The 54,213-nt window shown below is 59.9% G+C and carries 61 protein-coding genes (2 of these 61 only partly in view); 29 read left to right on the top strand and 32 right to left on the bottom strand.

Translation table 11 applies throughout. From position 1 onward, the window contains the following. From purH to ACR0NF_RS17675, 3 genes are all read right to left on the bottom strand, one after another. Positions 1–711, bottom strand: the start of a protein-coding gene (gene purH, locus ACR0NF_RS17685) for a bifunctional phosphoribosylaminoimidazolecarboxamide formyltransferase/IMP cyclohydrolase (RefSeq protein ID WP_480667956.1). Its footprint begins 879 nt before the window's first position; only the first 711 of its 1,590 coding nucleotides appear in the window; it begins with the start codon at positions 709–711; the stop codon falls past the left edge of the window. Between the two features lie 22 nt (positions 712–733). After that, positions 734–2,473, bottom strand: a complete 1,740-nt coding sequence (locus ACR0NF_RS17680) for a heparinase II/III family protein (RefSeq protein WP_480667957.1) — start codon at positions 2,471–2,473, stop codon at positions 734–736. An 88-nt stretch (positions 2,474–2,561) separates the two neighbouring features. Continuing rightward, positions 2,562–3,821, bottom strand: a complete 1,260-nt coding sequence (locus tag ACR0NF_RS17675) for an RsmB/NOP family class I SAM-dependent RNA methyltransferase (RefSeq protein WP_480667958.1) — start codon at positions 3,819–3,821, stop codon at positions 2,562–2,564. Positions 3,822–3,911: 90 nt separating this feature from the next. On the opposite strand from ACR0NF_RS17675, the gene ACR0NF_RS17670 reads away from it, so the two are divergent. Next, complete coding sequence (locus ACR0NF_RS17670) at positions 3,912–4,094, top strand: DUF1674 domain-containing protein (protein ID WP_480471618.1); 183 nt, start codon at positions 3,912–3,914, stop codon at positions 4,092–4,094. On the opposite strand, the gene ACR0NF_RS17665 is transcribed toward ACR0NF_RS17670, so the two are convergent. After that, positions 4,095–4,955 (bottom strand): LysR family transcriptional regulator, encoded by an 861-nt coding sequence (locus tag ACR0NF_RS17665; RefSeq protein WP_480471617.1) that lies wholly within the window; start codon positions 4,953–4,955, stop codon positions 4,095–4,097. A 98-nt stretch (positions 4,956–5,053) separates the two neighbouring features. Here ACR0NF_RS17665 and tmpA point away from each other — a divergent pair, with 98 nt between their 5' ends. From tmpA to ACR0NF_RS17645, 4 genes are all read left to right on the top strand, one after another. Continuing rightward, positions 5,054–6,190 carry a 2-trimethylaminoethylphosphonate dioxygenase gene (tmpA, locus tag ACR0NF_RS17660; protein ID WP_480471616.1) on the top strand — a complete coding sequence of 379 codons (1,137 nt, stop codon included), beginning with the start codon at positions 5,054–5,056 and terminating at the stop codon, positions 6,188–6,190. Then, positions 6,187–6,777 (top strand): (R)-1-hydroxy-2-trimethylaminoethylphosphonate oxygenase, encoded by a 591-nt coding sequence (tmpB, locus tag ACR0NF_RS17655; protein WP_480778698.1) that lies wholly within the window; start codon positions 6,187–6,189, stop codon positions 6,775–6,777. The genes tmpA and tmpB overlap by 4 nt, the downstream gene beginning before the upstream one ends. Next, positions 6,774–7,442 (top strand): ureidoglycolate lyase, encoded by a 669-nt coding sequence (locus tag ACR0NF_RS17650; RefSeq protein ID WP_480778697.1) that lies wholly within the window; start codon positions 6,774–6,776, stop codon positions 7,440–7,442. Before tmpB ends, ACR0NF_RS17650 begins: the two co-directional genes overlap by 4 nt. A 92-nt stretch (positions 7,443–7,534) precedes the next feature. Further along, on the top strand, positions 7,535–8,395 hold the full coding sequence (locus ACR0NF_RS17645) for a hypothetical protein (protein WP_480778696.1): 861 nt from the start codon (positions 7,535–7,537) through the stop codon (positions 8,393–8,395). Here ACR0NF_RS17645 and ACR0NF_RS17640 read toward each other — a convergent pair. Beyond that, positions 8,392–9,075: a DUF2306 domain-containing protein gene (locus ACR0NF_RS17640; RefSeq protein WP_480778695.1), complete on the bottom strand. Its 684-nt coding sequence runs from the start codon at positions 9,073–9,075 to the stop codon at positions 8,392–8,394. The two genes, ACR0NF_RS17645 and ACR0NF_RS17640, sit on opposite strands and share 4 nt — an antisense overlap. 39 nt (positions 9,076–9,114) lie before the next feature. Further along, positions 9,115–9,924 carry a 4-hydroxy-tetrahydrodipicolinate reductase gene (gene dapB, locus ACR0NF_RS17635; RefSeq protein ID WP_480778694.1) on the bottom strand — a complete coding sequence of 270 codons (810 nt, stop codon included), beginning with the start codon at positions 9,922–9,924 and terminating at the stop codon, positions 9,115–9,117. A gap of 91 nt (positions 9,925–10,015) precedes the next feature. Between dapB and rbfA the strand changes: the two genes are divergently transcribed. The 6 genes from rbfA to rpsO all read left to right on the top strand — a co-directional run bounded on the left by rbfA (position 10,016) and on the right by rpsO (position 14,160). After that, on the top strand, positions 10,016–10,411 hold the full coding sequence (rbfA, locus tag ACR0NF_RS17630; protein ID WP_480471610.1) for a 30S ribosome-binding factor RbfA: 396 nt from the start codon (positions 10,016–10,018) through the stop codon (positions 10,409–10,411). Then, positions 10,408–11,145 (top strand): phosphodiester glycosidase family protein, encoded by a 738-nt coding sequence (locus ACR0NF_RS17625; protein ID WP_480778693.1) that lies wholly within the window; start codon positions 10,408–10,410, stop codon positions 11,143–11,145. Before rbfA ends, ACR0NF_RS17625 begins: the two co-directional genes overlap by 4 nt. A 60-nt stretch (positions 11,146–11,205) precedes the next feature. Further along, entirely contained in the window at positions 11,206–12,111 is a 906-nt protein-coding gene (gene truB / locus ACR0NF_RS17620; protein WP_480778692.1) for a tRNA pseudouridine(55) synthase TruB, read from the top strand. Positions 12,112–12,132: 21 nt separating this feature from the next. Continuing rightward, positions 12,133–12,636: a DUF1643 domain-containing protein gene (locus tag ACR0NF_RS17615; protein ID WP_480778691.1), complete on the top strand. Its 504-nt coding sequence runs from the start codon at positions 12,133–12,135 to the stop codon at positions 12,634–12,636. Positions 12,637–12,730: 94 nt separating this feature from the next. After that, a complete protein-coding gene (locus ACR0NF_RS17610) occupies positions 12,731–13,747 on the top strand; it encodes a calcium-binding protein (RefSeq protein WP_480778690.1) in 1,017 nt (338 codons plus the stop codon). Between the two features lie 143 nt (positions 13,748–13,890). Then, the gene (rpsO, locus tag ACR0NF_RS17605) at positions 13,891–14,160 is read left to right on the top strand and encodes a 30S ribosomal protein S15 (RefSeq protein WP_008757925.1); all 270 of its coding nucleotides are present in this window, start codon (positions 13,891–13,893) and stop codon (positions 14,158–14,160) included. Positions 14,161–14,516: 356 nt separating this feature from the next. Here the strand turns inward: rpsO and ACR0NF_RS17600 are convergent, their stop codons facing one another. Next, a complete protein-coding gene (locus ACR0NF_RS17600; protein WP_480472871.1) occupies positions 14,517–15,812 on the bottom strand; it encodes a hypothetical protein in 1,296 nt (431 codons plus the stop codon). Between the two features lie 546 nt (positions 15,813–16,358). Here ACR0NF_RS17600 and ACR0NF_RS17595 point away from each other — a divergent pair. Then, positions 16,359–16,733 (top strand): hypothetical protein, encoded by a 375-nt coding sequence (locus ACR0NF_RS17595; RefSeq protein WP_480471962.1) that lies wholly within the window; start codon positions 16,359–16,361, stop codon positions 16,731–16,733. Between the two features lie 403 nt (positions 16,734–17,136). On the opposite strand, the gene ACR0NF_RS17590 is transcribed toward ACR0NF_RS17595, so the two are convergent. Then, positions 17,137–18,738, bottom strand: coding sequence for a BCCT family transporter (locus ACR0NF_RS17590; protein ID WP_480471602.1), 1,602 nt, complete (start codon positions 18,736–18,738; stop codon positions 17,137–17,139). A 425-nt stretch (positions 18,739–19,163) separates the two neighbouring features. On the opposite strand from ACR0NF_RS17590, the gene pnp reads away from it, so the two are divergent. Together pnp and ACR0NF_RS17580 are read left to right on the top strand one after the other, a co-directional pair. Then, on the top strand, positions 19,164–21,311 hold the full coding sequence (pnp, locus tag ACR0NF_RS17585) for a polyribonucleotide nucleotidyltransferase (protein WP_480778689.1): 2,148 nt from the start codon (positions 19,164–19,166) through the stop codon (positions 21,309–21,311). 140 nt (positions 21,312–21,451) lie between these two features. After that, on the top strand, positions 21,452–22,291 hold the full coding sequence (locus ACR0NF_RS17580) for an isocitrate lyase/PEP mutase family protein (RefSeq protein WP_480778688.1): 840 nt from the start codon (positions 21,452–21,454) through the stop codon (positions 22,289–22,291). 92 nt (positions 22,292–22,383) lie between these two features. Here ACR0NF_RS17580 and ACR0NF_RS17575 read toward each other — a convergent pair whose 3' ends face one another. After that, positions 22,384–23,034, bottom strand: coding sequence for a peroxiredoxin (locus ACR0NF_RS17575; RefSeq protein WP_480778687.1), 651 nt, complete (start codon positions 23,032–23,034; stop codon positions 22,384–22,386). Positions 23,035–23,243: 209 nt separating this feature from the next. Here ACR0NF_RS17575 and ACR0NF_RS17570 point away from each other — a divergent pair, with 209 nt between their 5' ends. Next, complete coding sequence (locus ACR0NF_RS17570) at positions 23,244–24,683, top strand: aldehyde dehydrogenase family protein (RefSeq protein WP_480778686.1); 1,440 nt, start codon at positions 23,244–23,246, stop codon at positions 24,681–24,683. 55 nt (positions 24,684–24,738) lie between these two features. Here the strand turns inward: ACR0NF_RS17570 and ACR0NF_RS17565 are convergent, their stop codons facing one another. Further along, on the bottom strand, positions 24,739–25,590 hold the full coding sequence (locus ACR0NF_RS17565) for a methylated-DNA--[protein]-cysteine S-methyltransferase (RefSeq protein ID WP_480667967.1): 852 nt from the start codon (positions 25,588–25,590) through the stop codon (positions 24,739–24,741). 118 nt (positions 25,591–25,708) lie between these two features. Here ACR0NF_RS17565 and nth point away from each other — a divergent pair, with 118 nt between their 5' ends. After that, complete coding sequence (nth, locus tag ACR0NF_RS17560) at positions 25,709–26,353, top strand: endonuclease III (protein ID WP_480667997.1); 645 nt, start codon at positions 25,709–25,711, stop codon at positions 26,351–26,353. Beyond that, complete coding sequence (locus ACR0NF_RS17555) at positions 26,350–27,339, top strand: adenosine kinase (RefSeq protein WP_480659925.1); 990 nt, start codon at positions 26,350–26,352, stop codon at positions 27,337–27,339. The genes nth and ACR0NF_RS17555 overlap by 4 nt, the downstream gene beginning before the upstream one ends. Positions 27,340–27,356: 17 nt before the next feature. Here the strand turns inward: ACR0NF_RS17555 and ACR0NF_RS17550 are convergent, their stop codons facing one another. From ACR0NF_RS17550 to ACR0NF_RS17540, 3 genes are all read right to left on the bottom strand, one after another. Continuing rightward, the gene (locus tag ACR0NF_RS17550; RefSeq protein WP_480667968.1) at positions 27,357–28,196 is read right to left on the bottom strand and encodes a DUF547 domain-containing protein; all 840 of its coding nucleotides are present in this window, start codon (positions 28,194–28,196) and stop codon (positions 27,357–27,359) included. Beyond that, positions 28,193–29,578 carry a radical SAM protein gene (locus ACR0NF_RS17545; RefSeq protein WP_480778685.1) on the bottom strand — a complete coding sequence of 462 codons (1,386 nt, stop codon included), beginning with the start codon at positions 29,576–29,578 and terminating at the stop codon, positions 28,193–28,195. The genes ACR0NF_RS17550 and ACR0NF_RS17545 overlap by 4 nt, the downstream gene beginning before the upstream one ends. A 77-nt stretch (positions 29,579–29,655) precedes the next feature. Then, entirely contained in the window at positions 29,656–30,141 is a 486-nt protein-coding gene (locus ACR0NF_RS17540; RefSeq protein WP_480778684.1) for an RNA pyrophosphohydrolase, read from the bottom strand. 138 nt (positions 30,142–30,279) lie between these two features. Here ACR0NF_RS17540 and ACR0NF_RS17535 point away from each other — a divergent pair, with 138 nt between their 5' ends. The 3 genes from ACR0NF_RS17535 to ACR0NF_RS17525 all read left to right on the top strand — a co-directional run bounded on the left by ACR0NF_RS17535 (position 30,280) and on the right by ACR0NF_RS17525 (position 33,051). Then, positions 30,280–32,307: an FAD-dependent oxidoreductase gene (locus tag ACR0NF_RS17535; protein ID WP_480471591.1), complete on the top strand. Its 2,028-nt coding sequence runs from the start codon at positions 30,280–30,282 to the stop codon at positions 32,305–32,307. 103 nt (positions 32,308–32,410) lie between these two features. Next, positions 32,411–32,662, top strand: coding sequence for a hypothetical protein (locus ACR0NF_RS17530; RefSeq protein WP_480471590.1), 252 nt, complete (start codon positions 32,411–32,413; stop codon positions 32,660–32,662). Then, a complete protein-coding gene (locus tag ACR0NF_RS17525) occupies positions 32,659–33,051 on the top strand; it encodes a hypothetical protein (protein ID WP_480778683.1) in 393 nt (130 codons plus the stop codon). The genes ACR0NF_RS17530 and ACR0NF_RS17525 overlap by 4 nt, the downstream gene beginning before the upstream one ends. Positions 33,052–33,077: 26 nt before the next feature. On the opposite strand, the gene ACR0NF_RS17520 is transcribed toward ACR0NF_RS17525, so the two are convergent. Further along, positions 33,078–33,518 (bottom strand): DUF4399 domain-containing protein, encoded by a 441-nt coding sequence (locus ACR0NF_RS17520; protein ID WP_480471588.1) that lies wholly within the window; start codon positions 33,516–33,518, stop codon positions 33,078–33,080. Positions 33,519–33,746: 228 nt separating this feature from the next. On the opposite strand from ACR0NF_RS17520, the gene ACR0NF_RS17515 reads away from it, so the two are divergent. Further along, a complete protein-coding gene (locus tag ACR0NF_RS17515; protein ID WP_480471587.1) occupies positions 33,747–34,652 on the top strand; it encodes a LysR family transcriptional regulator in 906 nt (301 codons plus the stop codon). A 64-nt stretch (positions 34,653–34,716) separates the two neighbouring features. Here ACR0NF_RS17515 and ACR0NF_RS17510 read toward each other — a convergent pair whose 3' ends face one another. From ACR0NF_RS17510 to ACR0NF_RS17495, 4 genes are read right to left on the bottom strand one after another with little or no spacing between them, the layout of a single operon-like run. Beyond that, positions 34,717–35,619, bottom strand: a complete 903-nt coding sequence (locus ACR0NF_RS17510; RefSeq protein WP_480471586.1) for an OmpA family protein — start codon at positions 35,617–35,619, stop codon at positions 34,717–34,719. After that, the gene (locus ACR0NF_RS17505) at positions 35,616–36,188 is read right to left on the bottom strand and encodes a peroxidase-related enzyme (RefSeq protein ID WP_480778682.1); all 573 of its coding nucleotides are present in this window, start codon (positions 36,186–36,188) and stop codon (positions 35,616–35,618) included. Before ACR0NF_RS17505 ends, ACR0NF_RS17510 begins: the two co-directional genes overlap by 4 nt. A 10-nt stretch (positions 36,189–36,198) precedes the next feature. Further along, positions 36,199–36,909, bottom strand: coding sequence for a GNAT family N-acetyltransferase (locus ACR0NF_RS17500; RefSeq protein ID WP_480471584.1), 711 nt, complete (start codon positions 36,907–36,909; stop codon positions 36,199–36,201). Beyond that, on the bottom strand, positions 36,906–37,628 hold the full coding sequence (locus tag ACR0NF_RS17495) for a competence/damage-inducible protein A (protein WP_480778681.1): 723 nt from the start codon (positions 37,626–37,628) through the stop codon (positions 36,906–36,908). Before ACR0NF_RS17495 ends, ACR0NF_RS17500 begins: the two co-directional genes overlap by 4 nt. Positions 37,629–37,679: 51 nt before the next feature. On the opposite strand from ACR0NF_RS17495, the gene sfsA reads away from it, so the two are divergent. Continuing rightward, positions 37,680–38,384, top strand: coding sequence for a DNA/RNA nuclease SfsA (gene sfsA, locus ACR0NF_RS17490; RefSeq protein WP_480778680.1), 705 nt, complete (start codon positions 37,680–37,682; stop codon positions 38,382–38,384). A gap of 95 nt (positions 38,385–38,479) precedes the next feature. Here sfsA and ACR0NF_RS17485 read toward each other — a convergent pair whose 3' ends face one another. Then, positions 38,480–40,138 carry a tetratricopeptide repeat-containing sulfotransferase family protein gene (locus tag ACR0NF_RS17485; RefSeq protein WP_480778679.1) on the bottom strand — a complete coding sequence of 553 codons (1,659 nt, stop codon included), beginning with the start codon at positions 40,136–40,138 and terminating at the stop codon, positions 38,480–38,482. 180 nt (positions 40,139–40,318) lie between these two features. Between ACR0NF_RS17485 and map the strand changes: the two genes are divergently transcribed. Continuing rightward, positions 40,319–41,131 (top strand): type I methionyl aminopeptidase, encoded by an 813-nt coding sequence (map, locus tag ACR0NF_RS17480; RefSeq protein WP_480471580.1) that lies wholly within the window; start codon positions 40,319–40,321, stop codon positions 41,129–41,131. Here map and ACR0NF_RS17475 read toward each other — a convergent pair. From ACR0NF_RS17475 to ACR0NF_RS17460, 4 genes are read right to left on the bottom strand one after another with little or no spacing between them, the layout of a single operon-like run. After that, the gene (locus ACR0NF_RS17475; protein WP_480778678.1) at positions 41,119–41,298 is read right to left on the bottom strand and encodes a hypothetical protein; all 180 of its coding nucleotides are present in this window, start codon (positions 41,296–41,298) and stop codon (positions 41,119–41,121) included. The two genes, map and ACR0NF_RS17475, sit on opposite strands and share 13 nt — an antisense overlap. 25 nt (positions 41,299–41,323) lie before the next feature. Next, entirely contained in the window at positions 41,324–41,959 is a 636-nt protein-coding gene (locus tag ACR0NF_RS17470; RefSeq protein WP_480659937.1) for an HAD family hydrolase, read from the bottom strand. A gap of 1 nt (position 41,960) precedes the next feature. Then, a complete protein-coding gene (gene rsmD, locus ACR0NF_RS17465) occupies positions 41,961–42,518 on the bottom strand; it encodes a 16S rRNA (guanine(966)-N(2))-methyltransferase RsmD (protein ID WP_480659938.1) in 558 nt (185 codons plus the stop codon). Further along, positions 42,515–43,726 (bottom strand): NAD(P)/FAD-dependent oxidoreductase, encoded by a 1,212-nt coding sequence (locus ACR0NF_RS17460; RefSeq protein ID WP_480778707.1) that lies wholly within the window; start codon positions 43,724–43,726, stop codon positions 42,515–42,517. The genes rsmD and ACR0NF_RS17460 overlap by 4 nt, the downstream gene beginning before the upstream one ends. A gap of 99 nt (positions 43,727–43,825) precedes the next feature. Between ACR0NF_RS17460 and ACR0NF_RS17455 the strand changes: the two genes are divergently transcribed. From ACR0NF_RS17455 to ACR0NF_RS17440, 4 genes are all read left to right on the top strand, one after another. Continuing rightward, complete coding sequence (locus ACR0NF_RS17455; RefSeq protein ID WP_480471576.1) at positions 43,826–44,311, top strand: redoxin family protein; 486 nt, start codon at positions 43,826–43,828, stop codon at positions 44,309–44,311. A 103-nt stretch (positions 44,312–44,414) separates the two neighbouring features. Further along, complete coding sequence (locus tag ACR0NF_RS17450; protein ID WP_480471575.1) at positions 44,415–44,660, top strand: glycine zipper 2TM domain-containing protein; 246 nt, start codon at positions 44,415–44,417, stop codon at positions 44,658–44,660. Positions 44,661–44,671: 11 nt separating this feature from the next. Next, entirely contained in the window at positions 44,672–45,019 is a 348-nt protein-coding gene (locus ACR0NF_RS17445; protein ID WP_480778677.1) for an EF-hand domain-containing protein, read from the top strand. A 30-nt stretch (positions 45,020–45,049) separates the two neighbouring features. Further along, positions 45,050–45,361, top strand: coding sequence for a hypothetical protein (locus ACR0NF_RS17440; protein WP_480471573.1), 312 nt, complete (start codon positions 45,050–45,052; stop codon positions 45,359–45,361). Positions 45,362–45,366: 5 nt separating this feature from the next. Here the strand turns inward: ACR0NF_RS17440 and ACR0NF_RS17435 are convergent, their stop codons facing one another. Genes ACR0NF_RS17435 through ACR0NF_RS17420 form a run of 4 tightly spaced genes read right to left on the bottom strand, consistent with a single transcriptional unit; the run spans position 45,367 to position 48,113 of the window. Further along, entirely contained in the window at positions 45,367–45,660 is a 294-nt protein-coding gene (locus tag ACR0NF_RS17435) for a 4a-hydroxytetrahydrobiopterin dehydratase (protein ID WP_480471572.1), read from the bottom strand. Beyond that, positions 45,657–46,844 carry a GNAT family N-acetyltransferase gene (locus ACR0NF_RS17430; RefSeq protein WP_480778676.1) on the bottom strand — a complete coding sequence of 396 codons (1,188 nt, stop codon included), beginning with the start codon at positions 46,842–46,844 and terminating at the stop codon, positions 45,657–45,659. The genes ACR0NF_RS17435 and ACR0NF_RS17430 overlap by 4 nt, the downstream gene beginning before the upstream one ends. Positions 46,845–46,890: 46 nt before the next feature. Beyond that, entirely contained in the window at positions 46,891–47,661 is a 771-nt protein-coding gene (locus ACR0NF_RS17425) for a glycerophosphodiester phosphodiesterase family protein (protein ID WP_480659942.1), read from the bottom strand. Continuing rightward, positions 47,658–48,113: a RidA family protein gene (locus tag ACR0NF_RS17420; protein ID WP_480659943.1), complete on the bottom strand. Its 456-nt coding sequence runs from the start codon at positions 48,111–48,113 to the stop codon at positions 47,658–47,660. Before ACR0NF_RS17420 ends, ACR0NF_RS17425 begins: the two co-directional genes overlap by 4 nt. A 296-nt stretch (positions 48,114–48,409) precedes the next feature. Between ACR0NF_RS17420 and ACR0NF_RS17415 the strand changes: the two genes are divergently transcribed. Both ACR0NF_RS17415 and ACR0NF_RS17410 read left to right on the top strand, forming a co-directional pair. Next, complete coding sequence (locus tag ACR0NF_RS17415; RefSeq protein ID WP_480471568.1) at positions 48,410–49,225, top strand: MlaA family lipoprotein; 816 nt, start codon at positions 48,410–48,412, stop codon at positions 49,223–49,225. After that, a complete protein-coding gene (locus tag ACR0NF_RS17410) occupies positions 49,215–49,823 on the top strand; it encodes an MlaC/ttg2D family ABC transporter substrate-binding protein (protein WP_480471567.1) in 609 nt (202 codons plus the stop codon). The genes ACR0NF_RS17415 and ACR0NF_RS17410 overlap by 11 nt, the downstream gene beginning before the upstream one ends. Positions 49,824–49,882: 59 nt before the next feature. Here ACR0NF_RS17410 and ACR0NF_RS17405 read toward each other — a convergent pair whose 3' ends face one another. The 5 genes from ACR0NF_RS17405 to ACR0NF_RS17385 form a co-directional block, all read right to left on the bottom strand. Beyond that, complete coding sequence (locus tag ACR0NF_RS17405; RefSeq protein ID WP_480471566.1) at positions 49,883–50,692, bottom strand: methyltransferase domain-containing protein; 810 nt, start codon at positions 50,690–50,692, stop codon at positions 49,883–49,885. Positions 50,693–50,800: 108 nt separating this feature from the next. Continuing rightward, positions 50,801–51,898, bottom strand: coding sequence for an ABC transporter ATP-binding protein (locus ACR0NF_RS17400; RefSeq protein ID WP_480471565.1), 1,098 nt, complete (start codon positions 51,896–51,898; stop codon positions 50,801–50,803). Positions 51,899–51,903: 5 nt separating this feature from the next. Continuing rightward, the gene (locus ACR0NF_RS17395) at positions 51,904–52,803 is read right to left on the bottom strand and encodes a carbohydrate ABC transporter permease (RefSeq protein ID WP_480471564.1); all 900 of its coding nucleotides are present in this window, start codon (positions 52,801–52,803) and stop codon (positions 51,904–51,906) included. Next, positions 52,796–53,668, bottom strand: a complete 873-nt coding sequence (locus ACR0NF_RS17390; RefSeq protein WP_170684314.1) for a carbohydrate ABC transporter permease — start codon at positions 53,666–53,668, stop codon at positions 52,796–52,798. The genes ACR0NF_RS17395 and ACR0NF_RS17390 overlap by 8 nt, the downstream gene beginning before the upstream one ends. Before the next feature lie 57 nt (positions 53,669–53,725). After that, on the bottom strand, positions 53,726–54,213 hold the final stretch of the coding sequence (locus ACR0NF_RS17385) for an ABC transporter substrate-binding protein (protein ID WP_480471562.1). 757 nt of this gene lie beyond the right edge of the window; 488 of the gene's 1,245 nt are visible here — the last part of the coding sequence; its start codon lies off the right edge, out of view; its stop codon occupies positions 53,726–53,728.

Here is a 54,213-nt window from a genome sequence, read left to right as displayed (position 1 = left end):
GGGACGGCCCGAACCATCGGTGTAGAATGCCGCCTGCTGATGGCTGTTCTCGCCATAGCGCAGGGTCTGTTTCAGCTCGCCAGCAAAGGCGCGGCGTTTCGGGGCCTCTAGCTGTAACGCGTCAGCCATCCAGTTCGACACGGCGGTGTCATAGGCGGCAGTACGTGCATAAGCCTTCTGGGCCAGCCACTGGCGGAAGCCCAGCGAGGTCTTGCCGTAGTTTTCTTCGAGCTGATCCAACAGCGATGAATAATCCTCGACATCGACCACGACGTTCACAAAGGCATGGTTCTTGGATGCCGCCCGGATCATCGCAGGGCCGCCGATATCGATGTTCTCGATGCACTCGTCATAGCCTGCGCCTTTGGCAACGGTCGCCTCGAAGGGATAGAGGTTCACGACCAGCAGGTCGATCGCACCAATGCCGTGTTGCTCCATCGCCGCGACATGGGTGTCATTGTCCCGCAATGCCAGCAGCCCACCATGCACCATCGGATGCAATGTCTTGACCCGTCCATCCATCATCTCGGGAAAGCCGGTGACCTCGCTGACGTCCTTCACCTCAAGGCCAGCCTCACGCAGTGCCTTCGCTGTGCCACCGGTCGACAGCAACTCAACCCCACGTTCGGCCAGCGCCTTGCCCAGCTCGATCAGCCCGGTCTTGTCGGAAACGGAAAGCAACGCGCGGCGCACGGGGTGAAGATCGGTCATGGGTCCAAAGGTCCTTTTGGCGTCAGTCGAATACGGGCTCGTCCCGGTGCGTGTCCCGCACGGCATAGGCTGTATCCTGAGCCTTGCTGAGCGTCCACCGGATGCGCGTCGCATACTCCATTGCGCGGCCAGATAGAACGATCTGTTTTGTCGCGCGCGGCTTCAAACGGCCTTTTTCCAGATAAACGCTTGGTTCAACAGACAACTTTCCGATGTTGTCATGACGGAAAACCCAGATCTCACCGCTTTTGAGCGCCATCGACACCGCCGCGCCGCCCAGATCCAGCGCTGCATCGACGTCGGGATGCAGGTGAAAGCGGATGTCAAACGCGATCCCCTTGAGGTTGGCGGCATCCATCGCCCGGTCGAACTGCCGCTTGGCCTTGTCGGTTGCCGTTAGCAGAATATCCTCGCCCGCCAGCTCGCGCCCGTCAAAGCGCAACTCCAGGGTTCGGGCATGGGTCAGACCGAAAACCTTGGCATAACCGTCATGACCGGCCATGAAACGGGTACCCTCGAAGGCGTCTTCGAAATCCACCGGCACGTCCTGAGGGCCGTCGACCAGCGCCTCATGCGCCGCGCCTTTCATCGGCGCGGCAAGGCGGGCGCTGGAATATCCGTCCACGCATAGCGTCGAGTGCGAGGGCGTGGCCCGCCCCGCCCGGCGCCAGTCCTGCCCGAAGCTGCCGCCCGAGCCGCAATTCACGATCAGGGGGCGACGGCCCGAGGTCAGTTCAAACGCAAGGGTCGAAGCATGGGCATTGTATGATGCAGCCCCTTTTGGCGGCGCGCTAGCATCGACCAGCACCGTGGTCCGCGACGCTGCCAACCTGGCAAAGCCCATCGATAGGTCTGAATGATCCTGCGGCTTGACCCCGCTTTGCGCCAGCGCCTGATCCAACCGCCCCTCAAGCCCGCGCCCACCGCCATGGAACCGCGCCAATGCGCCATCTGCATGGCGCAGATTACGCAATGTCGGAGCGATCCGCCGGATCGCCCCGGTCTGGGCCGCAGGCGTGCCCCGGCCCACCTCGCTGAGAGCCGCCGAGGTCCAGGCAAGCAGGGTGAAAACCTCGAGTAGCTCCTCGGGGTTGCGGGTCAGGATACCCCCTTCCGCATCAATCTGGCGTTCGCATTCACGGGCCATAGCCTTGAGCGCTGGATCAGCCATCTGCTCCAACCCATCCAAAGCCAAACCAGCTTGCACCAGACCACCCAGCGCTTCGAACCTAGGAAGGCCCGGCGTCGCCGAGGTCCAGCGTTTGGACAGGAACCATGTCTGTTGCGCCAGCGACCGGAAAAATCGCTTGCTGTGCGCCTCATCCATCCCGCGCAACAGGAATTGCGCATGGTTAATCCAGCGCGTTACCCGCCGCCCTGTCAGATCCGGGGCCCAGCCGGGACCGTGCCCGCGCCCATGCGCCTCAACCCAACCCCATACCCAACGCTGCGCTTTTTCACGCGCGCGATAATCACCGACAGCGGCCAGATCATCCAACCAGGAAAATCCGTGGCGTTCATCGTCGAAATCCGTGCTGGGGGCGGTCACATCCCAGAGATCTGTATCATCGGCTTCAACCAGATACCCGGCGAACAGCAGGTTCCCGGCTACCAGCTGCCGACCGCGTGCAAAAGACCCCACCGTGCGCGGTTCGGGTTGGCCCACGAAACCGGCGGCGGGTTTTTGCCTTTGACTCAGGCGCGCGTAGAGACGGTTCTGAAACCGCGTCCAGCGATTGGCCATTGTGTCCGAGTTTGACATGACGCTTGCGATTCTGCCCCTTGCGCTCTGCGGGCGCTTGACCACACGATAGACCGGTCCGCTCGTCAAGTCATCGAAAAGCGTCGCGTCAGGCGGATTTGTTCAGGCAGGCGATATAGAACCCGTCCATACCGCCCCTGTCGGGCCAGTAGTCGGGGCGCAAACGCAGGCCACCTTCCTCAGTGATCCAGCCTGTTTCAACGCCTTCTAGTTCAAGCGCGGCACGGTCGATCTGCATCTCGGGGTGCAGATCCAGCGCCTCTTCGATCTGCACTTCGCCCTCGTCGGGCAACAGGGAACAGGTGCAATAGACCAGCCGCCCGCCCGGTTTCAGCAAGGACCATGCGTGGGCCAGCATCTGCGCCTGCAACTCGATCAGCCCGCCGAATTCCGAGCCGTCCTTGGCGAAAGGCAAATCCGGATGGCGGCGAATCGTGCCTGTCGCCGAACAGGGCGCGTCGAGCAGGATGGCGTCGTATTGCCCCTGATGTTCCAACGCATCACTGGTGATCACTTCGGCCCTGAGGCCTGTTCGTTTCAGATTCTCACGCACCCGCGCCAGCCGCGCCTCGGAAATATCCAGCGCTGTGACCTCGGCTCCCGCCGCAGCCAGTTGCAGCGTCTTACCGCCCGGCGCGGCGCAGAGGTCCAGCACCTTTTCCCCGGCTTTCGGGGCCAGGACCCGCACGGGTAAGGCCGCCGCCGCATCCTGTACCCACCAGGCGCCCGCCTCATATCCCGGCAGAGTTGAAACCTGCCCCGCATCCCGCAGCCGGACCGAGCCAGTGGGCAGCACCTGACCACTCGGCGCGTCAGCTCCGGGCTTCAATGTCACGTCCAAAGGCGCGCCGCTGAAATGGGCCTGTTCCATACCCTTCACCGCGTCCTCGCCCCACGCCATGATCAGCGGATCACGCAGCCACTCGGGCAGGCGGGGCACGCGCATTTTGGGCCAAGCGTCCGGGCCATCGGCGGCAATCTTACGCAGAACCGCGTTTACCAACCCCTTCAATCGCCCGTGCTTGCGCGAGCGGCCAACGATTTCGACCATCGAATTGACCACCCCATGGGCAGCTTCACCCTGACACAGTTCAACCGTGCCAAGCCGCAGAGCGTTGTGCACGGTCAGCGCCGGTGTTTGTCGCAGATGATCGGCCAGCAACCGATCGGCACGCTCTAGCCCGCGCAGGGATTCAACAGTCAATCGTTGAGCGCGCGCGCGATCTTCCGGCGCAAGGCGGTCCAACGCTCCGGCCGCAAGGCATTCTGGCAACAACCGGCCCTCACCCAATATCTGATCCAGCAGATAGATGGCGCTGCGCCGCGCGGCTGTTGCAGAGTTTGACATGATGCTGAGTGTCCCTCGTGACCTTTGCCCGCATTGCCTTGGGCGGACGAGGGCGTATATCAAGGCGCTGAACGGAAAGGAACCCGATGCATGAGTGACGAGCGCAAAGACCTGCCCCCTGCCGCACAGCGCGCCCTCGCCGAGGCTGAGGAACGTCGCAAGAAGGCTTTGGCCGACGCCAAGGATCAGCCCAAGGAACTGGGCGGGCGCGACGGCCCCGACCCTGCTCGCTATGGTGATTGGGAGAAGAAGGGCATCGCCATCGACTTCTGATCAGGCCGCGCCCCGCAGCGCTTGCAGAAAGTCGTCTATTAGCGCCCGCTGCCGTTTCGACCGCACCCGATCCTCGGGCCATGTCAGCCAGTATCCATCTTTTGTCTGCAGCTCGGGCAGTTCAAGCCTGCACAATCGACCGGTCTGCAAACTGCCCTCCGCCAGGGGTACCGAGCCCAGAACGATCCCCATCCCCTGCCGCGCCGCCGTGATCGCGTGACCAACGGAATCGAAACTCAGTCGCCCCGTCGGCAAATCCTCGACCCCGGCAACGCGCGCCCAGTCCTGCCAGCCGGGGCGTTCTCCACGCAGATCAATCAGCGGCGCGCCCCAATCGACCCCCGGTGTCGCCATCGGGGCCAGCACCTCGGGCGCGATCAGTTTGGACTTGCGCCCGGACCAAACTCCTCGACCATATCGGATCTGCAGCCATGTCCGCTCCTCATCCAGAGATGAGCGGCGGGCCATGGAGTCCGTCATCACCCGTACCTTGGGCCGAAGTTCTAAAAAAGCAGGTAAGGCAGGCAAAACCAACGCGTGAATATGCGACGACAATCCAGCGACCCTCAACTCGCGCGGGGATTTGCCGAACAGATCCTCGGTATTGCGTTCCAGCGCCTGCAGGCTGTCCTGCACCAGCGGCAAATAGCTCTCGCCTTCAATGGTCAGCGACACGCCGCGCGCCTCACGCACAAACAACGACCGGCCCAGCCATGCCTCGAGGTTGCCGATTCTCTGGCTGACAGCCGCCTGCGTCAGACCAAACTCGCGTGCGGCCGCGGAAAAGCCGCCCAATCGTCCTGCGGCTTCGAATACGCGCAACCAGTCCAGTGGGGGTAATCCGATCTTTTTCTTAGCCATAAGATTTTCCAAGCCTCAGTGGCAATAAGGTTTAATTGTGGTAATGCCACGAAGCGCGTATCTCCTCAAGCAAAGCCCGCGCTGAACAGGAGATCCCCATGCTGCGCACCGCCACCCATGATGCCTCGGTCGTGACCGTCACTTTCGATACAGGCGCACAGGCCCGCTTCCATGCCATTTGGCTACGCGACAACGCGCTAGACCCCGAAACCCGCGCCCCGGGAAACGGCCAGCGCCTGATCACTATCGGTGACATCCCCGCTGACATCTCGGTCAGCACCGCTGAGGTCCTCAATGGCGATTTGAATGTCACTTTCCAGCCCGAAAACAAGACCGTGACCTTCCCTGCCGATTGGCTGGCCGATCACGTCTATGATTCCGATCAGTCTCAGGAAACCCGTCGCACTGCCCCGGGTATCACCACTTGGGAACGCGGTATCGACGCGCCCAGCGCCGATTGGGCCGAAGTTCACATCAACCCCGCGACCAAGCGCAACTGGCTGGCCGCAGTGGCCGAGTTCGGCTTCGCCAAACTGACAGGCGGCCCAACCGAGCCCGAGTCGCTACTGAAAGTGGCCGATCTGTTCGGCTATGTTCGCGAGACCAATTACGGCCCCTATTTTGAGGTACGGACTGAGGTGAACCCTACCAACCTCGCCTATACCGGGCTGGGTCTGCAGGCCCACACCGACAACCCCTATCGCGATCCGGTGCCGACGCTGCAAATCCTCTATTGCCTGGAAAACAGCGCCGAGGGTGGGGATTCCATCGTGGTCGACGGTTTCCGTGCTGCCGAAAAGCTGCGTGAACAAAACTCCGAAGGTTTCGCCCTTCTGGCGGGTTATCCGGCACGATTTGAGTACAAAGGTTCGGACGGGGTCTGCCTGCGTGCGCGCCGCCCGATGATTGAGCTATCGCCGGATGGCGAGCTGGTTGGCATCAGATTCAATAACCGTTCCTCGGCGCCTTTCGTAGACATCCCGTTCGACAAGATGGAAGCCTATTACGCCGCCTATCGCCAGTTGGGCGAGATTATCGACGACCCGGCCATGGGCGTGTCGTTCAAGCTGGAGCCGGGCGAAAGTTTCATCGTCGACAACACCCGCGTGCTGCACGCGCGTCTGGGCTACTCCGGCGCGGGCTCGCGTTGGTTGCAGGGGTGTTACGCCGACAAGGACGGGTTGCTGTCTACGCTCGCGGCGATGGAAATGGCGCAACCGGAGGCGGCAGAATGAAACCCGATTTCTCGACCCTGAACCGCGACAACATCGTCGCGTTCATCGGTGACATCTTCGAGCGTCGCGGCGGCGAGGAATATCTGGGCGAACCCGTCACCATGGCAGAACACATGCTGCAAGGGGCGACTATTGCCGAACAGAACGGCATGCCCGAGGAGATCATCGTAGGTGCCTTGCTGCATGACATCGGCCACTTCACATCGGAATTCGGCACCTATCACCCTGACGACACCGAGGATCGCCATCACGAGGACGCGGGGGCCGAGGTGCTGGAGCAATTCTTCCCCTCGGTCATCACCGATTGCTGTCGCTATCACGTGGCAGCCAAGCGCTATCTCTGCGCCACGAAGCCCGAGTATTTCAACCGCTTGTCGACCGCATCGGTCCATACGCTGGAACTGCAGGGTGGTCCGATGAATGCCGAGGAAGTCGCCGTGTTCGAGGCTAACCCGAACCTGAAAGAGATCATTCAGGTCCGCTATCTCGACGAGGCGGGCAAGCGCGCCGACATGGAAACCCCGGACTTTGCACATTTTGCCCCGATGGTGCAGCGTATGGTCGATAAGCACATGGAGGTCGCATGAACGCCCCCGAGTACATTTTCGAGGCCAGCACCAAGCCTTCGCTGCCCTGGCATGAGGTGCCGCTGATCCGCGCCACCGATGCCTCCGTCAAAGGTTATGGCTGTCTGGTCGACGACCCCGAAGGCTTCGAGATCGAGATCACCCGCTGGCCGCAGCAAGGCTGGCGGCCCATCGACGAAGGCACCGGTGACGAAGGCGGTTGGGTCGAGGGCACCTTTCGCGGTGAATGGAAGGGCGATGTGCTTTACGGTGAGAACGAAGCGGTCAATGGCCACTATGTTCTGGGTTGGTCGACCGACCCGCAGCAGGCGCAGACCGCTCGGCAAACAGCGCCGCGCGATCAGGTGCTCTTGTGGCATATGAACTATCACCCGGATGGGGGGCAGATGTTCTGGCCGCTGGACAACAAGCCCTTCATCATCCCCGCCGCCCTGCCTGGCGACAACCTGACACCGGAAAAGGTCGTGGCCTTCTGGTGCGACGGCTCGCGTGGCCTCTATATCCATCCCGGCATCTGGCATGAGGGGATATTCCCGGTCGAAGACAGCCAACGCTTCCTCGACCGTCAGGGCGCAGTTCACGCCCGGGTCAGCGCCGATATCGGCAAGGAATTCGGCGTCTACCTCGCCTGCCCATTGAGCGCAGACAAGATCAGAGATCTCTGAGGATGCGCCCTTCGGGGCGTGTTTCAGAATCCCTTAACGTTTGCCCCAAACTTCTGCGATACTCTCCTTGTGCGTGTACAAGGGAGGCGCAGATGAGATTGAACCGACGGAAAGTTGTACAGCTGGGAACCGCAGCCTCGATGAGTGCGGCGCTTCCCCGGTTTGCCGCTGGTGCAGCCGGTCAGAATGAGGCGTTCGAGGCGCAGTTCGCCGACACATTGAATCGCCTGCGCGCGGGTTTTGGCGCGCTTGGTTTTACGGAGATGGAACCGCTATCGATTGCCACCGGAAATCCGAGCTACAACGGCGGCCTGCGGCATGATTTCGATCAATCCGCCCTGCCGACTAATGCTTTCATCATTCAACCTCTGGCCCGCGTCGGTGATATCAACGAGAAAACCCGCCCCGATGTGCTGCCCCTGTTTCACGAGGTCGGGTGCCACCCGGACGGCACGGTCACGGGTCGCGATACCACCCAGCTGATGCTACGTCTGCTGACCGATACATTTGGCCTCGACCCATCCCGCATCGCGTTTGTCAGCGTCCCGCAGGCCAATGATATGCGCCCCGTTCTGGACGCAATGGACCTGCCCTTTGACCAAAAGGTGCTGCTGCGGGATGAGGCTGAGGCATTGGCCGCCCGCGATGCCTCGGGCTATTTCTTTCCCGACCCGTTCGGTGAGGATTACCTTGTCACGATGGGCGTCTATTACCGCATCGGCGACGGGGATGAGCTTGCACCCATCGCCTATCCCCCATCGGCCATCTGGACAGAGATCGGAGAGATCATCATCGGCGGGGAAGCCGCGCCTTTGGGTGTCTCGATTGGTGCCGAACGATTGACCTATGCGCTGACGGGACAGTTCCCTACATGGGATGAACGGCTCAGCTCTTTGTTCGCGCAGGTTGAACAGGACGGAGCGGAGCCGCTCGGACTTGCTGCTTTCCGCTAAGCCTCCGTCGTCAGTGCGCTTTGATGCGCATCGCGTTTTCGCGAGATCCAGACCTGCACGGCGATCAGGTATGGAACAAAGAACGCAAAGTTTTGCAAAAGGTCGAACGGGCCCGAGAAATCAGGCTCGGATCCCAGGCCACCGGTCAACAGATGCCAAACAGTATAATGCGCCCGGTAGAGCCAGGAGCCCAGCGCCAGCCAGAACAACCGCAGACCCCAGGCCCAATGGCCCGCACGATTTCCAGCCAATGCGTTGTGCGCCACCATCAGGGCTGCGGTGAACAGGCAGAGGCCATAGAGGAAGAAGGCGGCAGACATAACCGGCCCACCAATTGTCCCGCGCAGGGGGATATAGGTCATCCCCGTCATGCCGGTGATAAGCGCAAGAGTCACCAGCAGTTTTCCTAGCAGACGATGGAAACCGGTGAACCTGAGCCGAACACTATTCAGCAACTGCAATGGAACCAGCATCACCAACAGCGTACCTGCAAAGATATGCAGCATCATGGCCGCGTTGCCGACGCCCTGCTCATTTGCAAACAAGTAGCTCTGCTGAGGGGCATTTTCGGACAAGCCAATGCCGATCATACCAAAACCATGCACAACAAACGGCAACAGTGTCAGATAAAACACCGTCAGCATCAGGCCGGTTGCCAGTTTCGCCTTCGAGGAGCGCATGCCGAAAGTCTAGCGCCGACGGGCGATCCGTCCATGGGTTCAGAGCCCGAGCACATCCACCATATCGTACTGCCCCGGGGCCTTGCCCTGCCCCCAAAGCGCCGCCTTCAGCGCGCCGCGGGCAAAGATCGCGCGGTCGGTGGCCAGATGGCGCAGGACGATGCGCTCTCCGGGGGCGGCGAACAGGACGTCGTGTTCACCCACGATGTCGCCGCCGCGAATGGCGTGGAAACCGATATGACCGCGTTGCCGTGCCCCTGTGATACCGTCGCGGCCCCGGTCAGCCACATCCGCCAGCTTGACACCGCGCCCTTCGGCGGCGGCTTCGCCCAGCATCAGCGCAGTGCCCGAGGGCGCATCGACCTTGTGGTGGTGGTGGCCTTCGATGACTTCGATATCGAAATCCTCGTCCAGCGCTGCGGCAACTTTCTTGGTCAGCTGTACCAGCAGGTTGACCCCGAGGCTCATATTTCCGGCCCGAACGATCACCGCATGGCGCGCGGCTGGTTCCAGCGCCGCGATCTGCTCATCACTCATGCCGGTGGTGCCAATGATATGCACACAGCGCGCTTGCGCGGCCAGCGCGGCAAATTCCAAAGTCGCCTCGGGCGCGGTGAAGTCGATCACCGCCTGTGCCTGCGCGAAGGCCTCCAGCGGATCGTCGGTGACGGTGACGCCCAACGCTTGGCCGCCCATTGCAGTACCCACGTCTTGACCAACCCAGTCGTGGCCTGTGCGTTCTACCACGCCAACCAGACGCGCCTGATCGCTGTCGGTCACGGTCTTGATCAGCATCTGCCCCATACGGCCCGAAGCCCCTGTGATGACGATCCCCGGAATATGGGTCATTGCGCTGGTCCTTTTCGCTAAGTCGGCTCAAAGCCTCCTACCCCGTTCGCGCCCGCTTGGCAAAGCCCTGCTTTGCGCTTAGATCGGGGGAATGGCAAAGAACAAATTCCACGATGGCCCCGGCCCGTCCCAACGACAGCTGCGCGTCGGCGAACTGATCCGCCGCACCCTGTCCGAGGTTCTGGCGCGCGGAGATGTCCACGACCCCGACCTGAACCGCATGTCGATCACCGTGGGAGAGGTCCGTACCTCGCCCGATCTGAAGATCGCCACCGCCTATGTGCTGCCCCTGGGCGGCAAAGGGCAGGAAGACGTGATCGACCTGCTGGCTCGCAACAAGGGCGAGCTGCGGCGCGTAGTCGGCAAGAAGCTGAACCTGAAATTCTCGCCCGACCTGCGGTTCCGTCTGGATGACACGTTCGACCGTCTGGACGACACCCGCCGCATGTTCGAACAGGACGCGGTGCGCCGCGATCTGGACGAGTGATCCGCACGCTTGTCACATTGGGCGCTGTCCTTTGGGCTGCGCAAGCTTCTGCAGTCACCTGCGAGAAGCTGACCCATGAAGATAAGCGCTACACGGTCTGCGAGGTGGACGCGTCCGCGGCGGATCTGCGCCTGTTTCTGAACGATGAGAACGGCGAAGTGCTCGGCCATTTCTCTTCGGTGAACGAGGTGCTGGAACCTCAAGGCAAACGGCTGGCCTTTGCGATGAATGCGGGCATGTACCATGACGACCGTTCGCCCGTCGGCCATTACGTCGAAGACGGTCAGGAGCAGATGCGGGTGGTCTCAAATGCCGGACCTGGCAATTTCGGATTGCTGCCCAATGGCGTGTTCTGCATCCGTGAAAGCCGCACTGATGTGTTCGAGACATTGGACTTCGTTGATCAGGCGCCCGAGTGCCGCTTTGCCACCCAATCCGGTCCCATGCTGGTGATCGACGGAGAATTGCACCCGCGCTTTCTGCCCGATTCAACCTCGCGCTACATCCGCAACGGGGTGGGCACCAGTGCCGATGGCACCCGCGCTGTGTTCGCGATCTCAGACGACTACGTAACCTTCCACGAATTCGGCGGCCTGTTCCGCGACGTGCTGAAGACGCCGAATGCGCTGTTCCTCGATGGCAACATTTCCCGCATGTATGAGCGCGCCAGCAACCGGTCGGATATCGGGTTCTCGTTAGGCCCCATCGTGGGTGTGGTCGAAGACGCACCCTGAAATTGACAGCGCCTGAGCGATCCGCTAGGTCGCGCGCCTTAGCAAGATTCAAGGTGCAAGATGGGACGCAAACGCAAGGGACGAGACATTTCCGGTTGGCTGGTGGTGGACAAGCCCGCGGGCATGACCTCGACCGCGGTGGTCAACAAGGTGCGTTGGGCCATGGACGCCAAGAAAGCGGGCCATGCGGGTACTCTGGACCCTGAAGCGACCGGTGTTCTGGCCGTAGCTTTGGGAGAGGCGACCAAGACCGTTCCTTATATCACCGACGCTTTGAAAGCTTACACCTTCACCGTGCGGCTGGGTCAGGCCACCAACACCGACGATGCCGAGGGCGAAGTGATTGCGGCAAGCGATGCGCGCCCGTCGGATGATGACATCAAGGCGGCGCTGGCTCCGTTCCTGGGCGACATCATGCAGGTCCCGCCCAAGTTTTCAGCCGTGAAGATCGATGGTCAGCGTGCCTATAAGTTGGCCCGCGATGGCGAGGATGTGGAACTGACCGCCCGCCCCTTGTGGGTCGAAGAACTGGTTCTGGTCGACCGTCCCGACGAGGAGCATGTTGTGCTGGAGATGACCTGTGGCAAAGGCGGTTACGTCCGCTCGATTGCGCGTGATCTGGGTGATGCGTTGGGGTGCCACGGCCACGTGAAGGTACTCCGCCGCATCTGGTCCGGTCCGTTCGAGGTCGAGGACGGGTTGTCCATCGAACAGATCGACGAGATGGCCAAGACCACCGCGTTGGACGAATATCTGCACCCGTTGGAAACCGGTCTTGCCGACCTGCCCGAGCTAAAATGCACCCCCGAGGGGGCCACCCGTCTGCGCAATGGCAATCCGGGCATGGTGCTGGCCTCAGACGTGGAATACGGCGACGAAGCTTGGGCCTCGCTCGATGGCAAGGCGGTGGCCGTAGGCATCTACAAATCTGGTGAGCTACACCCAAGCCGGGTGTTCGTCACCTAAACTCCGTGCTAGGCGAAGGGCATGATCACCCGAACGCACACCAAGGGCGATGCGCCCTCGACCGCCATTTACTCCGATTGCGAGAAGTATCGCTACAGCCTCACCCGCGTGTGGGATCCCAAAGGCCGCAAGGCGCTATTTGTGATGCTGAACCCCTCGACCGCGACCGAGGTACAGAACGACCCCACGGTCGAGCGCTGCGAACGCCGCGCGCGGGCGCTGGGGTTCGGGGCGTTTCAGGTCACCAACATCTTCGCCTGGCGCGACACCGACCCGCGCAAGATGCGCGCCGCCGCCGATCCGGTGGGCCCCGAAAATGACGCAGCCATTCTGGAAGGCGTGGAATGGGCTGATCAGGTCATCGCCGGATGGGGCACGCATGGCGCACATCTGGACCGGGGTCCGGCGGTTGAGGCGCTACTGCGCGGTACCGGGCAGCCTCTGTTCCATCTGGGGCTTTCCAAGGCCGGACACCCGAAACACCCGCTCTATATCGCTTACACCCAGCAGCCCGAGCCGTGGTGACAAAGGGTTAACCACGCCTCCAACTTGGCTTTGACCAAGCGCCTGAGAACATGGGACATTTCACTCTCGGAGCAGTATGCTTGCGGAGGGTATCATGTTTCTCATCGGATTGTTCGGGCTGGCCGCAATGGGTGGTGCGGCATATGCTATGGGAGATCTCCTCGCCCCAGAAGAAGAGGATGAAGACGACCGAATCGAAGAAACGGTCGAGGAAGAGGTACCCGAGGGTAATCTTCTGGATCCCGACGAAAACATCGACGAACCGGCAGACCCCGAAGAGGTTGGCACGGGCGAAATCATCTCGGAACATGAAGGCGATCTGATCATTGCCGGAGACGAGGGCACGGATGCCCTGACCGGGAAAGACGGCGATGATCAGATCAACGGATATGGCGGTGAAGATCAGATCGACGGTGGCGCCGGGGATGATGTCCTGCATGGTGGCGCGGGCGAAGATGTTCTGATGGGCAACGCCGGGAATGATGTTTTGCACGGCGAAGCGGGAGCGGATGTCTTGCTTGGGGAGTCTGGCAACGACATTTTGTACGGCCATTTCGGCGCGGACAATCTGCAAGGTGGCGAGGGTGATGATGCCCTCTATGGCGGTCAGGATGACGATACGCTTGAGGGCGGCAAGGGCGACGACGCACTGCAAGGCGGCAAGGGCGCAGATTATCTGGCTGGTGGCACAGGCGAAGACGCTCTGTTCGGGGGAGATGGGGATGACGTTCTAACCGGCGACGACGGCCTGGACGACGACACACGCGACTTCCTGAATGGCGGGGCGGGCGATGATATCCTGATCGCGCATGATGGCGATGTGGTGACGGGCGGCAGCGGCAGCGACAGCGTTGTGGTTCATGCGGCACCCGAGCAGGACGGCGTGACAATTATGGATTTTGAGGTGGGTCAAGATAAGCTGCTGGTCACTTGGGACAGCGCTGATGATCCGGAAATCGGGATTGAAAAAGATAGCGAAAACAACGACCTGACCCAAGTAAACATCAACGGGGAAACGATTGCTCAGCTCTATGGTGCCGAAGGGTTTTCAGCCGAAGACATTCAACTGGTGACTGAAGAGTATCTGGCGCAACTGACCGCAACCGGTTAACCCATCAGAATCCCTTTGCCATTCGCAGCAAAAGCGCCTATACGCGCCCATCCGCATCGGAATCGGTGCGGTTTTCTCCATGGGCCTGTGCTGGACGACATCCCGGCCTGCGCCATCAACTCTAACCTTTAAAGGAGACCCCGATGTCGATTACTGCCGCTGAAAAAGCACGCGTCATGAAAGAATTCGCAACCAAGGACGGCGACACCGGTTCGCCTGAAGTCCAGGTTGCCATCCTGACCTCGCGCATCACCACCCTGACCGAGCACTTCAAGACCCACAAGAAAGACAACCACGGTCGTCGCGGTCTGCTGAAGATGGTTGCCCAGCGCCGTAAGCTGCTGGACTACCTGAAGGGCAAAGAAGAAGCGCGCTACCAGGACCTGATCAAAAAGCTGGGCATCCGCCGCTAAGCGCGTTTTGTCCGAGTTGTACACGATCTGAAGATCGTTTCTTCCAATTTGTACATCTCTTACGCCCGCCATTTTGGCGGGCGTTTTTCTTCCGGATGGGCCACACAGCTGCCGTTCGCTGCTCTTGCAATATTAAGCCCTACCGAGGTCAGCTTTGCGCAGGAAGCGGACTTTGCAAATTCCGAGCAGCAGCCCGATGCTACCTTTAGTTCAAAGAAAGGTGATTTTGCGACGAACCTAACGATCCCACATATTTCGCTGGAAATCACAAATACCAGAAATCAAAAGAGGTATCCTGCAAGGCAATCACGAAAACGCCAGAACCCGTTATTGCCTGCAAGTCGGGCTTTTTCACATCACAGCTCAGGTACTATTGTCTCTACTTGCGTTTCGGCATCGTTCTGGATTTTCTGAAGCTCGTCGAGCCAATTATCTTCGTGAAATGCGAGCGTTGCTTCGAAATGGGCATCCAAGACGCCAAATGCTTGGTAAATTGCAATAAAAGCCTTGTCTTTGTCCGAACGGTTCTGTTCCCGAATGCCAAAAAAAGCATCTGTGGCGCAGTTAGATGGAATTGGAAGACTAACCTTATTTGCAAAAACCACATCGACTGCATCAAAGCGGAAAGAAATCATGCAACCGTCTTTGATGTTTGGTTCACGATGCAAATTCGCGATCAGTTTCTGATCGATTAACGTGGCATCTGAGCGATAGCTTGAAGCACCCCATCTGCCCTCGCGAGAACCTCCAAATACTTGAGCGCCGCGGTTCGGATCGGCACCCATAAAAAACTCACTATAGGCGACGTCGCCTAAATCGCCGCGCCCCGCGTAAGTCCCTTTTTCAAAGGAGCCGTATTTTTCGTTCATGGCCGCGTAGACAGCATCCAGAGAGTTCTTATCAACAGAGAGTTGCCGAAAAACTGCAAACACTCGATTATCCAAAAAGCCAACAGAAATTCTCTCATCGCCAGGGTTGGCCTCATCCAAAACGAACTGCATTCCTTCTATTCGAGGGTTGTTTTCTAGGGCATCTCGCATCGAACCTTGTTGTATCAAGTCCAGGTTGGTGGTTGGTAAAGTGTAAGATTGACCATCAGGTCTGGTTGAGAACCAGCTAAGATTTGAGAGGATGAATGCCCCGTTAGCAGGGTAATTTTTGTCGGCGGGGCTCTCGCTATAGCCGCGCTCGTTGATCAATATTTGTATGACATCCTCTTTACTCATACCGACTTCAAGTCCCAATACGTCGAGGTTTGCGGGGCTTTTTGCTTCTGACGTAACAGAAAGTGGCAATATCCGCTCGGCAGAAAACTCCGCAGATTTGTTGCCCGCGGAAACATCTATCGACGCGACACTGTCCGCTAGTTCGACATTCATCAAAAAAGATTCAGGACAGCTTTGGGGGTCAGGTACAGACACCCAATTTTTACTGGCTTCCGATTTCCGTAATAAACCGTTGCACCGAAGTACTTTGTGAACCAGCCGAAAACGGCCTGCATTTTCGCCAATTGCCAATTCAATAAAGCCTTCAGGCTTAGCGTTGGGACCGACACTACCCGCATAGAACCCACCGTTTTGTTCCTGCGCCTGTGCGCCTTGCCCCAACAAGAAGGTAAACGACACCGCTGTTGCAGCTACAATATGCTTCATGATTCTATCCCATTTTACTCAGGTACATAGTCGAACTCGAAACCGGCTCTAAATTTACGAACGGCGCAATCTTCACATTTGAGACGCGTCAAAAATTTTCACATCTGTGCATGTTGTTTAGCAGATCACTCGAAATGTTTCTTGTTGGCAACCCCTTACGCGTCGGTACACTATGCGTTGACGGATGCTTCCGGTGTCGTGCAATGGCGATGCAGGTTGCTGCAACATCGCTCAGCCTGGACGGCTGGCATTCGGTCCAAAGCCGGTCTATGACAGTCCGGAAAGCTGTTTTGAGATTGCGCGATGTAGCAAAAACGGAAAGGCTAGGGAATTTTCCGGGCTCTGGCGTGTCCCAAACTTGCCGCAGATGGGCTTCAGTTCTTCGCACGCTGGTCCCCCGCGACAGTCTATACAGGCCCTGCGCAGAATTGGATGACACCAAGATGATCGTGTTCACATGAAGAAGACGAAAAGTTTTTTCGGGGCGGCCTCTTTGGATGTGGGCCGTTCCATTTTCAGCCGAAACCAACTTAAAAGGGGCTATTCATGATACCCGCAAACTGGAAAACACTTACTGCTATTGCGCTATCCGTGCCAACGGCTTCTCACGCCCAAGAAATACGGAACGGTAATTACAGCGGAGCCACGCAGGCCAGCACGACCGTGGTCGTGAACATCAACAACAAGCGGGGAGACATCACAATCCTCGCCAATGGCTGCCTTGGCTTCGTGGAGGGCATTCTGGCGCGCAATGACAAGGGACAGCTCTTTCTGGTCGATGACCTCTATGACGAGTCGCAGTGCGCGGTTGCCCTCATTCCTCAGAGTGCGACGAGCTTTCAGACACAGGAAGGGCCAGAATGCAGTTACCACCACGGGGCTGCTTGTGACTTCAATGCTCTTGTTCAGTTGCAACAATAGTAGGAATGCGAGATGCGATGGATTCTTAGAGCAAATCGATTACAAGACGTTCTGAACATCACGCCTCTACCATTTTCTAACCAGTTAATAAGACTGATCCCAACACTGCTGCCCGCCAAACCAGATGTTGACACTGCTGCCTAGAAATGTGGATTTGCCGGCTTAATCGGGTCCATTAATGAGCTATTGCACCATTCAAGAGCAAAGATGCGGAAAGCAGTAAAGCCCGCAATCCGCACTTGCAGAGTCTCGTATTGAAAGTCCGCTTCGGGCTGAGACCTGCCGAATGCCGCTGCGGCAACTTAGCGGTACGGCAAAGGCTGCTCAGGGCTCATAACATCCCGCAACCCGCACAAAAAACGCCCGCCAAAGGGCGGGCGTTTTGGTTTGGCAACGTCAAGATTTACATCTTGGCTTTCTCGGATTTCAGCGCCAGCCACAGGCAGTAGCACATCATCAGAACCACCAGCGTGAACGGGATGCCGGTCGAGACCGCGGCACCTTGCAGGGCCGAGAGACCTCCGCCCAGTAGCAAGGCGATGGCCACCAACCCTTCGAGCGTGCACCAGAACACGCGCTGGATCACCGGCGCGTCCATCTTGCCGCCTGCGGTGATCGTGTCGATCACCAGAGACCCTGAGTCAGACGAGGTGACAAAGAACACCACGATCAGGATCAACGCGATGGGGGCGATGATGCCATAAAGCGGAAGCTCCTTGAGGAAGCCGAACAGTGCGCCTTCGGGGGCGTAGCTGTCGATCACCGTGGCGCGGACACCTTCGGCTCCGCCTGCGTTCAGCATGTCGATGGCGGCACCACCGAAGGTCGACATCCACAGGGCACAGACCGCTGTGGGCGCCAGCAGCGCGCAGATGACAAACTCACGCACCGTGCGACCCTTGGAGATGCGGGCGATGAACATGCCCACGAAAGGCGACCAAGCAATCCACCACGCCCAGTAGAAGGTCGTCCAGCCGTGGAAATAGCTGGTGTCTTCGCGTCCGAACGGGTTCGAAAGTGCAGGAAGGTGGAACACGTAATCGACCATCACGTTGAAATACCGCGCGATGGCGGTGCCGATGCCGGTGACGGCGATGACAAAGATGAACAGGCCCACGGCCATGATCATGTTGATCTCGCTCAGCCGTTTGACGCCCGCATCCATGCCCATCAGAACCGAGCCAAGCGCAATCGCGGTGATGCCGATAATCAGCAGGACCACCACCGTTGGGCTGGGTTCGATGCCGAACACCTCATACAGCCCCGCCGCGACCTGCTGCGCGCCCAGACCCAGTGATGTGGTCAGGCCAAAGAGCGTGGCAAACACCGCCAGCGTGTCAATCATGTGACCCCACCAGCCCCAGACGCGCTCACCCAGGATCGGGTAGAATGCGGACCGCAGGGTCAATGGCAGGCCGAGGTTGTAGCTGAAGATCGCGAGGCTCAGACCAACGGCAGCGTAAACCGCCCAGCCTTCCAGACCCCAGTGGTGGATCGTGCCCACGATACCGGCATATTCATTGCCGGGCACCGCGATATCGATGCCCAATGGGGCGGCGTTACCGCCTTCGGCAAAATTGTAATAGACCGGCTCCATCACGCCAAAGAACAGCAGCCCGATACCGATGCCAGCCGCGAACATCATCGCGATCCAGCCCGCGTAGGAATAGTCAGGCTTGGCGTCCTTGCCGCCGATCCGCACCTTGCCCACCGGCAGGATGATCAGCACCAGACAGAACAGGGTAATGGCGTCGACCGACAGCACGAGGAACCAGTCAAACGTGCTGGTCAGCCATGGTCTGAGCCAACCGAAAAAGGTAGCTGCGGCCTCTTGGTTGGCCAATGCGATCAGGACGAACGCAAAGATCAATATACTGGAAATCAGGAAAACCGGATTGTGGATATCGAGCCCGAACGGGCGCACATTATCCTGCCCCAGTTCATACTCGGTTTCGAAGTCGTAGATCCGTGGATCGGGATCCAGCATTTTCTTGGTTTGAGCCATACTTCGCCCCTCTGTTCGCAAGCTGCAAACGCCAAGGTAGTCGGCCGGGTGACGGTTATGAGTGTATTGCCCCCTTGGCGCGTTTCCGTCTGTTCGACCGCGGGTTCAGTGGTAACAGCCTACACTGCAATCAGTTTTTATCAAAATGCATTTATATTCTTAAAGATGTAGGGCCAAAAATGGTGATGTTCTGCAGTCGCCGAAACAGCGTTGTACAGGGTTCTCAAAAATGCGTCTGCGCAAGTCTGCCAATCCCTTCAGTTCCCCTTTCCTTTCAACGCGATCTCATGTATGCGCGCGGTATCTGAGACGTTGTGCCCTGACCCCGGCACTCGAACGGAAGATAAATGGGGTCGGCGGCAATGGGGCCGCCATGCAAACCGGAGACCCGCAGGGGCGGGAGTGCTCCGTTCTAGGATACGCATATGTTTGATGTAACAAAGAAATCGATTCAGTGGGGCGAAGAGACGCTGACACTGGAAACCGGCAAGGTTGCCCGTCAGGCGGACGGCAGCGTGATTGCCACGCTGGGCGAAACCAGCGTCATGGCGAACGTGACCTTTGCCCGTGCTCAAAAGCCCGGTCAGGATTTTTTCCCGCTGACCGTGCACTATCAGGAAAAATACTATGCCGCCGGTAAGGTTCCGGGTGGCTTCTTCAAGCGCGAGGCGCGCCCGACGGAGAAAGAGACGCTGACCGCGCGTCTGATCGACCGTCCGATCCGCCCGCTGTTCGTTGACGGCTTCAAGAACGAAGTTCTGGTGATGTGCACCGTGCTGAGCCACGATCTGGTCAACGATCCCGACATCGTTGCGATGATCGCGGCCTCCGCCGCTCTGACCATTTCCGGCGCGCCGTTCATGGGTCCGATCGCTGGTGCCCGCGTTGGTTTCGAGGATGGCGAATACGTTCTGAACCCGACCGTCGACGACATGCAGGACCTGCGCCTGAACCCTGAACAGCGTCTGGACCTGGTTGTTGCCGGTACCAAAGACGCCGTGATGATGGTGGAATCGGAAGCGTACGAACTGTCCGAGGCGGAAATGCTGGGCGCGGTGAACTTTGCGCATGAGCAGATTCAGCCGGTCATCGACCTGATCATCTCGCTGGCCGAAGAAGCCGCGAAAGAGCCGTTCGAATTCGTTGCCCCCGACTACTCGGAGCTGTCTGCCGCTGTTTCAGCTGCCGGTGAAGAGCAGATGCGCGCCGCCTTCGCGATCACCGACAAGCAGGAGCGTACCGCCGCTGTTGCCGCTGCCCGTGAAGCGATCAAGGAAGCGCTGACCGAAGAGCAGCTGGAAGACGGCAACCTCGGTTCTGCAATGAAGAAGCTGGAAGCTGGCATTCTGCGCGGCGACGTCGTCAAAGGCGGCAAGCGGATCGACGGTCGTTCGACCACCGATATCCGTTCGATCGTTGCAGAAACTTCGATGCTGCCGCGGACCCACGGTTCCGCCCTGTTCACCCGTGGTGAAACACAGGCGCTTGCCGTGACCACGCTGGGCACTGGTGATGACGAACAGTTCATCGACGCGCTGCACGGCAACTTCAAATCGAACTTCCTGCTGCATTACAACTTCCCTCCCTATTCGGTTGGTGAAGTTGGTCGCGTGGGTGGCCCCGGCCGTCGTGAGATCGGCCACGGTAAGCTGGCATGGCGCGCCCTGCAGGCGGTTCTGCCTGCGGCGACCGACTTCCCCTACACGATCCGCATCGTGTCCGAGATCACAGAATCCAACGGCTCGTCCTCGATGGCATCGGTCTGCGGCGGTTCGCTGTCGATGATGGATGCGGGCGTTCCGCTGAAAGCACCGGTAGCGGGTGTGGCCATGGGCCTGATCCTGGAAGATGACGGCGAATACGCCATCCTGTCGGACATTCTGGGTGACGAAGACCACCTTGGCGACATGGACTTCAAAGTGGCTGGTACCGAAAACGGCATCACCTCGCTGCAGATGGACATCAAGGTTGCTGGCATCACGCCCGAGATCATGGAGAAAGCCCTGGCGCAAGCCAAGGACGGCCGGATGCACATTCTGGGTGAGATGGGCAAAGCCCTGTCCGAGACCAACGAATTCTCGGTCCACGCCCCGCGCATCGAGACTATGAACATCCCGACCGACAAGATCCGCGAAGTGATCGGCTCGGGCGGTAAGGTCATCCGCGAGATCGTCGAGACCTCGGGTGCCAAGGTCGACATCAACGACGACGGCGTCATCAAGATCGCCTCGCCTGATGGGGAGTCGATCAAGAAGGCTTACGAGATGATCCACTCGATCGTTGCTGAGCCGGAAGAAGGTCAGATCTACACCGGTAAAGTGGTCAAGATCGTCGACTTCGGTGCCTTCGTGAACTTCTTTGGCAAGCGCGACGGTCTGGTCCACGTGTCCCAGATCGAAAACCGCCGCCTGAACCATCCGTCGGATGTTCTGAAGGAAGGTCAGGAAGTGAAGGTCAAGCTGCTGGGCTTTGACGATCGCGGCAAGGTGCGCCTATCGATGAAAGTTGTCGATCAGGAAACCGGCGAAGAGATCGTGCCCGAGAAGAAAGAAAAGAAAGAAGACGCAGAGTAATCTGCCCTCGCTTTCCAGAAACGAAAGACCCCGGTTCAGGCCGGGGTCTTTTTTTATGCTGTGGCCGGAGCACAACTGTTCACTTTATGTTCCTTTTCGCTATGCTGACCCTATCTTCTTCTACACGCGGGGTCACAGCTATGAACCGAAGCGAGAAATACCAGCATTTCAAGGCGCTGCATGAACGAGACACCGCCTTTGTCATGCCTAACCCATGGGATGCCGGGTCGGCCCGGCTGCTGACAAGCCTTGGATTCGAAGCATTGGCCACCACCAGCGCGGGTTACGCTTTCTCGAAAGGCAAGCGTGATTCCTTCGCAGGCCTGAGCAGGCAGGAGATTCTGATCAATGCCACCGAAATCACTGCGGCGACCGAGTTGCCGGTATCGGCAGACCTCGAAGATGGGTTTGGCGCAACCTCCGACATCTGCGCCGAGACGGTCGTAAAGGCCTGCGCCGCCGGCCTTGTCGGCGGATCGATCGAAGATGCCACGGGCGACCCCGGCACCCCCATCTATGAGTTCGCACAGGCCATCGATCGTATCCGCGCTGCGGCAGAGGCGGCATCGGGGCAAGATTTCCTGCTGACCGCCCGCGCCGAGAATTTCATCTGCGGCAACCCCGATCTCACCGATACAATCCGCCGCCTACAGGCATTTTCCGAGGCCGGAGCAGATGTGCTCTACGCCCCGGGCCTGCCCGATATCGAAGCGATCCGAACGGTCTGCCACGAAGTGGACAAACCCGTGAATGTGGTGATGGGATTGAGCGGCCCGGGATACAGCGTCGCTGAACTGGCCGATGCCGGTGTGAAACGCATCAGCGTCGGCGGGTCTTTCGCACGCGCTGCATTCGGGGCGCTGATGCGCGCTGCGCAAGAAGTCCGCCTTTCGGGAACCTTCGACTACGCGCGGGACGCAATGCCCGGCGAAGCCATAAGCCAGCTCATGTCGCAGACCAAAACCACAAACAGATCCTAGTCCCCAGCTTCATCTGGCCAGAAATATCCTCGGGGGGGATCGCGCCCTCAGGCGCGATGGGTGGCAGACAGCCCCCCTGACCAGTCTTCAACTCAGGCCGGTGCTTTGGTCTTGCGCAGATACGGAAAGATCGTCTCGAACTCGCCGAACTTCTCTTTGGCTTCTTCGTTGGAAACCGCAGGCGGGATGATTACGTCTTCACCCGGAACCCAGTTCGCAGGCGTCGCAACGCCCTTGGCCGACATCTGCAACCCGTCCAGCGCGCGCAGGATTTCGGCAAAGTTGCGGCCCACGGTCATCGGATAGGTCATCGACAGTTTCAACTGCTTGTCCGGCCCGATGATAAAGACCGAGCGCACAGTGGCACTGTCAGCAGGAGTGCGACCATCGGGCAGGTAGGCTTCGGCGGGCAGCATGTCGAAGGCTTTGGATACCGCGAGCCCGTCATCGGCGATGATCGGAAAACCGGGATTGGCCTTGCCATACTCTTCGATGTCTTTCTTCCACTTCTTGTGGTCTTCGACACCATCAACCGATACGCCGATCACCTTGGTATTGCGGGCCGCCCATTCGTCGTTCAGCTGCGCAACGGCAGAAAATTCGGTGGTGCAGACAGGGGTGAAATCCTTGGGATGCGAGAACAGGATCGCCCAGTTGTCGCCGATCCAGTCGTGGAACTGAATGGTTCCCTGATCCGTTTCTGCCGTGAAATTCGGGACCGTATCATTGATGCGTAAACCCATGGGGCGTCTCCTCTGTTTGTGTTTATCGACTCGGTTGCTGTCAACTTAATCACTTTGCCGCCGGGTTAAACCTTTCATTCCTGACCCAGCGTCATTTCAGCCGGTGCCGCAAATCTATATAGCTTTCTACTTGCCCCGGGAAACATGCAGTGACAAAGTGCTAATAACCGACCAAGCGGTCGATTTCTTTTATTGCGGAGGCACGCTCAATGATCGAAAAACGTGATTTCTATATCAATGGCCAGTGGACTGCACCGGCCGAGCCCAACGATTTTCAGGTTATCGACCCTTCGACGGAAGAACCCTGCGCGGTGATCTCGCTGGGCGGTACCGCCGATACGGATGCCGCCGTTGCCGCAGCCAAGGCCGCCCTGCCCGGCTGGATGGCAACTCCGGTTGAAGAACGCATCGCGCTGGTCGAGAAGCTGGTCGAGGTCTACAGCACCCGTACCGAGGATCTGGCGCAGGCCATGTCACATGAAATGGGCGCGCCCATCGATATGTCGCGCACGCAGCAGGTCGGGGCCGGGATCTGGCATCTGAAGAACTTCATCCGCGCGGCCAAGGCGTTCCCCTTCGAGCGTCCGCTGGGCGATCACGCGCCAAACGACCGGATCATCTATGAAGCCGTCGGCGTGGCCGCCCTGATCACGCCGTGGAACTGGCCGATGAACCAGATCACGCTCAAGGTCGGTGCGGCGGCGATTGCCGGGTGTACGATGGTGCTGAAACCGTCGGAACAAAGCCCGCTGAACGCAATGATCTTTGCCGAGATGATGGATGAGGCTGGATTCCCGGCTGGTGTGTTCAACCTTGTGAACGGCGACGGCGTTGGCGTGGGATCACGGCTTTCGGGTCACCCGGATGTCGATATGGTCAGCTTCACCGGCTCAACCCGCGCAGGCACGGCGATTTCGAAAAATGCCGCGGACACGCTGAAGAAAGTGCATCTTGAGCTGGGTGGCAAAGGTGCCAATGTGGTCTTTGCGGATGCGGATGAGAAGGCCGTGAAGCGTGGTGTTCTGCACATGATGAACAACACCGGTCAAAGCTGTAACGCGCCAAGCCGTATGCTGGTGCAGCGCCCGATCTATGACCAAGCGGTTGAGACCGCTGCCGAGGTGGCCAACAAGGTCGCGGTTGGCCCGGCCACAGAGGAAGGCCGTCATATTGGCCCCGTTGTGAATGAGGTACAATGGACCAAGATCCAGGACCTGATCCAGAAGGGCATCGATGAGGGCGCACGGCTGGTTGCAGGTGGCACCGGTCGGCCCGAAGGTCTGAACAAGGGTTACTATGTGCGGCCCACGGTCTTTGCCGATGCCAACAACCAGATGACCATCGCGCGCGAGGAGATCTTTGGCCCGGTTCTGACCATGATCCCGTTCGATACCGAGGAAGAAGCTGTCGAGATCGCCAATGACACGCTTTACGGGCTGACCAACTATGTCCAGACGCAGGATGGCGACCGCGCCAACCGTATGGCGCGGGCGTTGCGCTCGGGCATGGTTGAGATGAACGGGCAATCGCGCAGCGCAGGCTCACCCTTTGGCGGCATGAAGCAGTCCGGAAACGGGCGCGAAGGTGGTGTTTTCGGGCTGGAAGACTTCCTTGAGGTCAAGGCCGTCGGCGGCTGGGCGGCAGAGTAGTCGCGGCCCGTTGTGATCCAATTGTGAGGCACCCAAGGGTGCCTCGCTCTGTTTCTCAGGCATCCGCCTGAGCGGCTTCATACGCCAGCATGGCGCGCTTCACTGGCAAACCCCAGTGATAGCCGCCCAAGCCCCCCGATTTACGCAGGGCGCGATGGCAAGGGATCAGCCAGCTTACCGGGTTGCGCCCGACGGCTGTCCCGACCGCACGCACGGCTTGCGGTGAGCCGACCCGCTCAGCAATCTCGGAATAAGTTGTGACCTGGCCCGAGGGGATATGCATCAGCGCCTCCCACACCTTGATCTGCAAGGGCGAGCCGATCAGGTACAAGGGTGTCGGCTCCAACTTTTCACTGGCGGCGCCAAAAGCGCTTAGAACCCAGGGGCGCAGGCGCATCGGGTCTTCGATAAACTCTGCCTGCGGCCAGCGGGAGAGCATGTCGTCCATCGCGTCTTCTTCGCCGGTCTCAGCGCCGAAAGCCATGCCGCAGATGCCCTTGTCGGTGCCCATGACCAGTGCCGGGCCAAAGGGGCTTTCGAACCAGCCCCAATAGATGGTCAGCCCTGCGCCTCTGCGGGCGTATTCGCCGGGGCTCATGGATTCCCATTTCAGGAACAGATCGTGCAGTCGCCCGCTGCCGGAGAGGCCCACGTTATGGGCGGTCTCCAAAGTGGTGAAGCGTTCCCGCAGCAGCGCCTTGGCGTGGCCAAGTGTCAGGTATTGCTGGTAGCGTTTCGGCGAAACCCCGGTCCAGCGCGAGAACAGGCGCTGAAAATGCGCGGGGCTCATGTCCATCTGGCGGGCAAGTTCTTCGAGGCTGAGTGTTTCCCCGCCCTGATCAATCAGCTCGATCGCGCGTCGCATGACGTTGTAGTGATATCCGCTTTCCGGTGTCTGGATGTTCATGGGTCTCACCTCATTCTCTGGGTTAAACCATAACGCGCGGGCCACGCCCAAGCGACCCGGAACTTGCGCATTGGCTTTGGGCTTGTGTCACGGCCCGGCGGGCGGCATTAAGGCGCGGATGGCAAAGCAACTCGATTATCACACGATCCGCGAGATCTTTACGCGTTTTCAGGACGCCGACCCCGAACCCAAGGGCGAGTTGGAGCATGTGAACGTCTATACTCTGGTCGTCGCCGTGGCGCTGTCGGCGCAGGCGACCGATGCGGGCGTCAACAAGGCCACGCGCGAACTGTTCAAGATCGCCGACACGCCGCAGAAGATGCTGGATCTGGGCGAAGAGGGGCTGATCGAACATATCAAGACCATCGGCCTGTTCCGCCAGAAGGCCAAGAACGTGATCAAGCTCAGCCGTATTCTGGTCGAGGAGTATGGCGGCGAGGTACCCAATTCACGCGCAGCGCTGCAGTCGCTGCCCGGGGTGGGCCGCAAAACCGCCAATGTGGTTCTGAACATGTGGTGGCGGCAACCGGCGCAAGCGGTGGATACGCATATCTTTCGTGTCGGCAATCGCACCGGCATCTGCCCCGGCAAAGACGTGGACGCGGTTGAACGCGCCATCGAGGACAATATTCCTGCTGACTTTCAACTCCATGCGCATCACTGGCTGATCCTGCATGGCCGGTACCATTGCAAGGCGCGCAAGCCGCAATGCCCGACCTGCATCATCCGTGATCTCTGTCAATTCGAGGACAAGACCCAATGAAGACCTACCAGCTCACCGGCATCGGAAATGCCGTTGTGGATGTGATTTCCCAGGCCGATGACAGTTTTCTGGAGCTGATGGGCATCGAAAAGGGCATCATGCAGCTGATCGAGCAGGAGCGGGGTGAGCTGCTCTATGCTTCGATGGAAAGTCGGGTGCAGACGCCGGGCGGCTCGGTGGCCAACACGATTGCCGGTGCAGGTGCGCTGGGTTTGGATTCCGCGTTCATCGGACGGGTGCATGATGACGCCTTGGGCCGGTTCTATGCGGATGCGATGAACGAAGACGGGGTGGATTTCGTCAACCCGCCGGTGCCGGGCGGTGAGCTGCCGACCTCACGCTCGATGATCTTTGTATCACCCGATGGCGAGCGGTCGATGAACACCTATCTGGGGATTTCCTCGGAACTGTCGTCCGAGGATGTGTCCAGTGACGTCGCAGGCGGCAGCCAGATCATGTTCCTTGAGGGCTATCTGTTCGACAAGGAAAAGGGCAAGGCCGCATTCCTAGAGGCCGCGCGCGCCTGTCACAAGGGTGGCGGCAAGGCGGGGATCGCCATTTCGGATCCGTTCTGCGTGGAACGTCACCGGGTCGATTTCCTGCTGCTGATCGAAAATGAGCTGGATTTCGTGATCGGCAATGAGGAAGAGATCAAGTCGCTGTTCGAAACCGACGATCTGGAGGAAGCGCTGGCCAAAACGGCTGAGATCTGCCCTTTGATCGTATGCACCCGCTCGGGCGATGGCGTGACGGTGCTGTATGACGGCCAGCGCGTTGACGTGCCGGTTGAAAAAGTGGTGCCCGTGGATGCCACTGGCGCGGGCGATCAGTTCGCCGCCGGGTTCCTGTTCGGCATGGCCACGGGCCGCGATTACGAGACCTGCGCCCGGATCGGCAATGTCTGCGCGCGTGAAGTGATCAGCCATATCGGCCCGAGGCCGGAAGCGAATATGCAGGAACTGCTGCGCGCCGAAGGACTGCTCTAGAACGCTGAGTCGCGCCTTTAGGAACCCACCGCAGCGTTGTTCAGTGCCCAGTCGTATTCATAGGCACTCACGCGCGGCGTCTCCTGCAATCGCGCCCGTAACTCGGGCTCCGCCGCCGTTTCGAGATAGGCGATCACCGCCTTCTCGTTCGGCCCGAAATCCTCGCGGAACCAGATGTAAATCTTGGACAGGATCAGCCGTCCGCGGGCGTCATACCGCACGCCGCGCGGGTCGTTGACATAGGCGCGTTCGGCCGCTGCGAAGTCCCGCTCCAGTGTCTCTGCCTGCCACGCACGGTCCATCAGATTGGGGCATCCTACGGCGGCGCAGTTCAGAGCATAGTGGATGCGCGGCTCATCGAATGTGGGGCGGATGATGCGATGTTCGATTTCGTTCAGCGTCAACGTCTGCCCTTGCACCAACGCCAGAGGCCGATCCCATGGCCCAAAGGAAAACGCGCCATCCGTGATGTCCCGGATCGAGGCGACGGGATAGTTTTCAAGGATCAGATCAACCGTCAGAGCGTTATACAGATTGATCCAGTAAACGAGTTGCTGATCACGGGTCAGCGCTGCCGGGTCAACCTTTTGCAGATCACTCAGGTACCGGTCCAACCGCGCCTTGTCCGCCTCGGTGACCTGCGCGTAGGTCACGCGGTTCACACCCTGCGCATCGGTCATAACATAGCGGTTCAGAAAGGTGCTCCAGTCGCGATGGTCGACACGCTCACCGGGTGGCAGCGCGGTGCGGGTCAGGGCCGTGTTCTCAAGCGGCGCGGCGGCGGGCAAGGCGAGACGTTCGACGCTGGCGCAGGCGGCCAGCAGAGGAAGCAGCAGCAGGATAAGCAGGTTTCTCATGAGGCGGCCTTCCGGTTGGCGCGTTGCGCCCTCAGCTGTCCTTTGAGCTTTTTCATCGGCGCAAGCGCGGGGTCGTTCAAATCGGGCAAATCGGGGCCTTTGGACAGATCTTGCGCGGCGGCGTTCCACCAGCGCGGACCGTCCTCACCGTCAATCCGGTCGGGGGCCGCAAGATGCAGATCGCGTTGTGCGTTGTGGGCGCACATCGACAGCGGGCCATTGGCGGTGGCGACCATGAAGACGCAGGAGGCGCAGCGATCCTCCTCCAGCGCGTCAGCCGCCATGAAGTTATGGATGAACACCGCCTGCCGTCGCACAGGACCCCGCAGCAAACCGGTTCCAAGACGCAGCACGCATTCCACCAGATGCGCCGCGGCGCGCAAGGCCAGCAAGGGCCGACGCAGTGCCAGGCGCCGCACGCTGTCGTGGATGTCCAGATGCCCGTCCTCGGACCGGTCCTGCTGTTCCAGCGCGTCGATCACGCGATGCACGAGGCGGTGATTGGACAAGGTCGACCGGGCCTTGCCACCCGCCGTGAACACGCTGGCATAGCGGTTGCATTTCGCATGACCCACTGCGGCGGCGCCAAAATGCAAGGGGGTCTCGTAGCCCTCTTCCACGGCACTCATAACACTGTCCTGCGTGATCATGTCGGGCCGTTCACGCAGTACGCCACGCCCGGTATCGGCCTGCATCTGGAAGGACACGAAGGCAACCTCGGGTTGGTCGCGAAGGAACCGTGCGAGCGCGGGCAGTTCGGCAAAATTTCCCTCGAACACGGTGGTGTTGAACAGGATGCGCAGACCCAGCCCCTCGGCCCGACGGATATAGGCGCTGCGCACCGTGTTGAGTTCGACCTCGGTTTCGAACCCCCGACGTTCCTGCGTCAGGTCGACGTGAAAGGCCACATCATCCAGCCCCGCCGCCGCCAACCGTGTCAGAGCGGCCCGGCTGGCGCGGATGCCATTGGTCATCAGGCAGGAGCGCATACCCAGACGGCTGATCTCGCGGCACAGCGCCTCAAGGTCTTCGATCTTGCGCAGGGTCGGGTCGCCACCCGTCAGCTGGACCGAAACACCGGGGCCATAGTGGCTGTGGATCGTCGCCAGCCGCGCGAACAGGACCGAAAGCGGGGGGTCATAGGTCATCTCGGCCCGGTCCGAGAGGTAACAGAGCGTGCAATCGAGGTTGCAGCGCTGAGTCACCTCAAGCGCGACGCAGGCGATGGGATAGAACCGCCCCGCCGTCTGGCCGGGTCCGTATTCGCCAGCGGACCAGAGCCCGTCTCGCAGCGGCGCGCGGCGGTCGGCCCCATGAAATCGGCGACCTGCGGGGGCTGTTCCGATGGCGTTTGAAATTTGGTGATCTGCGCTGTCCTTCATGCCTCAGAGGCTAGGGAGGCATGTGGCCCAGCGCTACGCCACTCACGGCAAGTTGTCAGGTCATGAGGTTGAGGTGATCAGCGCAGGTGCTCTGCAAACGCCGCGACCACCTGTTCATAGACTTCGCGCTTGAAGGGCACGATTTCGGCAGTCAGGCGCACGGGGTCCTGCCATTTCCATTGGGTGAACTCGGGGTGATCGGTGGCGATATTGATCTGATCGTCACGACCGGTGAAGCGCATCAGGTACCATTTCTGCTCTTGCCCGCGATAGCGGCCTTTCCAGATTTTCGGCACGATATCGTGGGGCAGATCATAGGGCAGCCAGCCGTCGGTCTCGGCGATGATATCGACCAGATCGGCGGTCACGCCGGTTTCTTCCCAAAGCTCGCGCAGGGCCGCGTCGCGCGGGTCTTCGCCGTTGTCCACACCACCCTGTGGCATCTGCCACGCGTCTTTAGGGCCGTCATTGCGCATACCGACGAATATCTTGCCTTCGGCATTCATCAGCATCAGCCCGACACAAGGGCGATAGGGCAGTTTGGCGATCTCATCAGGGGTCATGTGCGGCCTCGTGAACAAGCTTTGCAGCGTCTCTAGCAACTGGCGCGCCGAAGGCAAAGGGAATGACGTTAGGTTTCGCGTGACAAAGATGACGCGGAGGTCAATCTAGCCCTCGAAATCGGGAGGGAGAGTTTCGCCATGACCGCGTACCCAAACATGCTGGCCCCGCTGGATCTGGGCTTTACCACTCTGAAAAACCGGGTGCTGATGGGGTCGATGCATACCGGGCTGGAAGAGACCGGCGACTGGAACCGGGTGGCCGAGTTCTATGCCGACCGGGCACGTGGGGGTGTGGCGCTGATGGTGACGGGCGGGATTGGTCCGAACCTTGAGGGCTCGGTGCTGCCGGGGGCGTCAATGATGACCACCGAGAAGGATGTGGCGAACCATTCCATCGTGACCGACCGTGTGCATGGGGCCGGTGGCAAGATCGCGATGCAGATTCTGCACGCGGGGCGCTATGCCTATGGGCCGAAATGCGTGGCGCCGAGCCCGGTGAAATCTCCGATCTCGCCCTTCCCGCCGCATGAGTTGGACGAGGACGGGATCGAGAAGCAGATCGCCGACATCGTCAACGCCGCTGTTCTGGCGCAGCGGGCGGGCTATGACGGGGTCGAGATCATGGGGTCCGAGGGGTATTTCCTGAACCAGTTCCTGGTGAACCATACCAACAAGCGTGAGGATCGCTGGGGCGGGTCCTATGAAAACCGGATGCGCCTGCCTATCGAAGTTGTGCAACGTACACGCGAAGCCGTGGGCACCGATTTCATCATCATCTATCGCCTGTCGATGATCGATCTGGTGCCCAATGGCTCGACCCATGAGGAAGTGGTGGAGCTGGCGCAGCGGATCGAGCGGGCCGGGGCGACGATCATCAACACCGGCATCGGCTGGCACGAGGCGCGGATACCGACCATCGCAACCTCCGTGCCTCGCGCGGCGTTCGCATGGGTGACGAAGAAGCTGATGGGCAAAGTTTCGATCCCGGTGATCACCTCGAACCGGATCAATACGCCGGAAGTGGCCGAAGAGGTTCTGTCGACCGGATGCGCCGATATGGTTTCGCTGGCGCGGCCCATGCTGGCGGATGCGGATTTCGTCAACAAGGCGATTGCGGGCGAGGCTGCGAAGATCGCGCCATGCATTGCCTGCAATCAGGCCTGTCTGGATCATACGTTCGGGGGCAAACTGACCTCGTGTTTGGTGAACCCACGCGCCTGTCATGAGACGGAGCTGGTGATCGGCAAGGCCGAGGCGCCCAAGACCGTGGCCATCGTGGGTGCCGGTCCGGCTGGTCTGTCCACTGCGATGACAGCGGCCCAGCGCGGCCATGCTGTCACCCTGTTCGACCGCGCCGCTGAGATTGGCGGCCAGTTGAACATGGCCAAGCAGGTGCCGGGGAAAGAGGAGTTCTGGGGACTGGTCGACTGGTATCGCACCATGATGGACGATCTGGGTGTGACCGTTGAACTGAACCGCGAGGTCGGTGCCGATGATCTGACCGGCTTTGACGAAGTGGTCATCGCCACCGGTGTCACCCCACGCGATCCGCAGATTCCAGGGCAGGAGCGCGACTCAGTCCTCAGCTATATCGACGTGCTGCGCGGCAAGGCCGAGGTTGGCAAATCCGTCGCCGTGATCGGCGCGGGCGGGATTGGTTTTGACGTGTCCGAGTTCCTGCTGGAGGACGGGCACAGCCCCGCCACCGACCTGCCGCTGTGGATGAGGGAATGGGGCGTGACCGACCCCGAGGCACACCGTTCGGGCCTGGCACCGGAGGGACCGCAACCTGCGGCCCCGGCCCGCCAGGTCACGTTGTTGCAGCGCAAGGCACAGCGGCACGGCAAAGGGCTGGGCAAGACGACGGGCTGGATTCACCGGGCGACGCTCAAGATGAAGGACGTCAATTTCGTGGGCGGCGTGAATTACGAACGCATCGATGAGGACGGCCTGCATGTCAGCTTTGGCGAAACCCGCGACGATCCGACGGTGATTGCGGCAGATACGATAGTGCTCTGCGCCGGACAGGTCTCGGACCGGTCGCTGGCCGATGAACTGAGCGAACGCGGGATCGCCTGTCACGTGATCGGCGGCGCGGATGTGGCCGCCGAACTGGACGCGAAACGCGCGATCAATCAGGGCACGCGGCTGGCGGCGACGTTTTGATGTAAAGGCAGCACTAGAGCGCTTCGCTCTCGGAGGTCGCTTCTCAGGAAGCGGCCTTTTTTGCGCAGTTGACTCTGATGTTGTCTATGTACATATGTACCATATGAGTAAAAAGATTGAACGCACCCAGACTGGAATTCGAATCGAAAAGCGGCTGCTGAAAGTCCTCAAAGGGCTGGCGGAGTCGCTGGACATGTCTCTTGGTGATCTGGTTGAGGGCATTGCGCTGCACAGTTTTGAAAACAAACCACCGTTTTCCGAAGAAACGCTTGAGAAAATCAAACAGCTAAAAAGCGTTTACGAACTGGAATGGACCGCCGAGGACAGCCACAACTTCAAGGAGGATACAGAATGAATGACTCAGGCCAATGCGCCGACATCACCCGCGCAGTTGAAGCACATTCCATCGACAACAGTACCTTCGGTCATGCAGAACATGTACGGGTGGCCTATGATCTGTTGCGCAAATATGACTTCATCGATGCGGCGGCGACATACGCTAAAGGCATTCGGACGCTGGCCGCCAAGGCCGGTGCCCCGATGAAATTCAATCTGACGATCACATACGCGTTCATGAGCCTGATTGCCGAGCGTATGGCCGGCACTCAGGCCGCCGGTTTTGAGGATTTTGTATCGGCCAACCCGGATCTGATGTCCAAATCCGTGCTGAAGCAATGGTATTCGAACGACCGTCTGGACTCCGACCTTGCCCGTGGCGTGTTCCTGCTGCCCATCGCCGCATAACCGGCATCGGGTAGAGCGCGAGACGCCTACTCGACGTTGATCGTGATCACTTCGGACATGATTGGCGTTGCGTGGGGCACGTGGCCCGCATCGCCCAGAACCAGCTGCAGCGTGTGTGCGCCGGGCTCCATGTCCAATGTCACCTCGGTCTGGCCGCCGCCGAAATGCATGTGGTTTTCATCGGCGGGCAGGCCGTAAGCCAGCTCATCCGCACCGTCCTCGCCCTGCCCCAGCGGAGGGCGATCAATCAACAAGTGGTGGTGGCCGGTGTTTTCAGCCTCGGTTCCGGCTGGCGCGACGCCCATACCGCTGAGGCCGAATACAATCGTGACGGGTGATTGCACCGTATCCCCGTCAGACAGGTTGACGAAATAGACCTTCGCATCGGGGTTCGCGGGCGTCTCACCCGCGGCCCAGGAAAGGGTTGCTGCAAGACTCAGGATGGCGGCTGTGAAATAGGCTTTCATACTCTCCTCCTTGGTCACAAAAATGCCATCCTGATCATAGCACGATTGGGAAAAAGTCCAGAAATCGGGGATTTGCGCATAAACCCACAGGTTGGCTCCTGCCCATTTCGGCGTTTCCCAGTCGCAAACGATCCGATTCAAAACCCTGATATTATCCCATGTCTGCCCAGTTCTCGCCCAGATTGATCGCAATAAAGAGACAACGAACAGAAGACCTGGGGAACGAGAATGGATCGACTGACCGAAATGGAGGCCTTTTCCAACGTGGTGGACCAAGGGGGTTTCACCGACGCGGCCAAAAAAATGGGCATCTCCAAATCGGCCGTTTCCAAACACGTGTCGAGCCTTGAGGCGCGGCTGGGTGCGAGGCTGCTGAACCGCACCACACGCCGTGTATCACCGACCGAGATTGGACTGGCCTATTATGACCGCGCCCGTCGCGTTCTGAATGACGCGGGCGAAGCGGATGCGCTGGTGACCTCGATGCAATCGGCGCCCTCTGGTCTGTTGCGGATCAGTGTGGCAACGGATTTCGGCGTCAATCATCTGTCGCCGGTACTGTCGGATTTCCTGTCTGCCTATCCCGAGATCACTGTGAATATGGTGCTCAACAACCGCTATGTGGAACTGATTTCGGAAGGGTTTGATGTGGCCGTGCGTATCGGAGAGCTGGAGGACAGCACCCTGCGCGCCCGTAAACTGACCGAGACGGTCAAACGTCTGGTCGCATCGCCGAAATATATCGAACAGTTCGGCCGCCCGCAAAAGATCGACGATCTGAACGAACACAAGCTGCTGCATTATTCCAGCCAGTCTTCGGGCAGTGTCTGGAAACTGACCGCGCCGTCGGGTGAAAAGCGTCAAGTGCGCACAGCTGGCTGGCTGAGCGTGAATGACGGGCAATCGCTGCTGAATGCCGCCATTTCGGGGCTGGGGATCGCACATCTGCCCAGCTATCTCTATGCTGACGCGCTGAAATCGGGTGAGGTTGTGGACGCCATGCCGTCACTGCCGGATGAGGTTCAGGGCATCTATGCTGTTTACCCGCCAGGCCGCTTCACCCAGCCCAAGGTTCGGGCATTCATTGATTTTCTTGTCGACGCCTATGCTGAAAAAGGCGCGATGGACTGGTAGAATTCTCCCTGAAGTACCTCGGTGGCCCGTGCTGAAAAGCGCGGGTCTTTTTTTGTTTCAGGGATCAGTTGATCAGCAATACGGCCTCGACCCGGCGGTTGATGTCGCGCCCCTCGGGTGTCGCATTCGAGGTGATGGGGGCGAGATAACCCGCGCCCTCTGCCTCGATCCGGTCGGCGGCGATGCCGTGCGCCTCGATCAGGCGGGACCGAACCGCGTCGGCACGCTTCATGCTGACCGTAATATTGGCCTGCAGCGCGCCGGTATCATCGGTGTGCCCGACCAACGCCAGACGGACCTGCGGATTGTCGGTCAGATAGTCCGCAAGCAGGCTCAGCGAGGTAAAAGGCCCCTCGCCCAATGCAACCTCGCCGGTCCGGAAATGCAGATCGTCAAGGATCACGTGACCGTTCTGGCTGAGCTCACTCAACAGACCGGTCGTACTGTCGGCAGCTTCCTCGATCACCAAAGGTGGCGCAGGCTGGGTTCCGACAGGCGTCACGCGGATCATCTGCACATAGCCGTCGGGCTCATTACGGCTGACCAACAGGCTCAGCGCGTCGTCACCCTTGGTGGCGGAAAGAAAACGATAATCGTGGATCGCCACATACATGTCAGGGGTCGGCACGACCTCGGTGCCAAAGCGAAAATCGAAGCCGCCGCAATTGCGCGCCTCGCATTCGAAGGTGATGTCATAGCCCTGCGCCTGCAGCTGATCGCGCAGCGGGGCGAGGATCTGTAGCGTCGTGCTGGACCCGGCCTGCAAGCGCCATGTCAGGCGCTCCACCCGCCCCTCGACCGTTTGCACGGGCACCGCGCCATCGGCAAACACGCCAGTGGGCAGATCATAGCTGTCGAGCGAGCTGATCCGTTCACTGATTTGACGGGCGCTGCTGGGCAGGACAAGCTCCTGCGCGAAGGCGGTTCCCGCCAGAAGGACAAAGAATAGAGAGAGGCAGCGGATCATCGGAACTGGGCGTGATACTCGGGGTTCGGGACCATCGCGGTGGCGCTGGCCACGCGGTTGGTCATGTTGAAGAAACCGGCCACATTGGCGATGTCCCAGATATCCCGGTCGCTGAACCCTGCATCGCGCAGACGCTGGCGATCGGGTTCTTCGATCGTAGTGCTGGCCGAGGTCATTTTGGCGGCGAAATCGAGCATCGCGCGCTGGCGGTCATCCAATGGTGCGACGAGGTAGTTCATCACCAGCATCTCACCCAATTGTGGATCGCCGGAAAGCTGTCGCACCGCCGCGCCATGGGCCACGAGGCAATAGAAACATTTGTTGATGGACGAGACGACAACCGCGATCATCTCACGCTCCAATTTGGACAAGCCACTCTCGGCCAGCATCAGATCGTTATACATCGCCGTGAATGCACTCAGCTTTTCGACGTCGAACGCATAGGCCCGCAACACATTGGGCACCATGCCCAGCTTTTCGACACAGATATCAAAATACTTCTGCGTCTCTGGTGGCAGAGGGTCCATCTGAGCCAGATTCAGGGCGGTGGGCAGGTCCTGCGTGGTCACTTCACTCTCCTCAAACGTAATGCCGGTAGTGATATTCTCCGGCGATCTCCATCCCCAGCGCGTGGTAGAGCCCGTTGGCCCCCGCATTCGCCTTTGTGCAAATCACGCTAAGGGTCTCGGCGCCATTGTCCAGCGCCCAGAAAGCCGCAGCACGCATGGCCCATCCCCCCATGCCCTGACGGCGATGGTCCGGCAGGATTTCCAGCGCGTGCACCATGGCGACGCCTTCATGGATCGCAACAAAGCCGGTCCCCGCAGGCTGATCGCTGTGGCGCATCAAGAGGCCCGTCTTCGGCCCCGGCGCCCGGTGCATGATGGCCAGACGCTCTGGCCCGATCCCGCCCTGCGCCCAGATCTCGCGCATGATCGCCAGTGGTTCCCAGATGTTGAACACGGTCACGCGTGGGATCGGAGTAGCGGTCAGCTGTTCTGCCGGGCAGGTATAGATGTTGACCGGGTCGAGGATATCGTAGCCACGCGCGGCAAGCTGTGCGTCCAGCGCCTCATCCCCCGGCCGGAGGCAAAAGATCCGTTTCTGGCCCATGGCCTGCATCGCGGCCTCGGCGGCGTCGATATCTGCGTCCGTCATATCGCCGACAAGGCTGGCCGCGGACACGCGTGAGCCGCCACCCTGCCCCTTGCGCAATCTGAACGGCCCCAGCGTTTCAAACCCGGCGGCGGGCCATGTGCCGTCAACGACTTCAGACCAGTTGACGCTCAAAGCTCAAGCTCTTTTGCGAGACGGGTGATGGCGGCGTCGATGCGCCCGCCTTCGATGCCGCGCACCACGACATTGGCCCCAAAGACGCCGTTGATCTGAAACGGATAGCAGCCGATCGAGAGATCGTCGAAATCCTCGGCCAGCACGGCCAACGTTGCCGCGATGTCACCCTCGCCGCGATCCACGCGCAGGGTCTGGGACAAGAGCGGGCTGCCGCCGGTCAGCGCAGGCAGCACGCTGGCGACCATGGCGCGAAAGACCGATGGGACCCCGGCCATCACATGCACATTTCCAAGCGTGAACCCCGGCGCGGTCGAAACCGGGTTGTCGATCAAGGCAGCGCCATCGGGGATACGCGCCATCCGCAGCCGGGCCGCGTTCAGTTCCAACCCCGATTTGTCGTAATGCGCCTCAAGCAATGCGCGGGCATCGGCGCGGATATCGATATGCGCCCCAAAGGCGCGCGCGATGCAATCGGCAGTGATATCGTCATGGGTCGGACCGATGCCGCCGCTGGTAAAGACATTGTCATAGGTTTCGGACAGAGCCTTGACCGCAGTCTCGATCGCCAGGGCGTCGTCGCTGACGATCCGCACCTCTTTCAGGTCGATGCCCTGTTTGGTCAGTTCGCCAGCAAGGTAATGCATGTTGGCGTCGCGGGTGCGGCCCGAGAGGATCTCATCCCCGATCACAAGCATTGCAGCGGTTGGATTGGCCATGGCGCGCCCTCCCTCTTGATCGACCGTTAGGGCAGGTATAGGCCCTTGGCCATGCGATTTGAAACCCCCCTTGTCCCCGCCCGCCTGATCCGCCGCTATAAACGCTTTCTCGCCGATTGCACGTTGGAGGACGGGCGAGAGGTCACGGCCCATTGCGCCAATCCCGGATCAATGATGGGTCTGGCGGAACCGGGTGAGAAAATCTGGCTGGAACCCAATGACGACCCGAAGAAAAAGCTGAAATACGGCTGGCGGCTGGTCGATCATGAGAACGGGCATTTCACCGGGGTCGATACTTCTGTCCCGAACAAGGCATTACGCGCGGCTTTGATGGCGCGGAAAATCCCCGAACTGACAGCCTATGAAACCGTGCGCCCCGAGGTCAAATACGGCGAAAACAGCCGGATCGACTTTCTGCTGACCCAGCCGGGCCTGCCCGATGCTTATGTCGAGGTCAAAAGCGTCACCCTCTCGCGCCAACCCGGTCTGGCCGAATTCCCCGACAGTGTCACCGCACGGGGCACCAAACATCTGGGTGAGTTGGCGATGATGGCGGCGCAGGGACACCGGGCGGTGATGCTGTATCTGGTGCAACGCACCGATTGCGACCGATTTGCGCTGGCTGCGGATATCGACCCGGCCTATGCCGCCGCATACGAAGCCGCAACAGGCGTTGAACGCCTGATTGTCGGCACCCGGATCACACCGGAAGGGGTCTGGGTTGACCCCGCGCAGAGCCTGGCCGCTCCGGCATAGGTGAACCGTTTGACCGCGACCTCGGGGCGTTTGCGCATCCGAGCGTCGGCACATTTCTGCGCCCCATGTCGGCGGCCACAATTCATGAGACTTGATCAGGGATCGGTCGCAAGCTCGGGCCATAGCTCGACATCGAGCGCACCTATGAAGGGGGCAAAATGGTCTCCGACCGTTCGCCAACGTCCAACCGAAGATGTCGTGACCGCTTGCCTGACCTGCAGCTCGCTGGCGGTTCTGACGGCATCTGTCGAGCTTTGCGGTGACAACATCGCCTCTTCGAACGGCAGATCGCAAAGCGCCGCAAGCTCGGAAACAGAGGTCTCCAGGTCGCTGACAAGCGTCTCGTAGCGGATGGTGTGGATGCGCCCCGGTAACAGGTTCTGCCAGTGGTCGATATAGCGGCGATACCGGTTGGCCTCGGCTGCCATCCATTTGAAATCATGCGTGAAATACAATCCACCAGCCCCGAAATGGGCACGCCACATCGACAGGGCAATGTCCCGGGGGTCGCGGGCGACATTCAGGATCAGCGCATCCGGAAAGGCCTGCGCGATGGCCCCGAGATAGGCATAGTTCCCGGGCGCCTTGTCTACAAAAGCCGTCAGACCCGTGCTCAGCTCAGGTAAATGGTCGACGTAGAATTGTGCAAGGGTATCAGCCTTTTTCAAGTCTGACGGGCTGGATTTTCTGGCCCAGTTATCAACGCTTGCAAGTTCGCCCAACCCCTGAACGCCGGAATGCGCGGACAAGATCCGCTCGACCAGCGTTGTGCCAGACCGCGGAAGACCGACCACGAAAATCGGACGTGGTACATCCGGGCGCGGGCCGGGGGCAGCGGCGGGCAGAGGCGCAGCGAGACGCTTATGGAAAGCCTGCGCGCTACGCTCCTCCCATCCTTGGAAGCCCTCACTCAGCAGGCGGTGAGCCTGATCCAGATGCTGCAGCTCGGACGCTTGGTTCTTGTCCTTGCGGGCCAGCGTCGCAGCCGCAAACTGCACCATTGCGTCACCCTGCGGATTTGCCGTGGGCTGTTGCTTGATCAGCAACGAAATCTGCACCTTGAGCGAGGACAGATCATCCGCCGTAAGCCCCGGCAGCGTGGTCATCAATTCGAGCGTTTCACGATCAGAAGGGGTCAGCTTGAAGGCAATGCGCGCGCGCTCCAGCGCCTCGTCCAGTCGCCCGACACCGACCAGCGATCGGGTCAGGCGCAAATGGCCAAAGTGGAACTTCGGGTGTTCTTCGGTCAGGGTGGTGAGCGCGCCAATGGCGTCTTCCCACCGGTGAAGCTCATCCAGGATATCCGCTTTGAGGCAGTGCGCCTCCAGATGGTTGGGTTGCCCCGCGATAACCTCGTCAATCGCGATCAGCGCCTGTTCACCCTGATGTTCGCGCAGCAACGCCATGGCCCGCAGAAACTGCTGTTGTGGCGTCAGAGGTGCCCGCGCCGCGATCTTGTCGATGAACCGCACCGCATCCGCCGAGTCGCCGGCCTGAATCAGGCTCAGCCCGTAGTTCTGAATCAGGTCCGCATTACCGGGGTCCATTCGCCAGGCGCGCTGGAAATAAGTCTGCGCCATTTTCGGGTTTTGCTGCTGAACCGCGCAAAGACCCGCCAACCGGGGAAGCGCCGCCACCTTTGGCCATTTCTTGGCCGCCTTGGTTGCCCGTTTCAAAGCCCGGTCGGGCCGACCTTTCTTGAGCAGGTCGGTTATGCTGGCAATCTCAGCCCGCAGCTGGTCCACTTTCGGCATTTGCCTGCCCTTCCGTCATTTCACATATGTTCTGGTTCACCCTGTGCTAGATCATAGATGCGGGGGGGTCCACATATGATCACGCCCGATGCATCAATCATGTGACGCTGAGACCTCTGGAACTTTCTGCACAAGCATCGTAAATAGAGTGCTGCGCGAGATATTTGGAGCTTGGCGTCGATGAAAGAGCATCGTGGCCGTCTGACCAAAGACGGTATCCGCATCTATGAACAGGGGGACTTTGCCGGGATGCACGCGGCAGGGGCCTTGGCTGCGCGGATTTTGGATGACATCGCAGAGCATGTGTTTGTGGGTCAGACCACAGGCGCAATTGATGGGCTGATCACCCAGATGGTCGAGGACGCAGGCGCGACCTCGGCGACGATCGGCTACAAGGGCTATCAGCACGCCAGCTGCATCAGCGTGAATCATGTGGTCTGCCACGGCATCCCGGGTGAGAAAAAGCTGAAGGATGGCGATATCCTAAATATCGACGTCACCGTCATCGTCGATGGCTGGTTCGGCGACACCTCGCGCATGTATGTGGCCGGGAAACTGCCGCGCAAGGCGGAACGTCTGATCCAGGTGACCCATGACGCGCTGTTCAAGGGCATCGAGATGGTCAAGCCGGGCAATACGTTCGGTGATATCGGCCACGCCATTCAGGCCTATGTCGAGGCGCACCGGATGAGCGTTGTCCGCGATTTCTGCGGCCACGGGCTGGGCCGGGTGTTCCACGCGCCGCCGAATGTTCTGCATTATGGCCGTCCGGGCACCGGCGCGGTTCTGGAAGAGGGCATGTTCTTTACCATCGAGCCGATGGTCAATCTGGGACGCCCCGAAACCAAGACTCTGTCCGATGACTGGACTGCCGTGACCCGCGACAAGTCGCTGTCGGCGCAGTTCGAGCATTCGGTGGGTGTGACCGCAGACGGGGTTGAGATTTTCACCCTGTCACCAGGCGGGAAATACCACCCGACTTATTCGTCCTGATCTTCGGCCTGATCGCGTAACAGCTTCAGCAGCAAGGTTTCATCCCGCCAGGGGATGACCGCGTCGTGGATGAATACCGGCGCGCGCATCGGCTTGGGCGGCGGTCCGGTCGTGGTGTCGCTGTCTGTCGAGAAAGCCCAGAGCGGAGGTGTGATGGCGCGGTCCATGGCGCGACCATAACACGTTTCGCACTCAGAGTCCCAAAAGCCCCGGCACTTGTGACATGTCCGTAAAAACCTCGGCCCCAAGTGCAGCCAACCGCGCGCCGTCATCGTGGGCTGCATAGGCAAGGCAACGCATATTGGCCCGGATGGCTGCGTTGACACCGTTTTCGCTGTCTTCGATGACAACCGGGGATTTGGCATTGAAATGCTGCGCAGCGGTCAGGAACAGCGTCGGATCCGGTTTGCCGGTTCCCAGCACGTGGGCCGAGAAACTGACCTTGCTGAACCGCTCCCACAGCCCGTTCTGACCCAACGTGATTTGCATTTTGTCGGGGCTGCCATTCGAGGCGACACAATATGGAAGGCCCTGCGCATCCAGTTGCGCCAGCAGCTCCGGAATGCCTGTGACCAGCGGCGTACCTGCTCGCAGCGCCTCATAGGTTTCAGCATAGATCTGATCGACCCAGTCATCCGGCAAATCCGCGCCGAGGTTGCGCGCCTTATCACGCACACCGGTCATGGTGCCGCCAACAAACAGGGACATGCATTCGGCGAGAGACAGATGCAGGTCATACCCTGCGAGATTATCGACGATGACCTGATTGGACCGGACTTCGCTATCCACCAGAACGCCGTCGCAATCGAAGATGACCAGATCGTGCATCTCAGCCCCCTATGCGCCACATCAATGAAATATGCGTGTCGCCATATTTCCGCGTATCGTGCAGCGAGAAGCCCTCGGGCGCAGTCATGGGGGCGTTTTCCTCCCACACGATCAGGGCGTCATCGGCCAGCCAGCCGCCTTGCAGGGCTGTGGCCAGCGCCTTTTGGCCCAGAGATTTGCCATAGGGTGGATCGAGGAAGACCAGATCGCAGGCCGTGCCCGGATTTTCACCAAGTCGGGTCGCATCGCGGCGGATCAGCGTGGTCTGGCCTGGGCTTCCGGTCAGGTCGATATTCTTTCGGATCAGACCCTGCGCGACCCGCCCGTCATCGACGAAGGTGACATGGGCCGCACCGCGCGACAATGCTTCCAGCCCCAGCGCTCCGGTTCCTGCAAACAGGTCGAGCACATGCAAACCCTCAAAGTCGATCTGATGGGTCAGGACGTTGAACAGGCTTTCCCGCACCCGGTCGGTGGTGGGGCGCAGATGCGCGCCCGCATCGCCTTTGCCGACCGAAGCAAGCGCCCGGCCCCGGAAATCTCCGGCGATGATCCTCACGCTTTGAGCAACGGTTTCAGGTCCGCATCCGGGTCAGCCACAACCGCCGGATCAGCGGTCTTGCCCGCATCGATCAGGCGTTTGCCAACCATATAGGCGCGTGGGTCGTTCATCGCGTCCACCGCAATCAGCTGATCACCGTTGTAATACCAGAAGGACACCGTCGCGCCTTCACCCTTGCGAGTCACAACGCGGTCGTAGCCCGTGTTCAGCCCGGCGATCTGCAGCTTGACGTCATACTGATCCGACCAGAACCACGGCGTTGCGGTGTAATCCTTAGCCGCGCCCAGCATGTTCTGGGCCACAATCTCAGCCTGATCAATGGCGTTGGGCACGCTTTCCAGACGGATACGACCTTCGCCATGCGGGAACGAGGCGCAATCGCCCGCCGCCCAGATCGACGGATCCGAGGTGCGGCCATGGGCGTCGGTCTTGATGCCATTGTCCAATTCCAGCCCCGCCAGTTCAGCTAGTTGCGTTGACGGCGCAATGCCGACGCCAACCACGACGAAATCCACCTGCAATTCGGTGCCGTCGGTCAGAACGGCACCCGTCACCTTGCCGTTTTCACCAACCAGACGATCCAACCCGACGCCCTCACGAATATCTGCACCGTATTCGCTGTGCAACGCGCGGAAATAGTCGCTGGTCTCTTTCGCGGCGACGCGCTGCAGGATGCGCTCGGCCATCTCGACCAGAGTCACCTTAACCCCGCGCTTGGCGCAAACCGCTGCGGCCTCAAGCCCGATATAACCGCCACCGACGATCAGCGCGCGTGCGCCTTCGGTCACGCGAGGCTCCATCTCGTCGATATGGGCCAGGTCGCGCACCACGTGGACGCCCTGAAGATCGCCCCCGATGGCCGAGGGCAGGCGGCGCGGGTCGGACCCGGTGGTCAGCGCCAGTTCGTCATATGCGATGACTTCATCGCCAACCATTACAGTCTTGGCCCGCGGATCAATCGCCGTGACGCGCTGACCCAGACGCAGGGTGATGTTGTTGTCGGCATAGAAGCTCTCAGGCCGCAGGAACAGGCGTTCCAGTTCCATCTCGCCCAGCAGATACGCCTTGGACAGAGGTGGGCGCTGATAGGGCAGATGCGGCTCGGCTCCGATCAGGGTGATGTCGCCCTCAAATCCGTCCTTGCGCAGCCGTGCTACCAAAGAAGCACCGGCCTGCCCTGCCCCGATCACGACGATATGGCTCATGTTGTGCCCACCCTGCAGAATATCCATGGTCTCTTTCTTTCGACCACCTATATTGCGGCAAAGCCCGACTCTGCAAATCCAAATGACAGGAGCGTAAAAATGATTGCAACAGGTGACATGCTGCCCGAGGCCACGCTGATCCAGATGGGTGCCGAAGGCCCTGAAGAGGTTCGGATTTCAGATAAGACCAAAGGGCGCAAGGTTGTGATCTTTGCTGTACCCGGTGCGTTTACCGGAACCTGCACAACCGCGCACGTACCAAGCTTCATGCGGACCAAAGACCAGTTCGATGCCAAAGGTGTGGAGGAAATCATCTGCATCTCGGTCAACGACCCATTCGTAATGGGCGCCTGGGGAGAAAGCACCGGCGCAACAGCGGCCGGGTTGACCATGCTGGCAGACGCGGCGTCCGAGTTCACCAAGGCCATCGGCATGGATTTCGACGCCCCGCCTGTGGGCCTGATCGCGCGATCAAAACGTTATGCAATGCTGGTTGAGGACGGCAAAGTCGTCGCCCTCAACCTGGAAGAAAGCCCCGGCACTTGCGAAATCTCGGCAGGCGAAGGCCTGCTTGAGGTGATCTGACCCATCAAGGCCTCGGTCCGGCCGGGGCCACATAAAGCGCAATTAACTTGATGCAACGTCCCGATGCGCCAATACTTGGCGCATATAGCTTGGGAGTTGATTGATGCGTTTGAAATTACTCACCCTACTTCTTGCCGGAACGGGCGCGCTTGCCGCCTGCGGCCCGGCCCCCACCCCACAGCAACAGGCAGCCCGGCAGCATGAGATTGCGTGTCTCAGCGGCACGCTGGGCGGCGCGCTGATTGGTGGTGCGATTGGCAATCAGTTCGGCGGCGGGTCGGGCAAAGCCATCCTGACCGCGGCAGGTGCCGCTGCTGGCGGCGTTTCCGGCCAGCGCTATGCATGCTGAGAGGGTCCAAGATGAAACATATATTGATTGTAATCACTGCTCTGACCCTGGCCGGGACTGCAGGGGCTCAGAGCGTCTCGGAACTGAATGAGGCCGAGTTGAAGAACATCGACACCAACCATGACGGCTTCCTGTCGCAGGACGAGTTCAACGCCTTCTCGGACTATGCCTTTCAGGCGATGGACGAAGACAAGAACGGCACTCTGGGTCTGAGTGAAGCCAAACCGTTTCTGGATCTCAAACAGTTTCAGGCGGTTGACCGCGACGGCGACAGCCTTATTTCCAAAGCTGAGTACGCCACGCAAATGCAGCGCGATTTCGAGGCGGCGGATCAGGATGGCAATGGCCGGTTGGACTGACACCCGGCTTTGAAAAAGCGGGAGAGTGTCATGCGTATTTGGGTCGGTATCGGGGCGATGGCGGTTCTGGCGGCCTGTGATGTGCCACAATCTCCGGTTGTCACCGGCCCTGACGGGCAGGCGCGCATCCAGATCAATACCAGCGGTCTGACCTGTTATGAAACGCGCTGTCTGGATATCAATCCGGCGGCCCGCAGCGTCCGGTCAATCGGCAGTCGCACGATCCGCATTCCCGGTAATATCGATGTCACCGATGGCACAGTGACGGTTTCCGAGTTCAGAGAACTCGGCACCGCCGCCTTGCTGGCCGGGGGCACAGGGTCGCAGTCCGACCGGGGCTGAGGCGCTTAGATCAGGCTGTCCATTTTTCGCGCCAGCTTGGCGTCCAGCGCCGAAAGGCCGCCTACGTCGTGGGTGGACAGGGTCACCTCGACCGTGCGGTAGACATTGGACCATTCCGGATGATGGTTCCACTTCTCGGCAAAGATCGCGACCTGGGTCATCCAGCCGAATGCGTGCACGAAATCTTCGAAGATAAACGTCTTGGTGATTGCATCGCGGTCCTCGACCATGGTCCAGCCATTCCTGAACAGCGGGTCCAGCAGCGGGCCGCGGGTCTCGGTAGACAGAAGTTCGGTCATTGCTGTTCCTCCGGGTTCGATTTCCTGAACGGGCCGTAATCCGTCAGAATCTCGATCTCTTCTCCCACTGCGTGGGCCTCGGCGTCCAGATATTTCTGTACGGCATCAGCAAAGCCCGGATCACCGACCCAATGCAAGCTATGCGTGCGGGTTGGCAGATAACCGCGTGCCAACTTGTGCTCGCCCTGCGCCCCGGCTTCGACCCGGGCCAGCCCTTCAGCAATGGCGAAGTCGATCGCCCTATAATAGCACAGTTCGAAATGCAGGCAGGGGTGATGCTCGACACATCCCCAATAGCGGCCATAGAGCGTTTCCCGTCCGATGAAGTTCAACGCGCCGGCGACGGGGTAGCCATTGCGTTCAGCCAGCACCAAGGCCATATCGTCGGCCATGGTTTCCTGAGCGATATCAAAGAATTGCCGTGTCAGATACGGCGCACCCCACTTGCGGGCTCCGGTATCCTGATAAAACCGCCAGAACGCGTCCCAATGCTCGGGGCGCAGATCACCCCCTGAGATCGTGCGAATCTGGCCCCCAAAATCGCAGGCCTGCGCACGTTCCTTGCGGATATTCTTGCGCTTGCGCGACGACAGCGCGGCCAGAAACCCGTCGAAATCCGCATAATTGTCATTGAGCCAGTGAAACTGCTGCGAATGCCGGACCATGAGGCCCATTTGTTCACCGGCCAGAGCCTCTGCCTCGGTACAGAAGGTGGCATGCAGGGAAGAGACGCGGTTTTCGGCGGCCAGCTGCACCGCCCCCTGCACCAGCGCCGACATGCCGATGGCGTCATAACCGGGCCGGACCAGAAAGCGTCGGCCCGTTGCGGGCGTGAACGGCACGGCGATCTGCAGTTTCGGGTAATACTGCCCGCCCGCGCTCTCATAGGCATGGGCCCAGCTATGATCGAAGATATATTCGCCCTGAGAATGCGATTTTGCGTACATAGGCGCTGCGCCAATCAACATCCCATCCAGATAGGCGGTCAGGAATTGCGGCTGCCAGCCCGAGCCGCGCCCGATCGAGCCGCTTTCTTCCAGGGCCAAAAGAAACCGGTGCGTGGTGAACGGATCAAGGGGTCGCCCCCCCTCGGCCGTCTCGGGGCAGGCGCAACTGTCCCAGTCGCTCGCGGCAATCTGCGAGAGCGATGTCATAACCCGAACCTCGATCTGTGCCTGATCCATGTGCCCTCCGCGCCTAGATCTTTATCTGTGACGGACGGGTCGCGGTTCAACCCGGATGCGCGGCCAAATATCCCTCGAAGGTCACATTATCGGCAACCTTGCGGGTCTCTGCCTCTTGATCGTGCGAGCGGACGGTCCAGCACAGGATCGGCACGCCCTGCGCCTTGATCTCAGCGACACGGGGGCGGTTCAGGTCGTCGGCTTCATGGCTGATGAAACTGGCCTTGACCCGGTCGAAATCCGGGATCGTGCGCAGATGATCACAGACCTTGGCGGGCAGCAGCTCGACCTTCGGGTCATAGGAACAGGTGACGATGCCGCGTGGCAATTCGGGCGCAATCTGCGCCAGCTCGGCGACCGAGTTGGGGTTGAACGACATCAGCGCCACTGGGCCGTCGTAGCCTTCCATCGCGCGCACCGCATCCGTTTCGAGCGCGCCTATATTCGTGCCCATCGCACCATCCTGATCTTTGAGCTCAATCAGCAGGGGCACGCGGCCTGCGACCAGATCAAGCACTTCGTCCAAGGTCGGAATGCCTTCGCCATCCGAGTGCAGCAGAGGCAGAGCCTGCGCCCGCGCGGCGGTGATCTGCTGAATCGGGCCGGACTGGCCGGTCAGGCGTTTCAGGTCGTAATCATGAAACACCATCGCGCGACCATCCGAGGTCAACTGCAGATCAATCTCGATCCCGTATCCGGCCTCAATCGCTGCACGAATCGCGGCCCGGCTGTTTTCGGGCCGCTGATCCGAAACATCGTGCAACGCCCGATGCGCGATCGGGCGTCGCAGGAATTCCGAGGGCAGAGGTGGGGTCATTGAACCTCGAAGATGCCTTCGATTTCGACCGCTACGCCAAGCGGCAGCGAAGCCGCGCTGACAGCGGAACGCGAGTGGCGGCCCGCCTCTCCCAACGCCTCGACCAGGAAATCAGAGGCACCGTTGATGACCTGCGGCTGCGCGGTGAAATCGGCGGTGGAGTTCACGAAACCGGTCAGCTTGATCACACGCACCAGTTTGTCGATATTCCCGCCGCAGGCCGCCTTGACCTGAGCCAGCAGGTTGATGGCGCAGACCTTGGCGGCAGCTGCGCCCGCTTCGACATCCATGTCATCGCCCAGCTTGCCGGTGATCAGACCCTCATTTTTCGAGATCTGACCCGAGATATAGACAATGTTGCCGATCCGCACGAAAGGCACGTAATTGGCTGCCGGGGCGGGTGCGTCAGGCAGGGTGATGCCAAGGCTGTCCAGTTTTGCTGCGATGCTCATGAATTGGGTCTCCAAGATTTTGACTCGGGCGGACGCTAACCGGGAAACGCATCTTCGGAAAGCGGGAAAGCGGCTTTTTTCCGATTGCCCGCGATCTGGGCACCTCTCCACTTATTCAGGATGTGTTGATATCGTGTCACTTTACCCCGACCTATCGGCTGGGGTAAACGCGAGTTGTTGTTTCAAATTCCCTGCGAAAGGTCTATGTGAGACCAATTGCACCACCGAGACCGCAAAGGCCGTATTGATTGAAGGCCCGGCAGCACCACCGGGCAATTTTTGGAGTAACGAAGACCGTGCCGAGCCCTATTCGCCTGAAGCACCTGATCATTCTGGCCGTCCTGACGGCTTTGTCCGCCTGCGCATCGCAGCCACAGGACGCCGCCGCCCGGGGTGAGATTTTCGACCCTTACGAAAACGCCAACCGCGGCATTCACAAGTTCAACCTGGGCGTGGACCGGTTCCTGTTTCGCCCGGCCTCGAAAGGGTATGTGAAGATCGTGCCCGACCCGATGGTCACAAGCTTCAGCACCTTTGCCGAGAATATTTCCCTTCCGGGTCAAGCAGTTGACTATCTTCTGCAGGGCAACCCCAAACAGATGGGCAACGCTTTGCTGCGATTTGTGATCAACATGACCGTGGGCGGATTTGGCCTGTCGGCCCCGGCGGATGAGCTGAACCTGCCACCCGTCGATACCGATTTCGGCGAGACGCTGCATGTCTGGGGCTTCGGCGAGGGTGCCTATGTCGAACTGCCCTTCTACGGCCCGTCTACCACCCGCGATGCGGTGGGTGTGATTGTGAATCTGTTCTCGAACCCGATCAATTTCAGCCCCACCCGCCCGGCGGACAATCTGGGCGTCTATGCCGAGGTCGTGCGGCGCATGGGGGATCGTGGACGTTTCTCGGATACGGTCGACTCGATTCTCTATGAAAGTGCAGACAGTTACGCGCAGGCCCGCACAATCTATCTTCAAAATCGTCGTTTTGAACTGGCACGAGACGATGAGGACGCCTATCTCGGGCTGTATGACGATCCCTATGCAAACACCGGGACCGACCCTGTCAGGGACCCCTTCCTAGACCCCTACGAGGACCCCTATGCCGAATAATCTGATGAACCGACGCCAGTTTGTCGCCACTGCCCTGACCGGGCTGACGGTGATGACCCTGCCCCTGCCCGCCTTTGCGCTGACCGAAGCGGGCGCCACACAACTGGTCAATTCGGTGGTCGCCGACATCAACCGGGTGATCGCCTCGGGCAAATCCGAAAACGCCATGTTGCGCGATTTCGAGAAGATCTTTGTTCAGTATGGCGATGTGCCAATCATGGCGCGCTATGCGCTGGGTGTCGAAGCCCGCAGCGCCTCGCCCGCCCAGCTGCGCCAGTTCACCCGCGCGTTTCAGGGCTATATCTCGCGCAAATACGGCCGCCGGTTCCGCGAATTCATCGGCGGAGAGGTCACCGTTCGCAACGCCCGCAAGATCAAGGCAGGCTACGAGGTGCGCACCTCGGTCAAGCTGCGCGGCTCTTCTCCGTTTGAGGTAACCTTCCTGGTGTCGGACAAGTCCGGCAGCGGCAAGTTCTTCAACATGTTCATCGAAGGCGTGAACCTGCTACTGACCGAACGCACCGAGATCGGAGCCATGTTGGACGCGCGCGGCGGTGATTTGAATCGTCTGATCAAGGATTTGAACAAGACCAGCTGATAAGCGTAGCTATTCTGCGCAGGCCGCCGCCCGACCCGTTCGTGCGGCGGCTTTCATGTTCAGGCAGCGGGTTTGCGCGCGATCTGGCTGACATAGGACATGTAGCCGAAAAAACGGCTCGCATCGACGCGCGCCTTTGCTTCGGACTTCAACGCCTGCGCTGTTTCAGGTTGTAGCAACCCGGTTTCCGCCATGCGGTCTGCGCCGCGGTCAATGACCGTCAGAAAATATGTCGCTTCGCCTTCCGCCACATAGCCATGCCCTCGGCGGCGGCCCAGTTCAAACCCGGCTTGCGTCAGCAACCCACCGATCTGGCGCATGATCCAAAGACTGGTCACGTTCTGATTGATCATGAAGCGGACAAGCTGATCCAGCGGATCATAATCGGCGATCTGGGCAGTTGCAGTGTCATAATCCCCATCGCAAATCGCAAATATGCCGCCGGGCTTCAAAATGCGAAATGCTTCCGAAATGACATCCTCGGGGCCAGGCACGTGGCACAGCAAAGTGTGCGCCAGAACAAGGTCTACTGAATTGTCCTCAAGGCCAGTTGCTTTGGCGTCGCCAGTTTCAAAAACAAGGCGGCTTTCGCTGGAAAAGCTGTTCCGCGCACGCTCCACCATAACCGGCGAAGGTTCGAGCCCAAGCGCGCGCTCAACTCCCGGCACCAACAGCAGTTCATGCGTGACGTGGCCAGTTCCGGAGCCCAGCTCGACCGCAAAACCGCCAGCTGGGACACACAGATCGCTCAGATAAGTGCCTCTGATCTCTTTTTGCGCAGGTTCGAGACACCGGGCCTCCATCGCCTCGGCGATACGTTCCTGAACAGAGATATCTTGCGCTGCCAGATCGGAATAGGGGTCGGACATTGTGCGCCTCCCTTGGTGAGCGCACACCCTAGCATGATCCCTCTCTTACAGCCAGAATCTGTCATTCAGGCGTGGCCCGCAGCAATCACGCTGCGGACCTGCCCGTTCTCAGTTCAATCGCTCGCCCGTTTCTTTGGCGAAGTACGAAACCTTGCTCATGTCGAACGCGAGGTTCAGCATATGCCCGGCCTGAGCGCTGGTTTCGGCGTGCAGGCGCGCGGTGACCTGTTTGCCTCCCAGCTCCGAGACCACATAGGTATCCGCACCCGCAGGTTCGACCATATCGACCATGCAGGCCGCCTCTTGCACGCCCGCCCCGGCGCGGAAGCCGGCCTCTGCGATGTCCTCAGGACGCAGGCCGAGGATGACGTCTTGCGGCAGGGACAGTTCGCGCGCGTCGTTGAGCACCAGTGTCTCACCCGATGGGCACGCAATGGCGATTTGCGTCCCCGCGCCGGTATTCGATGCTTGCGCCGGGATCAGGTTCATCGCGGGCGAGCCCATGAAATCGGCCACAAACAGGTTGGCCGGGTTGTTGTAGATCTCGGCCGGGGTGCCGATCTGCTGCACGACACCGCCTTTCAGAACCACAATCTTGGTCGCCAGTGTCATCGCCTCGATCTGGTCGTGGGTGACGTAAACGATGGAGGCATCCAGCGTCTGGTGCAGTTTCTTGATCTCGGTCCGCATCTCGACCCGCAGCTTGGCGTCGAGGTTCGAAAGCGGCTCATCGAACAGGAACAGCTTGGGGTCACGCACCAGCGCCCGGCCCATGGCCACCCGCTGACGCTGCCCGCCCGAAAGCTGGCTGGGGCGGCGGTTGAGCAGCGGCTCGATCTGCAGCAGCGAGGCAACCTCTTTGAGCTTGGCCTCCTGCGTGGCCTGATCGACCCCGCGCACCTTCATACCGAAGGTGATGTTCTTGGCCACGGTCATCGTCGGGTAGAGCGCATAGGACTGGAACACCATCGCAATGTCGCGGTCCTTGGGGCTGACATGGGTCATGTCGTTGCCGCCGATGGAGAGCGTCCCGCCGGTGATCTCCTCCAGCCCTGCGATACAGTTCAGCAGGGTGGATTTACCGCAGCCCGAGGGGCCGACCAGCACCAGGAAATCGCCCGGATCGATCGAGATGTTGATGTCCTTCAGAATCTCGGTCGCGCCGTAGTTCTTGTAGAGTTTGTTGATATCAAGGATGGGAGCCATGGGTCTTATCCCTTCACTGAGCCAGCGGTCAGGCCGCGGATGAAATACTTACCGGCTACGACATAGACGAGCAGCGTCGGCAGCCCCGCGATGATCGCGGCAGCCATGTCGACGTTGTACTCTTTGACGCCGGTGGTGGAGTTTACGATATTGTTGAGCGCCACGGTCACGGGCTGTGTGCCCGCCTGGCTGAACGACACGCCGAACAGGAAGTCATTCCAGATCTGCGTGAACTGCCAGATCACGGTCACCACGATGATCGGCAGCGACAGAGGCAGGAAGATCGACCAGAAAATCCGCAGGAAGCCTGCGCCATCAACCCGGGCGGCCTTGGTCAGCTCAGCCGGAATGGTGACATAGTAGTTGCGGAAGAACAGCGTGGTGAAACCCAGCCCGTAGATCACGTGGACAAAGATCAGGCCCGGAATGGTCCCGGCGATCCCCATCATGCCCAGCAGGCGCGCCATCGGCAGCAGGACCACCTGGAACGGGATGAAGCAGCCGAACAGCATCAGCGAGAAGATGATATTGGCCCCTTTGAACCGCCACTGCGCCACGACATAACCATTCAGCGCGCCCAGCAGGGTCGAGATCGCCACCGCAGGCACCGCGATCAGGACCGAGTTCCAGAAATAGGGCCGCAAGCCCTCACACTGGATACCGGTACAAGCGCCAGACCAGGCGGTCTTCCAGGCATCAAAGCTGACCTCGCGGGGCAGTGAGATCAGGCTGCCGGTGCGGATTTCCTCAAGACTTTTCAACGATGTGGTCAACATCACGAACAGCGGCATCAGGTAATACAGCGCGAACAGGCCCAGCAGGACATAAAGCAACCAACGCAGGGCAATCTTACCAGTGGCGCTTTGGGTGCGGGTTTCGGTTTGGGGCATCGACAGATCAGTCATTTTTCGCCCTCAGCTCTGAGTAAAGATAGGGAACCACGATGGCAAAGACGACCAGCATCATGATCATCGCGGACGACGCCGCCTGACCGATATCGCCGCGCGAAAACGCCATGGCGTACATGTAGGTGGCGGGCAGGTCAGTTGCGTAGCCGGGACCGCCGCCGGTCAGGGCGATGACAAGGTCGAAGCTTTTGATCGCGAGGTGCGCCAGCACGATGAAGGCGGACAGGAAGATTGGGGCCATCGAGGGGATGATGATCGCCGTATAGATGCGCCATGTGGGGATACCATCGACCTGCGCGGCCTTGATAATCTCACCATCCACCGACCGAAGGCCAGCGAGGAAAAGCGCCATCACGAAGCCCGAGCTTTGCCAGATCGCGGCCATCACGATGGTGTAGATGGCGTAATCGGGGTTCACCAGCCAGTCGAACTCGAAGTTTGTAAAGCCCCAGCCCTGCACCATGGATTCAATGCCCAGACCCGGATTCAGGATCCACTTCCACGCGGTGCCGGTGACGATCATCGACAGCGCCATGGGGTAGAGGTAGATCGTGCGGATCGCCCCTTCGACGCGAATCTTTTGATCCAGCAAGATGGCCAGCAGCAGACCCAGCACCATCGCGATCACGATGAACAACGCGCCAAAGATATACAGATTGTTGATTGCCGTATCCCAGCGCGGGGACTCGAACAGGCGTTCGTATTGGATGAAGCCCTTGATCTCGTATTTCGGCAGTAGTTTCGATCGGGTTAGCGACACCCATGCGGTCCATCCGATAAAGCCGTAGACAAAGATCAACACGGCGATGAACGACGGTGCCAGCACCACCTTGGGCAGGTGGTTTTCCAGCCATTCGGACATTTTTTCCTCCGGGGAAAGGTGCTCTGCCCCTCACTATAGGGGGCAGAGCGATTTGGATCAGTAGCTGTTGGCCACTGCGGCCGCCAGTTGCTGAACCGCGTCAGCCGACGACATATCCGAGTTGAAATGCGCGGTCACAACATCCGTAATCGCACCGGACTGCGACCCGCGCAGCGCCATGCCATGGGCATAGGACGGCAGCAGCGAACCCGCGTCCGAGGTCGAACCCATATCTTCGGCCGACAGGTTGGCGCAGATGTCGAAGTCATCCAGCGCCACGTCGGTGCGTGCGGGGATCGAGCCCTTGTTCAGGTTGAACACTTTCTGGAAGTTCGGCGCAACGATCAGCTTGGCCAGCAGGTCCTGACCGGCTTTCTTGTCGTCTCCGTCCACGTCGAACATGGCAAAACTGTCAACGTTATACAGATAGCCGTCACCGGGGGTCGAGGCACACAGGAAGTCCTCACCCGGCTTCTTGCCAGCCGCCAGGAATTCACCCTTGGCCCAGTCACCCATGATCTGGAACGCCGCTTCGCCGTTCATGA

The sequence above is a fragment of the Ruegeria sp. CF4 genome (genome assembly GCF_056537345.1).
This window is presented reverse-complemented; position numbering and strand designations above follow the sequence as displayed.

Excerpts from the sequence above, each read along its gene's own strand:
- ACR0NF_RS17670 (WP_480471618.1), top strand. The coding sequence starts at position 3,912 with ATGAGTGACGAGCGCAAAGACCTGCCCCCTGCCGCACAGCGCGCCCTC.
- ACR0NF_RS17455 (WP_480471576.1), top strand. The coding sequence starts at position 43,826 with ATGATTGCAACAGGTGACATGCTGCCCGAGGCCACGCTGATCCAGATG.
- ACR0NF_RS17425 (WP_480659942.1), bottom strand. The coding sequence starts at position 47,661 with ATGACCCCACCTCTGCCCTCGGAATTCCTGCGACGCCCGATCGCGCAT.
- tmpA (WP_480471616.1), top strand. The coding sequence starts at position 5,054 with ATGCTGCGCACCGCCACCCATGATGCCTCGGTCGTGACCGTCACTTTC.
- ACR0NF_RS17495 (WP_480778681.1), bottom strand. The coding sequence starts at position 37,628 with ATGGCCAATCCAACCGCTGCAATGCTTGTGATCGGGGATGAGATCCTC.
- ACR0NF_RS17595 (WP_480471962.1), top strand. The coding sequence starts at position 16,359 with ATGATACCCGCAAACTGGAAAACACTTACTGCTATTGCGCTATCCGTG.
- ACR0NF_RS17445 (WP_480778677.1), top strand. The coding sequence starts at position 44,672 with ATGAAACATATATTGATTGTAATCACTGCTCTGACCCTGGCCGGGACT.
- ACR0NF_RS17485 (WP_480778679.1), bottom strand. The coding sequence starts at position 40,138 with ATGCCGAAAGTGGACCAGCTGCGGGCTGAGATTGCCAGCATAACCGAC.
- ACR0NF_RS17665 (WP_480471617.1), bottom strand. The coding sequence starts at position 4,955 with ATGGCTAAGAAAAAGATCGGATTACCCCCACTGGACTGGTTGCGCGTA.
- ACR0NF_RS17545 (WP_480778685.1), bottom strand. The coding sequence starts at position 29,578 with ATGAAGGACAGCGCAGATCACCAAATTTCAAACGCCATCGGAACAGCC.
- ACR0NF_RS17675 (WP_480667958.1), bottom strand. The coding sequence starts at position 3,821 with ATGTCAAACTCTGCAACAGCCGCGCGGCGCAGCGCCATCTATCTGCTG.
- ACR0NF_RS17405 (WP_480471566.1), bottom strand. The coding sequence starts at position 50,692 with ATGTCCGACCCCTATTCCGATCTGGCAGCGCAAGATATCTCTGTTCAG.
- nth (WP_480667997.1), top strand. The coding sequence starts at position 25,709 with ATGGCAAAGCAACTCGATTATCACACGATCCGCGAGATCTTTACGCGT.
- ACR0NF_RS17530 (WP_480471590.1), top strand. The coding sequence starts at position 32,411 with ATGAGTAAAAAGATTGAACGCACCCAGACTGGAATTCGAATCGAAAAG.
- ACR0NF_RS17540 (WP_480778684.1), bottom strand. The coding sequence starts at position 30,141 with ATGACCCCTGATGAGATCGCCAAACTGCCCTATCGCCCTTGTGTCGGG.
- ACR0NF_RS17475 (WP_480778678.1), bottom strand. The coding sequence starts at position 41,298 with ATGGACCGCGCCATCACACCTCCGCTCTGGGCTTTCTCGACAGACAGC.
- rbfA (WP_480471610.1), top strand. The coding sequence starts at position 10,016 with ATGGCAAAGAACAAATTCCACGATGGCCCCGGCCCGTCCCAACGACAG.
- ACR0NF_RS17420 (WP_480659943.1), bottom strand. The coding sequence starts at position 48,113 with ATGAGCATCGCAGCAAAACTGGACAGCCTTGGCATCACCCTGCCTGAC.
- ACR0NF_RS17645 (WP_480778696.1), top strand. The coding sequence starts at position 7,535 with ATGAGATTGAACCGACGGAAAGTTGTACAGCTGGGAACCGCAGCCTCG.
- ACR0NF_RS17575 (WP_480778687.1), bottom strand. The coding sequence starts at position 23,034 with ATGGGTTTACGCATCAATGATACGGTCCCGAATTTCACGGCAGAAACG.
- ACR0NF_RS17565 (WP_480667967.1), bottom strand. The coding sequence starts at position 25,590 with ATGAACATCCAGACACCGGAAAGCGGATATCACTACAACGTCATGCGA.
- ACR0NF_RS17650 (WP_480778697.1), top strand. The coding sequence starts at position 6,774 with ATGAACGCCCCCGAGTACATTTTCGAGGCCAGCACCAAGCCTTCGCTG.
- ACR0NF_RS17510 (WP_480471586.1), bottom strand. The coding sequence starts at position 35,619 with ATGATCCGCTGCCTCTCTCTATTCTTTGTCCTTCTGGCGGGAACCGCC.
- ACR0NF_RS17390 (WP_170684314.1), bottom strand. The coding sequence starts at position 53,668 with ATGTCCGAATGGCTGGAAAACCACCTGCCCAAGGTGGTGCTGGCACCG.
- ACR0NF_RS17400 (WP_480471565.1), bottom strand. The coding sequence starts at position 51,898 with ATGGCTCCCATCCTTGATATCAACAAACTCTACAAGAACTACGGCGCG.
- ACR0NF_RS17640 (WP_480778695.1), bottom strand. The coding sequence starts at position 9,075 with ATGCGCTCCTCGAAGGCGAAACTGGCAACCGGCCTGATGCTGACGGTG.
- dapB (WP_480778694.1), bottom strand. The coding sequence starts at position 9,924 with ATGACCCATATTCCGGGGATCGTCATCACAGGGGCTTCGGGCCGTATG.
- ACR0NF_RS17610 (WP_480778690.1), top strand. The coding sequence starts at position 12,731 with ATGTTTCTCATCGGATTGTTCGGGCTGGCCGCAATGGGTGGTGCGGCA.
- ACR0NF_RS17430 (WP_480778676.1), bottom strand. The coding sequence starts at position 46,844 with ATGGATCAGGCACAGATCGAGGTTCGGGTTATGACATCGCTCTCGCAG.
- rpsO (WP_008757925.1), top strand. The coding sequence starts at position 13,891 with ATGTCGATTACTGCCGCTGAAAAAGCACGCGTCATGAAAGAATTCGCA.
- ACR0NF_RS17440 (WP_480471573.1), top strand. The coding sequence starts at position 45,050 with ATGCGTATTTGGGTCGGTATCGGGGCGATGGCGGTTCTGGCGGCCTGT.
- ACR0NF_RS17435 (WP_480471572.1), bottom strand. The coding sequence starts at position 45,660 with ATGACCGAACTTCTGTCTACCGAGACCCGCGGCCCGCTGCTGGACCCG.
- ACR0NF_RS17515 (WP_480471587.1), top strand. The coding sequence starts at position 33,747 with ATGGATCGACTGACCGAAATGGAGGCCTTTTCCAACGTGGTGGACCAA.
- ACR0NF_RS17395 (WP_480471564.1), bottom strand. The coding sequence starts at position 52,803 with ATGACTGATCTGTCGATGCCCCAAACCGAAACCCGCACCCAAAGCGCC.
- map (WP_480471580.1), top strand. The coding sequence starts at position 40,319 with ATGAAAGAGCATCGTGGCCGTCTGACCAAAGACGGTATCCGCATCTAT.
- ACR0NF_RS17535 (WP_480471591.1), top strand. The coding sequence starts at position 30,280 with ATGACCGCGTACCCAAACATGCTGGCCCCGCTGGATCTGGGCTTTACC.
- truB (WP_480778692.1), top strand. The coding sequence starts at position 11,206 with ATGGGACGCAAACGCAAGGGACGAGACATTTCCGGTTGGCTGGTGGTG.
- ACR0NF_RS17555 (WP_480659925.1), top strand. The coding sequence starts at position 26,350 with ATGAAGACCTACCAGCTCACCGGCATCGGAAATGCCGTTGTGGATGTG.
- ACR0NF_RS17570 (WP_480778686.1), top strand. The coding sequence starts at position 23,244 with ATGATCGAAAAACGTGATTTCTATATCAATGGCCAGTGGACTGCACCG.
- tmpB (WP_480778698.1), top strand. The coding sequence starts at position 6,187 with ATGAAACCCGATTTCTCGACCCTGAACCGCGACAACATCGTCGCGTTC.
- pnp (WP_480778689.1), top strand. The coding sequence starts at position 19,164 with ATGTTTGATGTAACAAAGAAATCGATTCAGTGGGGCGAAGAGACGCTG.
- ACR0NF_RS17470 (WP_480659937.1), bottom strand. The coding sequence starts at position 41,959 with ATGCACGATCTGGTCATCTTCGATTGCGACGGCGTTCTGGTGGATAGC.
- sfsA (WP_480778680.1), top strand. The coding sequence starts at position 37,680 with ATGCGATTTGAAACCCCCCTTGTCCCCGCCCGCCTGATCCGCCGCTAT.
- ACR0NF_RS17525 (WP_480778683.1), top strand. The coding sequence starts at position 32,659 with ATGAATGACTCAGGCCAATGCGCCGACATCACCCGCGCAGTTGAAGCA.
- ACR0NF_RS17520 (WP_480471588.1), bottom strand. The coding sequence starts at position 33,518 with ATGAAAGCCTATTTCACAGCCGCCATCCTGAGTCTTGCAGCAACCCTT.
- ACR0NF_RS17615 (WP_480778691.1), top strand. The coding sequence starts at position 12,133 with ATGATCACCCGAACGCACACCAAGGGCGATGCGCCCTCGACCGCCATT.
- ACR0NF_RS17590 (WP_480471602.1), bottom strand. The coding sequence starts at position 18,738 with ATGGCTCAAACCAAGAAAATGCTGGATCCCGATCCACGGATCTACGAC.
- ACR0NF_RS17580 (WP_480778688.1), top strand. The coding sequence starts at position 21,452 with ATGAACCGAAGCGAGAAATACCAGCATTTCAAGGCGCTGCATGAACGA.
- ACR0NF_RS17450 (WP_480471575.1), top strand. The coding sequence starts at position 44,415 with ATGCGTTTGAAATTACTCACCCTACTTCTTGCCGGAACGGGCGCGCTT.
- ACR0NF_RS17680 (WP_480667957.1), bottom strand. The coding sequence starts at position 2,473 with ATGTCAAACTCGGACACAATGGCCAATCGCTGGACGCGGTTTCAGAAC.
- ACR0NF_RS17410 (WP_480471567.1), top strand. The coding sequence starts at position 49,215 with ATGCCGAATAATCTGATGAACCGACGCCAGTTTGTCGCCACTGCCCTG.
- ACR0NF_RS17460 (WP_480778707.1), bottom strand. The coding sequence starts at position 43,726 with ATGAGCCATATCGTCGTGATCGGGGCAGGGCAGGCCGGTGCTTCTTTG.
- ACR0NF_RS17600 (WP_480472871.1), bottom strand. The coding sequence starts at position 15,812 with ATGAAGCATATTGTAGCTGCAACAGCGGTGTCGTTTACCTTCTTGTTG.
- ACR0NF_RS17550 (WP_480667968.1), bottom strand. The coding sequence starts at position 28,196 with ATGAGAAACCTGCTTATCCTGCTGCTGCTTCCTCTGCTGGCCGCCTGC.